Genomic DNA, 52,248 nt, shown 5'->3' with positions numbered 1-52,248 from the left:
CTCGCCGGCAAGAAGCTCGGCGCACCGGTGTTCGACGCGGGCCGCCGCGCGTTCCCGATCTTCGCCAAGGCCAACAACATCGGCGCCGTGAACTGGACCGCCATGGACCCGACGCTGCGCGAGACCATGCTGGTGCGCGGCGACATCGACGCCATCACGGGCTTCACGTTCACCTCGCTGCTCAACCTGGAAGCGCGCGGCGCCAAGGCGGCCGACGTGGTGATCCTGCCCTACCCCGACTACGGCGTGAAGCTGTACGGCAACGTCATCATCGCCTCGCCCAAGCTGCTCAAGGACAACCCGGCGGCGGTGAAGAAGTTCCTCTCGGCCTTCGCCAAGGGCGCCAAGGAAGTCATCGCCAACCCGGCCCTGGGCATCGAGTCGGTGAAGGCGCGCGACGGCATCATCGACAGCAAGCTCGAGACGCGCCGCCTGCAGCTGGCGATCGACACCGTCATCAACAGCGCCGACGCGCGCACCGACGGCTTCGGCGCCGTCAACGCGGGCCGCATGTCGCTCATGGCCTCGCAGGTCTCGGACGCCTTCAACACCAAGACGCGCGTGAGCCCCGACGCCGTGTGGACCGCGGCCATGCTCCCGCCCGCGGCCGAGCTCAGCGGAATCCTGCGCAAGTGATGGCGGCCGGCGCAACGACACCCGACGCAGCCGCCCCCTTCGTCGATTTCCAGGACGTCTGGCTCGCCTACAACGAAGAGCTGCTGCGCGCCAACCACTTCGCGGTCGAGGCCATCGACCTGAAGGTGACGCGCGGCGAGTTCATCGCCATCGTCGGCCCCTCGGGCTGCGGCAAGTCGACTTTCATGAAGCTCACCACGGGGCTGAAGATGCCCTCGATGGGCAAGATCCGCATCGACGGCCAGCCCGTGACCGGGCCGCTGAAGATCTCGGGCATGGCCTTCCAGGCGCCCTCGCTGCTGCCGTGGCGCACCACGGTCGACAACGTGCTGCTGCCGCTGGAAATCGTCGAGCCCTACCGCTCGAACTTCAAGGCGAAACGCAAGGAATACGAAGAGCGCGCCCGCCGCCTGCTGCAGAAGGTGGGCCTGGGCGGCTACGAGGACAAGTTCCCGTGGCAGCTCTCGGGCGGCATGCAGCAGCGCGCGAGCATCTGCCGCGCGCTCATCCACGAGCCCAAGATGCTGCTGCTGGACGAGCCCTTCGGCGCGCTCGACGCATTCACGCGCGAAGAGCTATGGTGCATCCTGCGCGACCTCTGGACCGAGCAGCAGTTCAACGTGATCCTGGTCACGCACGACCTGCGCGAGTCGGTGTTCCTGGCCGACACGGTGTACGTGATGAGCAAGAGCCCCGGACGCTTCGTGGTGAAGCGCGAGATCGACCTGCCGCGCCCGCGCGAGCTGGAGCTGACCTACACCAAGGAGTTCACCGACATCGTGCTCGAACTGCGCGGCCACATCGGCGCCATCCGCGGCAACGCCACCACCCCCACCGCCGCGGCGGCGGCAGCGCACTGAGGAGGTGGCAATGAAAAACAGCAAACAACTCGAGCGCTGGTCGCCGTGGCTGCTGCTCGTTGCGGTGCTCCTGCTGTGGCAGGTGATCTGCGCGGGCTTCGGCGTGTCGGACTTCATCTTTCCGAGCCCGCTGCGCATCTGGGAGCAGTTCTGGGAGTTCAAGGAAATCATCGCGGGCCACGCCTGGCGCACCTTCTGGGTCACGATGGCGGGCTTCGGCCTGGCGATCGTGGTGGGCGTGCTGCTGGGCTTCGTGATCGGCAGCTCGCGCCTGGCCTATGCGGCGATCTACCCGCTCATGACGGCCTTCAACGCGCTACCCAAGGCGGCCTTCGTGCCGATCCTGGTCGTGTGGTTCGGCATCGGTATCGGGCCGGCGATCCTCACGGCCTTCCTGATCAGCTTCTTCCCGATCATGGTGAACATCGCGACGGGCCTGGCCACGCTCGAACCCGAGCTGGAAGACGTGCTGCGCGTGCTGGGCGCCAAGCGCTGGGACGTGCTCGTCAAGATCGGCCTGCCGCGCTCCATGCCCTACTTCTTCGGCTCGCTGAAGGTGGCGATCACGCTGGCCTTCGTCGGTACCACGGTGTCGGAGATGACCGCCGCCAACGAGGGCATCGGCTACCTGCTGATCTCGGCCGGCTCGGCCATGCAGATGGGCCTGGCCTTCGCGGGCCTGATGGTGGTGGGCGCGATGGCGATGATCATGTATGAGCTGTTCAGCCTCATCGAGAAGCACACCACCGGCTGGGCACACCGCGGCTCGCAGAACGCATAAATAATGGGGGCATGACCCCCGAACAGATCACCCGCGCGCTGCGTCGCGCCGACGCCGTGGCGCGACGCGCCATGGCCATGGGCCGCCACCCCTTCGGCGCCGTGCTCGTCGCACCCGACGGCGAGACCGTTCTCGCCGAGCAGGGCAACATCGACACGGTGCACCACGCGGAGGCCACGCTCGCGCGCCACGCCGCGCAGAACTGGCCGCCCGAGTACCTGTGGCAGTGCACGCTGGTGACCACCTTCGAGCCCTGCGCCATGTGCGCGGGCACGAGCTACTGGGCCAACATCGGGCGCATCGTGTACGGCGCGGAAGAATCCGCGCTGCTCGCCCTCACCGGCGACCACCCCGAGAACCCGACGCTGAGCCTGCCCTGCCGCGAGGTCTTCGCGCGCGGACAGAAGCTCGTCGAGGTGATCGGCCCCGTGCCCGAGGTGGCCGACGAGATGATCGCCACGCACCGGGGGTTCTGGGAATCGCGCTAGTGGTCCCGCACGGCGTGTTCGCGCCTTACCTGGCACGTTGGCAGCTCACGCCCGACGGCGAGGCCTTCACCTCGCTGAGCGGCACGCTGCTGCCCGTGCGCCAGCAGGGCGTGGCGGCCATGCTCAAGGTGTCGCACGAGGCCGAGGAACAGGCGGGCAGCTTGCTGATGGCCTGGTGGAACGGCGACGGCGCCGCGCCCGTGCTGGCCCATGACGGCGAAGCCCTGCTGATGGTGCGCGCGCAAGGCACGGCCTCGCTCGCGCAGATGGTTCACGGCGGTCGCGACGACGAGGCCACGCGCATCCTGTGCGCCGCCGCCGCGCGCCTGCATGCCCCGCGCAAGACGCCGCCGCCCCCGACGCTGGTGCCGCTCTCTCGCTGGTTCGAATCGCTGTGGGCCGGCGCGGCCACGCACGGCGGCGTCTTCGACCACAGCGCACGCACCGCACGCGCACTGCTGGCCGCGCCGCGCGATGGGGTCGTGCTGCATGGCGACATCCACCACGGCAACGTGCTCGACTTCGGCCCTGCCGGTTGGCTCGCCATCGACCCCAAGGGCCTGCACGGCGAGCGCGGCTTCGACCACGCGAACATCCTGTGCAACCCGGATGGCGAGAGCGCGCTGGTGCCGGGGCGCTTTGCGCGTCGCATCGAGGTCATCGCGGAGGCCACGGGCATCGAGCGGCGCCGACTGCTGCAGTGGGTGCTGGCTTGGGCGGGGCTGTCGTCGGTGTGGATGCTGGAAGACGGCGAGGCACCCGGGAGCACGCTGGAGGTGGCGAAGCTGGCGGCTGCGGCGCTCGGGATCGCCGGCTAGATTCGGACGCATGTCTCGCCCTCACTCCTACCTCGATGTCCTTGCGCGGGTTCTGGCGCTGCCGATGTCGGAAAGCCTTGCGTCTTCTGACGAGCGCTTTCACGCGGCATCGGCGGGTGAAGACGCATTGATCGTCGATGTCGAGAAGCGCCGCTACCACCGCGTGCCCGATGCGCGTCCTCAGCGCTTCGATGACACGGCGCATGACGGCGTCGCGCAGGCAGCGCTGCAGCTTGAACACCGCGATGGCATCCGCACGATCGCGCTGGCCGCGCAGGACGACAGCTTCTGGACGCCGCTGCCCGATCCGCGCGTGATCGGCCTGCCGCGCATCGTGCAGCGGCATGACACGGCGTGGACGTCTCCGGCACCGCCGCCTTCAAATGCCCCTTCACGAACCAGCATCACCGACTGGCTGGGTTCGCTGGTCGCGCTGGCGGTGCTGGCCTTCTTTGCCGCCTTCGGTTTCAACGCACTGCGCTGGTCGCTGGAGGGCGGTTGGAACCTGCTGTGGCTGCTCGTGGGGCTGCCGGTGTTTCCGGTCTTCACCGTGCTGACACTGTCGACCGCCTACGGCTTTTTCCGAACTGCGGTGCCACCGCGCCAGGCCCTGAACGCGATCGATGTCCGTCGCGACGAGCGCTTTCGCATCGGCGAACCCCTGGCGTTTCGCGTGGATGCCACGGTGCCGGCGTCGGTGGGCGATCAACCCGCGGAGCCACCGCCCCAAGTCTTTGCTCGCCTGACCGCCCAGACGGTGAACGACAAGGAAGATGGCAGTTGGTCGGTGAACGATTGGGCGTGGGACGCGGACCCCGCCGACTGCGTTTCATCGACGCTCACCGGCACAGGCGAACGCCACGTGCACTATGCCGGCACCGTGACGGCATCGCGCAACATGCCGCGCAAGGCACAGGAGCGCTGGCACCTGGCGTTGTCCGCCAACCAGGAAGCGGGAACCGAGCCGTTCTATGTCACCAGCCTCGCCACGCCGCCCTTGATCACGCCCCATCGGGTGGTGCAACCGCCGGATCGCCTGGCACAGCTCAATGCCCTGCTGCACGACGATGAGTTTGAGTTGGCCCGCACGGCCTACGGCAGAGAAGGCAGCAGGGCATTCTTCGACGACTTCACGCCGGAAGATATCCGGGCAGTGTTCACGGTCGACGCCGAGGCAGTGGTGGACCACGCGATGGCCACTGCTTGGTACGAAGGCAAGATCAAGACCGAGCGAGTCGGCGGCGACAGCTCCTACTACCTACTGAAGGAAGGCTCTGCCTACAAGGTGATGTTCACCGAACGCTGGTGGACCGAGTCGCTGTACGAGTCGACCGATCTGCGCAGCACCGTGGCACGCTACCTCGTGGCAACCAACCTCTTTGTCCGACGCCTGCCGGGCGCGCAAGCGCTGGAGATTCCAGCGCCCTACAGCGACATGAGGTCCGACTCAGCCCCTTCGGTTTCCGCGACCGACGAGACGCCTCCTCAATCCAGCAGCAGCGACGCCTCATCCCGCCAATAGGCCACCGCCGCCAGCCACCCTTCCCACACGCACCCATTGCAGCCGCGCCCGCAGCAGGTGGTCGGCTCCGGCGGCGGCGCGCGCATCGCCACCCCTTCGGCATCGAGCATCGCCTGCACGCGCGCGATCAGCGCCTGCGCGCCGGCGAGGTTCGTGGGTTCGGGCAGCCGGTCGATGGCGTTCATGGTGGGCGGCTCTTCTTCAGGCCTCGAGGCTCATCAGTTCGAGCCGCATCTTCGCGCCGCCCGATTCGCTCGATCCGATGCTCAGCTGGCCGCGGTGCAGCCGCGCCACCTCGGCCACGAGGTGCAGGCCCAGCCCGGCGCCGCGCCCGCGCGGCACGAGCCGGTGGAACGGCGCCACCACGCGCTCGCGGTCGGCCTCGGGAATGCCGGGGCCCGAGTCGCGCACCTCGATGCACGAGGGCTCGCACAGCCGCACCTGGATGTCGCAGCCCGGCCCGCCGTGCTCGATGGCGTTCTGGATCAGGTTGGTGAGCGCGCGTTCCAGCGAGGGCGCATCGCCGCGCACCGTGAGCGGCTGCGGCGCATCGACCGACAGCGTGCAGCGGCTGCGGATCGCGAGCGGCGCGATGTCGGCCGCCACGCGCTCGCACAGCGACTTCAGCTCCACCTGCTGGTCCAGCGACAGGCCGTGGTCCAGGCGCTGCAGGTCGAGCAGCTGCTCAGCCAGCGTGGCCAGCCGCGCCGAGGCCTGCATGAGCTTCATCTTCAGCGGGTCGTTGGGCAGGCCTTCGAGGTGGATCTGCAGCGTGGTGATCGGCGTGCGCAGCTCGTGCGCGGCGTCGGCCAGGAAGCGCTCCTGCCGGTCGTAGCCTTCGTTGAGCCGGTCGAAGGCGCGGTTGACCGCGTTGACCAGCGGACGGATCTCGCTGGCCACGTTGGCCAGCGGCAGGCGCGTGGTGCGCTCGTGCACGTCGATGCCCTCGGCATGCTCCGCCGTGGCCACCACGCCCTTCAGGCCGCGCTTCACGACGAACGGCGTCGCCAGGATCACGCCCAGGCAGGTGACGAGCGCCATCGGCGCCACCAGGAACAGGAAGGCGATGCCGGTGCCCTTGAGCGTGTTCTCCACCGTGAGCGGGCCGCCGGTCTGCGCCATCACGGCCACCGGGCCGGCGCGCGATTCGATGCGCTCGAAGCGGGCCTTGGGGCGGGTGCCGTCGCTCTCGGGGTCGATGGCCACGCGCTCGGTGTCGTCGAGTGCATCGAGCAGCCGCAGGTAGGCGGGCGGCACCTCGCCGTGGCGCAGTTGCACGCCGCGCGGGTCGCGCACGATGAACCAGAACTGCGGGTCGGCCTTCTGCAGCCGCCGCAGCGCGCTCGTGGGCTCGACCACCAGCTGGCCATCGGCGCCGCGCATCAAGGCGCGCTGGATGGCGGCCACCGTCTCGTGGCCGGTCTCGTCGACCACGCGGCCCAACGCCCACGCCAGCCCGAGGAAGCCGCCCATCACCAGCAGGCCGACCACCACCTGCAAGAGGATCAGGCTCCAGATCAGCCGCCAGCGCAGCGAAAGCAGGCTAAGGCTCATGCCGACTGCGGCGCGCACATCAGGTAGCCCACACCGCGGATCGCATGGATCTCGACCTGCGCGCCGGCCTTGTCGAGCTTGGAGCGCAGGCGCGAGACGTGCGTGTCGAGCGCGTTCGACTGGATGTCGTCCTTGTGGCCGTACACGCGGTCTTGCAGCGCCTCGCGCAGCACGGTGCGGCCGCGGTGTTCGAGCAGCGTCTCGAGCACCAGCAGCTCGCGCCGCGGCAGCGTGAGGCAGGCCTCGCCCACATGGGCCTGGCGCGTGTGGTGGTCGAAGCGCAGCTGCCCGAGCGTCATGATGAAGTTGGCGCGCACCGCGGGGCGGCGTGCCAGCGCGCGCACGCGGGCCAGCAGCTCGTCCATCGAGAAGGGCTTGGCCAGGTAGTCGTCGGCGCCGCCATCCAGGCTCAGCACGCGCTCGGCCACGTCGGTCATGGCGGTGAGCACGAGCACGGCGCAGGCGATGTGGTTCTGCGCGAGGAACGCGACGAGCGAGAGGCCGTCGCCGTCGGGCAGGCCGCGGTCGAGCACGACCACGTCGTAGGGCGCGCCGAGCGCGGCCTCCTCGGCCGCGCGCAGCGAGCTCGCCACATCGACCACCGCCTGGTTCTGGCGCAGCGCCGACGCGAGCGCCTGCGCCAGGTCGGCTTCGTCTTCGACAAGCAGGATTCTCATGGGGGGATGGGGAGAGGCCGGACAGGCGGGTGATTCTAGAGAGCCCCACATGAGGTAACGCAATGTTCACGCAATGCATGCGCCTACGCTGTGGCGCTTCCCTCTCCTGAAAGCGCACCGGTGACGCTGCCCTCCCGCCCGAACCCCGCCGCCCTCCCCGTCACGCCCTGGCACCTGGCGCTGGGGCAGCGCTTCGCCACGCTGTGGGTCGTGAAGATGATCGGCACCACGCTTGGCATCTCGGGCTTCTTCGTCCTGTACTTCTGGGTGATGCACCACCCGCCCTCGGTGCCCACGGTGATGCCGCTCACCGCCATCGACCACTGGGTGGACGTGAGCGACGACGCGATGCTGCTGTACAGCTCGCTGTGGTTCTACATCTCGCTCGCACCGGCCTTCACGCAGAACAAGGCCGAACTGTGGGCCTGCGCGCGCGGGGCCGCGCTCATGGCGGCCATCGGCCTGGCGGTGTTCTGGTGCTTTCCGACGGTGGTGCCGAGCTTCGCGATCGACTGGTCGCAGTACCCGGCGCTGCAGTTCCTCAAGAGCGCCGATGCGGGCGGCAATGCCTTCCCGTCGCTGCACGTGGCCTTCGCCGTGTTCGCTGCCGTGTGGCTCGGCCGCCAGCTGCGCAGCGTGCAGGCGCCCGCGTGGACGCAATGGGTGAACGTGCTGTGGGCCGTAGGGATCGTCTACTCGACGCTGGCCACGCGCCAGCATGTGCTGCTCGACGTGCTCGGCGGTGTGCTGCTGGCGGGCCTGGTGTGCTGGCGTCGCGCGCCGCGTGCCCGTTTGATACTGGCTGAGGCCTGAGCAGCGCTGTCAGGCTGGATCCTTCAAGAACCACCGCGGAACCGGCTTTGCCGGGCCGCCGGTGGTGCCCCCGGTAGGGGGTTGGCGCAGCGACACGAAGTGCGCGTAGCCTGGGGGCGAGCCTAGTTCACCAGAAGATCCAGAGCGCCAGGCCGCCGAAGATCGTCCACTTGACCAGGTAGTACGCGCGCTTGTCCCAGGCCTTCAGGCGCTTGCCGATCACGCGGATCTGGTAGATGTACTTGAAGGCGCGGTTCAGGCCGCCCGTCTTGTCGCCCGCGTCGTTGGGCGAGGCGGCGGCGGCCAGCAGGTTCTTGGCGAACCAGCGGTTCACGGCGCTGGCCCAGCGGTACTTCAGCGGACGCTCGATGTCGCAGAACAGGATCACGCGGTCGTGGTCGGTGGTGTTCTCGGCGTAGTGGATGTAGGTCTCGTCGAACACCACGGCCTCGCCGTCGCGCCAGTGGTAGCGCTGGCCGTCCACGTCGATGTAGCAGCCTTCGACGCCCGGCGTCCACAGGCCCAGGTGGTAGCGCAGCGAACCCGCGAACGGGTCGCGGTGACGCACGAGGCGGCTGCCCGGGGGCAGCTCGGCGAACATCGCGGCCTTGATGGTGCCGATTCCTTTGAGCAGCTCGGTGGTGCGCGGGCACAGCACGGCGGCCGAGGGGTGCGCCTCGTCGTACCACTTCAGGTAGAAGCGCTTCCAGCCGCTCTTGAAGAAGGAGTTGAAGCCCACGTCGTTGAACTGGCTCGAGGCCTTGATGCTGCCGCCGTTGCGCATGGCCAGCGCTTCTTCGCGGATCACTTCCCAGTTTTCCTCGAGGATGCGCATCTCGGGGAACTGCGCGGGCGACAGGTACGGCGTACCGGGCACCTTCGAGAAAAGGTACATGAAGACGTTCAGCGGCGCCAGGAAGGTCGAGTGATCAGAGAGCTGTCTGAAGAACTTGTGCCGGACCTGGCCGCGAAAGTGAACGTAGAGTGCGCTGAGCACGAAGATGGCAAGAATGACCCACTTCATTGGTGAAAGTGTCCTGTAGACGAGCGCCGGGGGAGCCGGCTAGTGTAAATCCTTGCCCCGGAACAGGCCCGGCCGGGGCCTTTTCCCCCGGGCTCAGGCGCCGACGAGCAAAGGCTGCGGCACGTCGGCCTGCGCCAGCGGCAGCCGCACTGTGGCCAGCAGGCCGCCACCGGGGGCCTCACCCAGCACGGCCTCGCCGCCGTGCCGGTCGACCACCGACTTGACGATGGCCAGGCCCAGCCCGCTACCGCTTTGCGTCTGGTCGGGGTTGCGGAAGAAGCGGTCGAACACGCGCTCGCGCAGCCCGGGCGGAATGCCCGGGCCCGTGTCGGCCACGGTCAGCAGCGCCCGTGCGCCCTCGCGCGCCACGTGCACCGTCACGGTGGCGCCGCAGGGGCTGTACTTGATCGCGTTGTCGATCAGGTTGTCGATCATCGAGACCAGGCTCTCGCGCTCGCCGAGCACCGGCACGGCGTCGTCGCACACCAGTTCGAGCTCCACGCCGCGCGCACGCGCCAGGCCCTCGATCATGGCCAGCCGGTCCTGCACCAGCCCGTCGAGCGACAGCATCACGGGCAGCGCATTGGTGGCCACCGCGTCGCTGCGCATGAGCTGCAGCAGCTGCCCCACCAGCCGGGCCGCGCGGTCGTTGCTGCGCAGCAGGTTGGCCATGAGTTCGCGCTGGCCTTCGTCGCTGCTCTGCTCCTTCAGCGCCTCGACGTTCACGCGCATGGCCGCCAGCGGCGTGCGCAGCTCGTGCGCCGCATCGGCGATCAGGCTGCGCTCGCGCGTGGTGCTGTCGCGCACCCGCAGCAGCAGGCTGTTGATGCTCTGCACCATCGGCTTGAGCTCCTTGTGCGGCGGCGTGTACGACAACGGCGTCAGGTCGTCGGGCCCGCGCTCGGCGGTCTCGCGGCTCACCTGGCGCCACGGACGCAGCGCCAGCCGCACCGACAGCCAGGCCGGAAAGACCAGGAACGGCAGGCTGATCACCAGCGGCAACAGGTAGTAGCCGCGCGACAGCACGGTGACGGCCAGCCGCCACACGCTGGGCTCGGCCAGCACCACGCGGGTGTCGGCGATGGGCGAAGCCATCGTGCGCGCGCGCCACTCGCGGCCGCCCGCGACCACGGTCTCGTTGCGGTCGGGCACCGAGTTCAGCAGCACGGGCACACCGGCGCGCGAGTTGTAGATCAGCTTGCCGTGCTGCCACACCTGCATGACCGCCAGGGCTTCGTTGGTTTCGTCGCCGTCGCTGAGCGCCTCGATGAGCGCGGCGTCGAAGGCCTCGAGCGCCTCTCGTTGCCGCTCGGGTTGGTCCTCCAGCTTCTGCGCAATGGAGATCGCCGCCTTGAAGATGCTGGTGAACCGGAGCAGCCCGGGGTCCTTGTACGAGTCGTACAGCAGCAGCCCCACGGCCGAGGTCCACAGCAGCGCGACCACGGCCATCTGCGCCACCAGCAGGCGGCGCATCAGGGACGGCTGGTTCCAGTTCTTCCAGCCGCGCGCCAGCTGGCGCATCATTTCGACGGGCTCCGCACCAGCGACTGGGTGTCGATCACATAGCCGATGCCGCGCACCGTGCGGATGTAGCCCTGCCCGATCTTCTTGCGCAGGTTGGAGATGTGCACCTCGAGCGAATTGCTGCCGTTGGCCTGGCCGCCGGGCAGCACCTGCTCCTCCATCACGCGGCGCGTGACCACGCGGCCGGTGCGCTTGAGCAAGAGCGCGAGCAGGTCGAACTCGCAGCGCGACAGCTCCACCGGCTCGCCATCGACGATCACGCCGCGCGTGGGCTCGTGCAGTGCCAGGCCGCGCATGCGGATGGTCTCGTCGTTGAAGCCGTAGCTGCGCCGTGCCAGGGCCCGCACGCGCGACAGCAGCTCAGCCAACGCGAAGGGCTTCACGAGGTAATCGTCGGCGCCGTCGTCCAGGCTGCGCAGGCGGTCGTTGAGCGCGTCGCGCGCGCTCAGCACCAGCACCGGCAGGATCTGGCGGGTGCGGCGCAGGCGCAGCAGCAGGTCGAGCCCGTCGCCGTCGGGCAGGCCGAGGTCGAGCAGCACCATGTCGAAGGCGCCGTTGTCGAGGGTGCGCAAGGCGTCGTCGAGCCGGCGGACCCACACCACGTCCAGGCCCTGGTTGGCGAGCGCAATGCGCACGCCGTTGCCAAGATCAAGATCGTCCTCAACAAGCAAAAGATTCATGGGAAGGATTCCAAGCGAACAAGCCCGGTTCCGGGAAGTGGCCGAAGTATCTGCCACACCCCGTCGTTGCGCTTCAGGAAGCCTTCATGAAGGCTGCAGGGCTTCTTCAGGTGGCGTGCCCACACTGCAAGGCTCCTGTTTTCCTCTTCCTGCCTGGAGCATCGACGTGCCTCGCCCCTGTCTTTCCACGGTCCGCCCGCACTGGGCGAACCCGCTTCACTTCCAGCGCCGCGACCTGCTGCGCGCCGTGCTCCTGGGCAGCGCGGCCGGGCTGGCCGCTTGCGGCGGTGGTGGCGGTGGCAACACCGGCCCCGCCCCCATCGGCAACGACCTTCCCGTGGCGGCCACCGACCGCCGCGTGAAAGTGTCGACCACGCCCGAGGTCTCGCTGCACGTGCGCGACTGGCAGCGCAGCGACGACGGCGGTCCCGTGCTCGTGCTGCTCGCCGGCCTGGGCGGCAACGCGCGCTGCTTCGACAGCCTGGCGCCCGCGCTCGTCGCGGCCGGCGCCGCCTCGCGCGTGCTCGCCGTGAGCCGGCGCGGCTACGGCCTGTCGGACAAGCCGCTGCCGGTGAAGAGCGCCACGCAGCACTACGAAGTCGACACGCTGGTCGACGACCTGGCCGCGCTGTGCGATGCGCTCGGCCTCACGCGCGTGGTGCTCGGCGGCCACTCGATCGCGGGTAACGAGCTCACGCGCTTCGCGGGCCGCTTTCCCGAGCGGGTGCGCGGCCTGGTGTACCTCGATACCACCTTCGACTACACGAAGGACGCCGACACCGACGGCGAAGACCCGCCGCTGAACCGCCGGCTCGACGAGCCCGCGCCCACGCCCGAGGACGGCCGTTCGATGAAGGCGGCCATCGCCTACCTGCGGCGCAAGTCCAAGAACTGGTGGCCGGCGCTCGAAGCCAACCTGCGCGACGCGCTCGAGGTGCTGGCCGACGGCAGCGTGCGGCCCAACACGCCCGACGCCGTGGAGACCGCGATGGACACCGCGGCCCACCGCTTCTCGCCCGACTACCGGCCGGTGCGCGCGCCGGCGCTGGTGGTGACCGCGCTGCCGTTCGACCAGCGCGACCTCTTCCCCTGGCTCGAACGACCGCTCGACGCGCAGACCGGCCAGGACGCCGCCGACTTCCTGCGCATCTTCCGCCGCGTGCGCCGCGCCGACGCCGACCGCCTGGCCACCGCGCTGCAGACCTCGCACCGGCTCACGCTGGACCACTGCAACCACACCGACTTCTTCATGGAACGCGAGGCCGAGGTGGTGCGCGCGATCCAGTCGATGCGCTGGGCCTGATCCTTACTTGCGCAGCAGCTTGATCAGCGCCGCCAGTTCCTCGCCGCCGAGCCCCGCCGCATCGGCGCGCCGGAACAGGCCCGCGGCAAAGGCCGGGAACTCGGTGTTGATGCCCGCCTCCTGCGCGGTCTGCAGGATGCGCTGCGTGGCCTCGACCGAGATGCGCATCGGGCTCTGCGTGATCGCGAAGTCGCCCGACTGGATGACCGCGCCCTCGTGCTGGAGAAAACCCGCGAAGGTCGGCATGATGCCGGCCACGATGCGGCCGTACTCGGCCACGTCGAAGCCTTCGTGCTCGGCGATGCGCGCGCCGTGCAGGAAGCCGAGCATCGTGCCGTAGATGCTGGACAGCGTGGCCAGGTCCATGGCCGCGGCCGCGCTGGCCTTCTCGCCGAGGTAGACGATGCCGCCGGCCAGCACCTTCAGCAAGGGCTCGGCCTCGGCGAACACGGCCTGCGCACCCGACACCAGCAGCGGCGTGTCGGGCCGGCCCATCTGGTCCGGTGCGGCCTGGATCGCGCCTTCGAGGTAGGCGGCGCCGTGGCGGTGCGCCCAGGCCTCGGCCTCGCGCGCGTCCTTCGGGCTGCCGGTGGTGAGCTGCGCGAGCAGGCGGCCGTCCATGGCGGCGGCCACGCCGTCCATCGCGAAGATCGCGTCGGCGGCGCGGTAGTCGTACACGCACATCACGGCCATGCGACTCGCGCGCAAGGCCTCGGCCGCGCTGCGCGCCAGCACGGCGCCGCGGGCGACCAGCGCGTCGGCCTTGTCGGCCGTGCGGTTCCACAGCGTGACCTTGTAGCCCTGGTCGAGAAAGAGCCGCGCGATGACGACGCCCATGGCGCCCAGGCCCAGAACCGAAACTTCCTTGTTGGTGTTGCTCATGGCAATCCGATGCAGTGGTGGTTGATGACGCCTGCATGGTAGAAATTGCACTTCCACATGGTCAAGTACCTACGATAAAGTAAGGTACTTACCAAATGGGAAGTATTGGAATCGCAAGGAGCAAGAGATGGCAGCGAAGAAGCCCTACAACTGCGGCATCGGCCCCGCGTTCGAGGTCATCGGCGGCAAGTGGAAAGCCGTCATCCTGTGGGAGCTGCACCAGCAGCCCTACCGCTTCGGCGAGCTGAAGCGGTTGCTGCCCGAGGTCAGCGAGAAGATGCTGATCCAGCAGCTGCGCGAGATGGAAACCGACGGCCTCGTGCACCGCGAGGTGTTCCACGAAGTGCCGCCGCGCGTCGAGTACTCCGAGACCTCGCTCGGCGCCACGCTCAATGCGGCGCTGGGGCCGCTGGCCGATTGGGGCGACCGCTATGCCAAGCGCGTGGCGGCGGCGCGCAAGCAGGCCGAAGCGGCCAAGTAAGGGCGCAACGCGCTCAGTCGGCCCAGCCGGTTTCGATCTCGGTCTTGACCTCGGTCATCAGCTTGTGCACCGGGCACTTGCCCGCCACGCGCAGCAGCTCATCGCGCTGCGCCTCGCTCAGATCGCCCGTCAGGCGCAGGCCCGACTTCAGGCGGTAGATGCCCTTGCGCTCCTCGCTGTCGTCGCGGTCGACCACGACCTCGATGTCTTCCACCGGAATGCCCTTGCGGCGCGCGTAGAGCAGCACCGTGAGCGCCTTGCAGGCCGCCAGCGACGCGTCGTACAGGTCGTGCGGCTCGGCGCCACCGTCGCTGCCACCGCCCGCGGGCGATGCATCGACGGGGATCTCGTGGTTGCGGATCTTGAGGATGTGGCGCGTGCCGGTGGTGCCGTCGCGGCGGATCGAGAGGGTCATGCCGATGTCCTTGAAGGGGTGGAAAGAAAGCTCAGGCCAAGTCTTTCACATACAGGATGGTCGTGAATCCGCTGTGCCATTCGAGGTCGGGGTAGCGGCCGGCCTCGCGGTAGCCGAGCGCGCCATACAGGCCCTGGCTCTGCGTGTTGAAGGTGTCGGTCTCCAGCCGCGCCTGCGCCACGCCGTCGGCGCGCATGCCGGCTTCGGCAAAGGCCATGAGCGCGCGGGCGATGCCCTTGCGCTGGTGCGCGGCGGGCACGTGCAGGGCCTGCACGAAATCGTGTTCCCAATGGACCATGCCGACCACCTCGCCCTCGAGTTCCGCCACGAAGAAGGCCGGGCCGCTCTCGTCGATGTAGCCCACGGGCTCACCGCTGTCGGCATAGGCCTTCGCGGCCTCGGGCGTGAGCTGCGGCAGCCAGGTGCTCGCGAAGGTGTCGTCGAGGATGGCCTTCACCGCGTCGAAGTCGGCCAGGCGCCAAGGCCTGATGACGATAGCGGCCCCGCTCACCGGTCCACCGCCAGCATCAGCGTTTCCTTGATCTCTTCCATCACCACGTAGCTGTGCGACTCGGCCGCCACCGGCAGCTTCTTGAGGATGTCGCCCAGCAGGTGCCGGTACTCGCTCATGCCGCTCAGGCGCGCCTTCACGAGGTAGTCGAAGCTGCCCGACACCAGGTGGCATTCGAGCACCTCGGGCATGTGCAGCAGCTCCTGCTTGACCTTGTCGAACACGTCGCCCGACTTGGCCGAGAGCTTGATCTCCACGAACACCAGCAGCGTCTTGCCCAGCGCCTCGGGCGACACGTGCGCGTGGTAGCCGGTGATGACGCCGTCGCGCTCCATGCGCTTGACGCGCTCGGCGCAGGGCGAGGCCGACAGGCCGATGCGCTCGGCCAGTTCGGTCATGGAAATGCGGCCCTGGCGCTGCAGCAGGTCGAGGATCTTGCGGTCGATTCGGTCGAGTTCGGGCATTTCACTCCGCGCGGGGCCTTGGACGGTTTTCGGCAGCGATTTTCACGGCCAAAGACCAAAAAACAATGGAATCCACTGCATTGTGCACTTTAGATTCACATCATTCCATTCAGATCAGCGGATACACCATGAAAGTCATCGTTCTCGGCGGCGGCGTGATCGGCACCACCACGGCGTACTATCTCGCGCGCTCCGGCGCCGAAGTCACCTTGCTCGACCGGCAGGCCGGACCGGCCGAGGAAACGAGCTTCGGCAACGCCGGCCAGGTGTCGCCCGGCTACTCGACGCCGTGGGCCGCGCCCGGCATTCCGCTGAAGGCGATCAAGTGGATGTTCCAGAAGCACGCGCCGCTGTCGATCCGCCCCGACGGCACGCTGTTCCAGCTGCGCTGGATGGCCGCCATGCTGCGCAACTGCTCGCCCGAGCGCTACGCGGTCAACAAGGAACGCATGATGCGCGTGGCCGAATACAGCCGCGGCTGCCTGCAGCAGCTGCGCGCCGACACCGGCCTGCAGTACGAGCACCGCACCGGCGGCACGCTGCAGCTGTTCCGCACGCAGGCGCAGCTCGACGCGGTGCAGCGCGACATCGCCGTGCTCGAGGAATGCGGCGTTCCGTATGAACTGCTCGACCGCGACGCCCTGGCGCGCGTCGAACCCGGCCTGGCCGGCGCGCGCGAGCGCCTCACGGGCGGCCTGCGCCTGCCCAACGACGAAACCGGCGACTGCCACCTGTTCACGCGCGGCCTGGCCGAGATCGCGCACGGCCTGGGCGTGGACTTCCGCTTCGGCCAGACCATCGACGGCCTGGAGACCGACGGCGGCCGCATCACCGGCGTGCGCACGCGTGCCGGCAAGATCCTCACGGCCGACCGCTATGTGATGGCCTTCGGCAGCTACTCGCGCGCCGCCATCGCCTCGCTGGGCCTCGACATTCCCGTGTACCCGGTCAAGGGCTACTCGCTCACGGTGCCGCTGCTCGACGAATCGCTCGCGCCGCAATCGACCGTGCTCGACGAAACCTACAAGGTGGCCGTCACGCGCTTCGACAACCGCATCCGCGTGGGCGGCATGGCCGAGCTCGGCGGCTTCGACCTGCGCCTGAACCCGGCGCGCCGCGCCACGCTCGAGAAGGTGGTGAGCGACCTGTTCCCGGGCGGCGACCTGCCCAACGCCAGCTTCTGGACCGGCCTGCGCCCGATGACGCCCGACAGCACACCCATCGTCGGCGCCACGCGCTACCCCAACCTGTTCCTGAACACGGGCCACGGCACGCTGGGCTGGACCATGGCCTGCGGCTCGGGCAAGCTGATCTCGGACCTCGTGACGGGCCAGCGGCCGGAGATCCGCACAGATGGATTGGCGATGGACCGCTACACGCAAGGGCCGTCGCGTTCGGCGCGCCCGAGCCCGACGACGGCGCCGGCCTGACCGACGCCTGGGAGGCGACGGGCCGCCCGGGCCCGCGCTGACCTACTCGTCGCTCGCGTCGTTGCCCGTCATCGCGAGCACCTCTTCGACAAAGGCCTCGAAGCGCGGCAACGCGGCAGGCAGCCCGTCGGGCGAAGCGGCCTCCCCCGCATCGAAGAAATGCGGCGCATCGGCGGGAATGGCGACCCATTCCCCACCCTCGACCAACAACCCCAGATACCCGTCCGCCGTCGGCAGATAGAACAGCCCCGCGCTGTCGAGCACGCGCTGGCCGTCGGCCTCGCCGCGCCCCCAGCGCACGCCGTGGCGCGCGAGGTGGTCGCTGATCCAGCCGTCGCACACGTGCGTGTCGCGCCAATTGGCCTGGCCATCGAATACGGCGAGCACGGGCATGGGGCGTCCTTCGCTGAAGCGTGAGGGGTTACTGCAGGAAGCTGGGCTTGGCGTAGCCCTGGAACTTGCTATCGACCACCGTCTTGAATTCCTTCGAGCGGTAGGCCTCGGCGATGTCCTTGGCCCAGGCGGCGTTCTTGTCGGCGCTCTTCACGGCGACCACATTCAGGTAGTAGTCGGGCGTCTTCTCGAGCACCACGGCCTCGGTGAGCTTCAGGCCCGACGAGATTGCGAAGTTGCCGTTGACGATGGCGTACTCGGTGTCACCCAGCGAACGCGGCAGCTGCGCGGCCTCGAGCGGAATGAACTTGAGCTTCTTCGGGTTCTCGGCCACGTCCTTCTCGGACGCGCGCAGCGGATCGATGCCGGCCTTGATCGTGACCAGCTTGTTCTGCTCCAGCAGCACCAGCGCGCGCGCCAGGTTGCTCGGGTCGTTCGGCAGCGTCACGCGGTCGCCTTCCTTCACGTCGGCCAGCGTCTTGCGCTTGGTCGAGTACACGCCCATGGGCGCGATCGGGCCCTGCACCAGCTCGGCGAGGTCCAGCTTCTGGTCGGCCGAGAACTTCTGCAGGTAGACCCGATGCTGGAAGAAATTGGCGTCGAGCGAGCCCTGGGCCAGCGCGAGGTTGGGCTGCACGTAGTCGTTGAACTCGACCAGCTTCACCTTGTAGCCCTTCTTCTCGAGGATCGGAATGATGCCGGCCTTGAGCTGGTCGGCATTGGAGCCGGCGGTGCCGCCGATCACGAGGTTCTTCTTGGCGTCCTGCGCCTGCGCCGACAGCGAGAGGCCGCCGAGCGACAGCGCGACGAGGGAAACGGCGAGGACGGAACGGCGCAGCAGTGCGGTTTTCATGGAATGAACAGAAAAATGAAGGGGAAAAGAAGGAAACGAATCAACGCTTGTCGAGCCGGCGCGCCGTGGTGTTGCCCACGAACTGCAGGATCTGCACCAGCACCACGAGCAGCGCCACGGTGAGCACCATCACGTCGGTCTGGAAGCGGTAGTAGCCGTAGCGGATCGCCAGGTCGCCGATGCCGCCGCCGCCCACCACGCCGGCAATGGCCGAGTACGACAGGAAGCTCACGGCCAGCACGGTGAGCGCCAGCACCAGCCCCGAACGTGCTTCGACGATCAGCACGCGCCAGACGATCTGCAGCTCCGAGGCGCCCATGGCATGGGCCGCCTCGATCACGCCGCGCGGCACCTCGCGCAGGCACTGGTCCACCAGCCGCGCAAAGTACGGAATGGCCGCGAACGACAGCGGCACCGCGGCCGCCAGCGGGCCGATGGAGGTGCCCGCGATGATCCGCGTGAACGGCACCAGCGCCACCAGCAGGATGATGAACGGGAAGGAACGCACCGTGTTCACGATCCAGTTGAGGATGTGGAACGCCGGCTTGTTCTCGAGCGACTGCCCCGGTCCGAGCAGGAACAGCAGGATGCCAAGCGGCCCGCCGATGAGCACCGCCGCTGACAGGCCGATGGCCAGCATCAAAAAGGTCTGGCCCGTGGCCGTCCACAGCTCGGGAAGGATGGGGGTGATGTTCTCAAACATAGGCCAGCTCCTGCGCGTTGCGCTGTGCGGTCGCCACGCGCGGCGCCACGGGTTCGCGCGCCTCGCGTTCGCGGCGGCGCACCAGTTCGTCGATCTCGCGCCCCAGCGCGGTCTTGCGCTCCTCGCTCGGCGCATCGACGGCGAACTGCTCGATGAGGCGGCCCTTTTCGAGGATGGCCACGTTGCGGCACAGCACCTCGACCACCGAGAGCTCGTGCGTGACGATCACGATGGTCACGCCGATCTTCTGGTTGATGTCGCGCAGCGTCTCGAGCAGCGCGCGGGTGGTTTCGGTGTCGAGCGCCGAGGTGGGCTCGTCGCACAACAGCACCTGCGGGCGCGGCGCCAGCGCGCGGGCGATGGCCACGCGCTGCTTCTGGCCGCCCGAGAGCTGGGCCGGGTAGGTGTCGATCTTTTCGGCCAGGCCCACGAGGTCGAGGCACTCGCGCACCCGCTCGTTGATCTCGGCCTTGGAGTGGCGGCCGTGGATCTTCAGCGGGAAGGCCACGTTGTCGAACACCGTGGCGTTCTGCAGCAGGTTGAACTGCTGGAAGATCATGCCGATGTTCTGGCGCGTGTCGCGCAGCTCGCGGCGCGAGAGCGTCGTGAGGTCGCGCCCGCCGACGAACACCTGGCCCGCGTCGGGCCGCTCCAGCAGGTTGATGAGGCGCAGCAGCGTCGACTTGCCGGCGCCGCTCTTGCCGATGAGGCCGAACACGTCGCCCTGCTGGATCTCGAGCGAGAGCGATTGCACGGCATCGAACACCTCGCCGCTGGGCAAGGCAAACGACTTCTGCACCGATTGAAGACGGATGACCGGCGCCGCGTTGCCGCGTGCCGCATCAGGCGAAGGGAAGGTCATGAAAGAAGGCGCGGGCCGCACAGGCGCGACCGCGCAGGTTCGCAAAAAGGTGCCGAGTATGAAAAGAAACAAGCCGAAAGGGAACGAACAAATCGGCTCGTGCTTATATGAAAAATCAAATAAGAAAGACCACATGGGGCGAGTGCGCGCCATATCGATATGAGGATTGGTTCGTTCCCGATTCGCGGCGGCAATGCCACATTCGGCGCCTTCATTTCTTCGATTTCGCGCCACCATGCATTCCACTTTCCGCCGCCGCGGCCTCACGCTCGCCACCCTCGCCACCCTCGCCACCGCCCTTTTCGCCGGCAGCGCCGCCGTTGCGCAGGACAACAAGAACACCGTCAAGGTCGGCATTTCCGTCGGCAGCGCCGAGCAGGTGTTCGAGGTGGTCAAGAAGGTCGCCGCCAAGGACGGCCTGACCGTCCAGGTCGTGGTGTTCAACGACTACCAGCTGCCCAACGCGGCGCTGGCCGCCGGCGACCTGGACGCCAACGCCTTCCAGCACCAGCCCTTCCTGGACAACCAGATCAAGGCGCGCGGCTTCGACCTCGTGCCCGTGGGACTGACCATCACCGCGCCGCTGGGCTTCTACTCGCGCAAGATCAAGTCGATCGACCAGCTGGCCGACGGCGCCTCGGTCGGCATCCAGAACGACCCCTCGAACGGCAACCGCGCCCTGCTGCTGCTGCAACAGGCCAAGCTCATCACCCTCAAGCCCGAGGCCGTGAAGAACAACAACGCCACGCCGCTGGACGTGGTGACCAACCCCAAGAAGCTCAAGCTCGTGTCGCTGGACGCCGCCCAGCTGCCGCGCTCGCTCGACGACCTGGCCATTTCGGCCATCAACAACGACTACGCCGAAAAGGCCGGCCTGTCCTTCGGCAAGGACGCCGTCATCAAGGAATCGGCCCAGAGCCCGTACGCCAACCTGATCGCCGTGCGCCGCGCCGACAAGGACAAGCCCTGGGCCAAGCGCCTCGTGGCGGCCTACCAGTCGCCGGAGGTGCGCAGCTTCATCGAGACGCAGTTCAAGGGGTCGCTCATCCCCGCGTTCTGATCCCGGGACTTTCTCCCTCCCCTCCCGGGGAGGGCCGGGGTGGGGGCAAGCGGCGCTCGCAAGGAGCGCCCTGCCCGCCCCCATCCCAGCCTTCCCCCAGAGGGGGAAGGAGCAATCCAGGGACTCTGCGGGGCGGGTGGCCCGAGCGTGAGAAAATGACGGGTTCCCCCGAACACCAACCTCACACAGTCAGGACACCCCATGGACGCAGAACAGATCAACCAAATCGGCGCAATGCTCGCGGACCTGAGCGTCCGTACGGTCGATTTACGGAGGTATCTTTGACTACGATGCCAAAGCTGAACGACTGAGGACAGTCAACGCATCGCTCGAAGACCCGAACGTCTGGAACGACCCCAAGAAGGCCCAGGAACTGGGCAAGGAAAAGAAGTCGCTCGACGACGTGGTCGTCACGCTCGACCGGCTCACCAACGGGCTGTCGGACAACACCGAGCTCTTCGAAATGTCGAAGGAAGACGGTGACCTCGATGGCCTGCAGGCCATTGCCGATGACGCCGCCACGCTCGAAGCCGACATCAAGCAGCTCGAATTCCGCCGGATGTTCAACAACCCGGCCGACCCGCTGAACGCCTTTGTCGACATCCAGGCCGGCGCCGGTGGCACCGAGGCCTGCGACTGGGCCAGCATGCTGCTGCGCCAGTACCTGAAGTACGCCGAGCGCAAGGGCTTCAAGACGCAGATCGAAGACGAAACGCCCGGCGACACCGCCGGCATCAAGGGCGCGACCATCAAGGTCGAGGGCGACTACGCCTTCGGCCTGCTGCGCACCGAGACCGGCGTGCACCGCCTGGTGCGCAAGTCGCCGTTCGACTCGTCGGGCGGGCGCCACACCAGCTTCGCATCGATCTTCGTGTACCCCGAAATCGACGACTCGATCGAGATCGAGATCAACCCTTCGGACGTGCGCACCGACACCTTCCGCGCCAGCGGCGCCGGCGGCCAGCACATCAACAAGACCGACTCGGCCGTGCGCCTGACGCACATCCCGACCGGCATCGTGGTGCAGTGCCAGGACGGCCGCAGCCAGCACAGCAACCGCGACGTGGCGTGGAAACGCCTGCGCTCGCGCCTGTACGACCACGAGATGCGCAAGCGCCAGGAAGAGCAGCAAAAGCTCGAGGACAGCAAGACCGACGTGGGCTGGGGCCACCAGATCCGCAGCTACGTGCTGGACAACAGCCGCATCAAGGATCTGCGCACCAACGTCGAAGTCTCGGCCACGCAGAAGGTGCTCGACGGCGACCTCGACGTGTTCATCGAAGCCTCGCTCAAGCAAGGCGTCTGACCGATGAGCCTGAACACCGGCAGGGTCGAAGCCCTGATCTTCGACATGGACGGCACCATGATCGACTCCATGCCCTGGCATGCGCGCTCGTGGGTGACCTTCGCGCAGCGCCACGGCGTGCAGCTCGACGTGAGCGAGATCCTCGCGCGCACCACGGGCCGCACCGGCACCGAGAGCATGCGCGAGCTGTTCGAACGCGAGCTCTCCGATGCCGAGTGCCAGGCGATGGTGCACGAGAAGGAAGAGATCTACCGCGAGCTCTTCCACGACAACTTCACCGAAGTGGCGGGCTTCACCGCCTTCGCCAAGGCCGCGGTGGCACGCGGCCTGAAGGTGGCGGTGGGCACGGCCGGCGACCGGCACAACATCGCGTTCGCCATGTCGCGCCTGAAGATGGACCCGCTGCCGCTGGCCATCGTCGGCGGCGACGAAGGCTTTTCGGGCAAGCCCACGCCCGCGATCTTCCTGGAAGCCGCGCGCCGCATCGGCGTGGCGCCCGAGCGCTGCATCGTCTTCGAAGACGCGCCCTTCGGCATCGAAGCCGCCCGCCGCGGCGGCATGCGCGCCGTGGCCGTGTGCAGCACCCATACGGCCGCCGAGCTGGCCGGCCCCCACGTGATCGCCGCCGTTCGCGACTACAACGAACTGGCCCATTCGAATTTTCTGGAGACCCTCGATGCTGCTTCAGCGTGACGCCCAAGGGCAACCCATTGCCATCCGCCGCGAAGACTATGCCGCGCCGGCGTTCTGGATCGACACCGTCGACCTGACCTTCGACCTCGACCCCGCCAAGACCCGCGTGCTCAACCGCATGCAGCTGCGCCGCAACCCCGAGGTGCCGGCCCAGCCGCTGCGCCTGGACGGCGACGAGCTCAACCTGGCGCGCGTGCTCGTGAACGGCCAGGGCGCCTCGTTCCGCATGGAAGGCGACCAGCTCGTCATCGATGGTTTGCCCGATGCGTTCGAGCTCGAACTCTTCACCACCTGCTGCCCCATCAAGAACACCAAGCTGATGGGCCTGTTCGTGAGCGAAGACACCTTCTTCACGCAGTGCGAGGCCGAGGGCTTCCGCCGCATCACCTACTTCCTCGACCGTCCCGACGTGATGGCGATGTACACCGTCACGCTGCGCGCCAGCAAGGCCGCCTACCCGGTGCTGCTGTCGAACGGCAACCTCGTCGACCAGGGCGAACTGCCCGAGGGCCGCCACTTCGCCAAGTGGGTCGACCCCTTCAAGAAGCCCAGCTACCTGTTCGCCCTGGTGGCGGGCAAGCTCGTGGCGCGCGAGCAGCGCATCACCGCGCGCAGCGGCAAGGAACATCTGCTGCAGGTGTACGTGCGCGCCGGCGACCTCGACAAGACCGAGCACGCCATGAACTCGCTGGTCAACTCCGTGCTCTGGGACGAAGCCCGCTTCGGCCTGCCGCTCGACCTCGACCGCTTCATGATCGTGGCCACCAGCGACTTCAACATGGGCGCCATGGAGAACAAGGGCCTGAACATCTTCAACACGAAGTACGTTCTGGCCAACCAGGCCACCGCCACCGACGCCGACTACAGCAACATCGAAAGCGTGGTCGGCCACGAGTACTTCCACAACTGGAGCGGCGACCGCGTCACGTGCCGCGACTGGTTCCAGCTGTCGCTGAAAGAAGGCCTCACCGTCTTCCGCGACCAGGAGTTCAGCCAGGACCTGTGCGCCGACGCCTCGGCCCGCGCCGTGAAGCGCATCGAAGACGTGCGCGTGCTGCGCACCGCCCAGTTCCCCGAAGACGCCGGCCCCATGGCCCACCCGGTGCGGCCCGACAGCTACATCGAGATCAGCAACTTCTACACCGTCACCATCTACGAAAAGGGTGCCGAGGTCGTTCGCATGATGCAGACGCTGGTCGGCCGCAAGGGCTTCGAAAAGGGCATCACCCTGTACTTCGAGCGCCACGACGGCCAGGCCGTGACCTGCGACGACTTCGCCCAGGCCATTGCCGACGCCAACCCCGACTCCGAACTGGCCCGCCTGCTGCCCCAGTTCAAGCGCTGGTACAGCCAGGCCGGCACGCCCCGCCTGGCCGCGCACGGCGTGTACGACGCGCAGAACCGCAGCTACACCCTGAGCGTGGTGCAAAGCTGCCCGCCCACGCCGGGCCAGCAGACAAAAGAACCCTTCGTCATTCCGCTGAACATCGGCCTGCTCGACGCCGCCACCGGCCGCGAGCTGCCCATGCAGCTCGAGGGCGAGAGCGACGTGGCACGCGGCACCCGCACCATCGTGCTGTCGCGCGCCGGCGAGCAGATCACCTTCGTGGGCCTGGACGCCGAGCCCGTGCCGTCGATCTTGCGCGGCTTCAGCGCGCCGGTGATCCTCGACTTTGCGTACACCGACGCCCAGCTGCTCACCCTGCTGGCCAACGACCCCGATCCGTTCAACCGCTGGGAAGCCGGCCAACGCTTGGGCCTGCGCGCCGCGCTGCAAGCCATTGCGGCGCACGCCACCGACACCACGCCGGTGCTGAACGACGCCTACCTCGACGCCATGCGCGGCGTGCTGCGCCACCCGCAGCTCGACGCCGCCTTCAAGGAACTGGTGCTCACGCTGCCGTCGGAAACCTACATTGCCGAACAGCTCGACGTGGTCGATCCGCAGCGCGTGCACCTCGTGCGCGAAGCCATGCGCGCCCAGCTCGCCACCGCCCTCTTCGCCGACTGGGAACAGGTCTACGAAGACAACAAGGACACCGGCGCCTACACGCCCGACCCGACCTCGTCGGGCCGCCGCGCGCTGGCCGGCATGGCGCTCAACTTCCTGTGCCTGGCGGCGCGCGCCTCGGGCGACACCGTGTGGCCCGGCAAGACCCTGCAGCGTTTTAAAGACGCGGGCAACATGACCGACCGCTTCAACGCGCTCAACGCCCTCGTGTCGTCGGGCCACACCTTGGCGGCGCAGGCGCTTGCGCGCTTCCATGCCATGTTCAAGGACGAGGCGCTGGTCATCGACAAGTGGTTCTCGTTGCAGGCCGGCGCCAGCGACCGCGGCGGCGACATCCTGCCGCTGGTGAAGCAGCTGATGAAGCACCCCGACTTCTCGCTGAAGAACCCCAACCGCGCGCGCAGCGTGATCTTCAGCTACTGCAGCGGCAACCCCGGCGCCTTCCACCGCGCCGATGCGGCCGGCTACGTGTTCTGGAGCGACCGCGTGATCGAGCTCGACGCCATCAACCCGCAAGTAGCCGCACGCCTGGCGCGCGCACTCGACCGCTGGAGCAAGCTGGCCGAGCCGTACCGCAGCGCCGCGCGCGAAGCGATTGCCCGCGTGGCCGCCAAGCCCGACCTCAGCAAGGACACCCACGAAGTCGTCACCCGCGCCCTTGCCGGAAACTGAACCCACCGAACCCCACAAGATCCATGGCTCAACAAAAAATCTCCTTCACCCGCTACCTCGTCGAGCAGCAACGCGCCGACGGCCTCATTCCCGGCCAGCTGCGCCTGCTGCTCGAAGTGGTCGCCCGCGCCTGCAAGAGCATCAGCCAGGCCGTCAACAAGGGCGCGCTGGGTGGCGTGCTCGGCACCGCCGAGAGTGAGAACGTGCAGGGCGAAATCCAGAAGAAGCTGGACATCATCGCCAACGAAGTGCTCATTGAAGCCAACGAATGGGGCGGCCACCTCGCGGCCATGGCCAGCGAAGAGATGGAAACCATCCACGTGGTGCCCAACCGCTACCCGCAGGGCGAATACCTGCTCATGTTCGACCCGCTCGACGGCAGCAGCAACATCGACGTCAACGTGAGCATCGGCACCATCTTCAGCGTGCTGAAGAAGCCCGACGACACCCCCGGCGTGCAGGAAGCCGACTTTCTGCAGCCCGGCACCCAGCAGGTGGCCGCCGGCTACTGCATCTACGGCCCGCAGACCACCCTGGTGCTCACCGTAGGCAACGGCGTGGCCATGTTCACGCTCGACCGCGAACAAGGCAGCTTCGTGCTCACGCAGGAAGACATCCAGATTCCGGCCGACACCAAGGAATTTGCCATCAACATGAGCAACATGCGCCACTGGGACGAGCCCGTGAAGCGCTACATCGACGAATGCCTGGCCGGCAAGGAAGGCCCGCGCGGCAAGGACTTCAACATGCGCTGGATTGCCAGCATGGTGGCCGACGTGCACCGCATCCTGATGCGCGGCGGCGTGTTCATGTACCCGTGGGACAAGCGCGAGCCCGAAAAGGCCGGCAAGCTGCGCCTGATGTACGAGGCCAACCCCATGAGCTGGCTCGTCGAGCAGGCCGGCGGCGCCGCCACCAACGGCAAGCAGCGCATCCTCGACCTGAAGCCCACCAAACTGCACGAGCGCGTGAGCGTGATGTTGGGTTCGCGTCACGAAGTCGAGCGTTTGACGCAGTACCACGCCGAGAAGCCTTGATTTCTTGGCTATAATCTGAGGCTTCGCCGGTGTAGCTCAGTCGGTAGAGCAGCTCATTCGTAATGAGAAGGTCGGGTGTTCGATTCATCTCTCCGGCACCAAATAAAAAGCCCCTGATTCGCAAGGATCAGGGGCTTTTTGCTGTGCGGCCTAGAAATTGCGGCCGATGAGGTGTAAGCGGACGCGTGGCGCTGAATTTAGGCTCACGCGTCCGAAATGTAACCATGCGTCCGGCCGTCGGACGCCCCGGGCCGAGCCATTCTGCCGCGGTTTGAGGCCCTTCGAAGCCTCTTAAAAGTTCCTGATCAGCAGCTCGCCCCTGGGCTCCCGGCCGTGGCCCTTGGCCCCGACCGTGTAACTGATGGCCACGCGCTTGATGGTCATCGTTCTCGACCAAGGCGCGCTGAGCAGACAGCACCTCGAAGCTGCCTGTGACGCGAAAGCGGAGGCGGCTGATGCGCGTCGAGTCGCTCACCTTGTCGAAGGTGACCCACGCCGCGGGCAAGGTGCGCACCCAGGAGAACAGCTCGTCGTCGAGCTGGGCACCGTAGCTTTCGACAGTCAGCCCCGTGTAGGGTCTGCTCACGCCGTGCAGTCTCGCCAGCATGGCTTGCTCGATCTGTTGGATGGGGCTGCTCATAGAACCACCCCGCGTTCGATTTCGGGGCGTTCCTGGTGAGCAACATCGGATGGCTGGCGTTCAGCGCCGCGCGACGGCACTGGGGGCTGCTCGCCCAGCAGGTGTTCTTTCTCGTGTCGAGCTTGATCGGCTTGTGGAACTGGTGGCTCGGGCCACTGGTGCTGAGGTGAGCATGTTGAGCGTCGTCGTGCGCCTGCGATCGCCCTGGCTTCGGGTGCCCCTTGTTTCGCTCCTGTTCCCGCTGGAGTTCGTTAGGAACTTCCTGCGTACCCTTGCATGCAGCCCGTCGCGCGTGCTCCAGGCGTCGTACTACGACCTGCCATTCGCGCTGTATTGCGCCGCCCTGGGCGGGGCCTTCGTCAAAGGCAAGCTGTGAACGCCCCCGCAGAGCTAAGTCTTCGGCCGATCGTGCGCTTCACGAGCAGACAGTTCTGCTGCAGGCTGCACGGAAATCGCTTGCTTGCCGGACAGTACGTCGATGATCAGCCGGCGCATCGCCGCATTTTCGTTGCCCTGCAGCACACTGGCCTCCGGGTAGTAATGGGCAGAGCGAAGCTGATCACGGTCGAACTTGAACCGATTTGCGACAGCGAGCTTCTCAAGCATATTGAGAAAAAGCTCGTTAGCCTTCGCGTTCCACTGTTCTCTTCTCGCGTCGTCGAGCGGTCGGAGGTCGATGTCCAAGTGCCGCAAGTATTCGCGCCAGGAAGTGATGACCTCGTCGTCCGCCGTGCTCCGGCGCGGACGACCATCCTTTCCCTGCTTTCCGAAGTACGCCAGTTCGATGGTGTTCAGCGCGCGGATGTGCTCGGGCGACAGCCGTTCGGATCGCGTCGACATCAGGGCGACGAATACCCGAACTTTTCGGTCTTCGATCTCACGTCGGCGCTCCAGCCACTTTTGCGCTTGCACAGCAGCAATCGGGCCCACCAACGTCGCAAAAACGATAGCAAAGTCGCTCCAGGTCATTCCCACCTCCATGAGTTCGGGCTCGGAGTATGGCGTGCTGGGGCCTCGACGTCAGTCGTCGAGGTCGTATTGACTCTGCAGCGACCGAATGATCCGCGCAATGTCGGCGCGGTGGGTGGCGCGATCGCTCACGATGCGGTCAGTCCAATTCGGCTCGCCTTCGTCGGGGAAGACTCTAATCGCTCCGCCGCAGTGCACGTCGGTGATCTGGCCGCGCAATTCGGGCACCGACTCGATACGCTCGATGAGCATGGCCTGCAGCTGCTCGCCGGTGCGGGTGGGCTTGGATGCCAGCAGCACACCCGACTAGATCAGATCTTCAACGTTGGGGAGCGGTACTGGAGAAACAACGTAGGTGGTGCCGTTGTTGTCCTGCTTGATAACGAAACCGAAGACAAAGTCCGTGTCGCTCGGGATCCAGAACACAACGGGATCTTGACGGAAGTCGCCTGCCCACCCGGCTTCAGCAGCGGCCTGCTGAGCGCTTTCCCAATCCGCAATGAAGCCGTCGAAATCGACTGGCATGCCGAAGTTCTTACCTTGCACTCGTTCCAGCGCCAGCTGACCGGCAAGGATCTTTGCCGTTTCTTCAACGGTTCGAAGAAATTCCCAATTGTTGTCAATGGGAGAAATTTCGTAGGCGTGCCACATGCGCGAGTTCCTTTGTACAAGCGCGCCAATTTAGCAGAGGGGTGGTGATGCCTACATACCGTCACGCCTCTTTCGGCTTCATTCATATGAAAGGCACCAAGCTGCCTGAGTCGTGTGGTGAGCGTCTGCTGATCGATGGGGGGATGGTCGTGTGTGCCACTTGGAGCGAATTCCTTTGCGACGGCCCGGGTACACATCGCCGGACCTGCGACCGGCCACTGTGCGAAGCGCACGCGACACAAACGGGCCCGAATAACCACCTCTGCCCTGCGTGCCGCTCTGCGGCTGCCGATGCGAGCGGCCAGCGCAGCCTTTTTACTCACCTGGTGCAACCATGAGCCCATCCGAATTTGTCAGCACTGAGCCCTGCGTCGTGCACGCGATCGATGCCAAGGCGCCCTATCCAGTGCGCTCGCAAGATGCCCGTTTCACGCTGCCCCCGCTCGACGACGATCTCCGCGAGATCCTCGGACGCCCCAATTTCGGTTGTGGTCAAGTCGCTGCAGTCCTGCGTCTCGGTGGAATGGAGATCGCACACAAGGCGGAGGCCGAACAAGCTGCGGTGATTCACTGGATGCTCAGCAGCTATGCGGCGCACGGTGCCGACTGATGGCTGCATTGCCGTGACGAACTTCAGGTAACCGTTGATGCCCACAAGGCTGCGAGGAGCAACGGATAAGCAAGCTTGCCCGCGATCATCGAAACTCCGACCTCGCCAAGATCCACGTGGCCAAGAAGCAGCTCAACATGAGCGACGAGGACTATCGCGCGATGCTGTGGACGCAGGGGCGCGTTCACAGCTCGAAGGACCTAGACCATGCTGGCCGCGCGAGTGTGCTGGACTTTCTGAGGACGATGGGCTTCAAGCCTGTTTCCAAGCCAGACACGAAGCGCCGCGTGCGGCCGGCACCGCGCGCCGACAAGCTCAAGCTCGTGCGCCGCATCCGGGCCCAACTGATCAGCCTGGACAGGAAGCCCGACACGTATGCCGATGGCATCGCCAAGCAGATGTTCGCCGTTGATTTCTACGAGTGGTGCACCCACAACCAGCTCCATACGATCACGGCTGCGCTGGCGGCTCAACAGCGCAAACAGGGAGCGCCCACGCGATGACCGGTTCTCCCGCGCCGAAGAGGCAGCAGCTGAGCTTGTTCGATAGCACAGCGCCGCTGCGCTCGCCTGGGAACATCGACCAGCGACCGAAGACGGCGCGGGCCTTGGTGGAGGTGATCGGCATTGACGCGACCATCGACTTGGTGAAGATGCTCGGCGGCGATGAGTTCTATCTTCCGGAAGCCGTCGACGGCGTTTCGAAGCTGTGGGCCGCGAGGCCACTGTGAAGCTCGTCGAGGCCTTGGGCGCCACACGAATCTACGTGCCGACGTGTCATGCCGCTCTGCTCAAGGTGCGCAATCAGGAGGTCGTCGCAAGTTACGATGCTGGGGAGGCGTTCGATTCGATACGCCGCCGGCATCGGGTGAGCCGTTCCTACCTCTACAGATTGCTAAAAACGTCGTCATGAATAAAGCCTCTCGTCGAGCCCCTTTGTGGTTGCCGGACTACGAGCGAGTCTTCCGCACGATTCACGGCGTGTTGCTGAACGAACAAAGCGACGGGACGCATGCATGCGTCTACTTCGGAACGATCGGGGCTGCAATTCTGCGGAGCGCATATGGCATGGACGCGAGGGTGCAGGTTGGTGCTGCTGGGTATGGCCTGGGGGCCCAATTGGCCGACGTTTTTGTGTTTGGCGAGCATGTGCCAGGCGGGGTGGTATCGAGCGACAAAGGATTCCATTGCTGGATCGAGGTTGATGGTTGGGCGATCGACTTCCAGGCCCCTCTCTTTCGTGACCTGATCGCCTCAACGGGGCGCACCAATTTGCCGCAAAGGATCATGATTCAGAAGCAGATCGCACAGGGTGTTGCTACCCCCGCGGAGCTTCGAAAAGACGGGTTTTGGTATGCCCCGAATGCAGAGCTTCGTCAGGCGACGTTGGAGCACCACAACGCTAAGAAGTCGAGCAAGGACTTCGAAAACATCTGTGTCGAGTGGCATCGCCGGCCACCCCAAAAAATGATGGAGCCCATCGGGATCGCCGATCAACACGGCCAAGTCAAGCCCGTATTTTTGTCGCCTATCCGGGTAACCTCAGCTTGGTGAACACCCATTTCTAGACCGACAAAAAGCCCCTAAAAAAGGGGCTTTTTTTTCCTCAGAGTGTCCGAGTTCCGTCCGAGTTGTGCCTGAATTTTGTGCAACTTGCGTCCGAGTTCGATTTGCCGATAGCATCGGCCAGCGCGCTAAATTCCTTTGGAGATCAACGAGTTGCCAAACTCGGACGCTTAGAACCGAACCTGGACGCAACCGTCCGAGTTCGAAGCGGACCAGCAGGCCGAACGGGGCGCTTATGTGAGGAGGTGGCGGTCGGGCTGCCCAATGAAAACAGCTCTTCCGGGTGGGCAGCGGATAGCAGCCGGAAACGCGCCAGGAGGCCGGTGGACGCCATTTCTCATGCGTCCGAACCCAGAAGCTGCATCAAGGCCTCAAACGGGCCCAAACCCCTGATTTCATTGATTTTTCCCACTTCTTCCGAGCAAATCCCGGATCTTCCCGGTTAGTTCAGTCTCATGGGGCCGGTCACATAAGGGCCCGAAATCAATGCGGCCCCGCCGGCTCAAGGCTGCGAAGTCGTTCTATCAGAGCCAGATTCTTCGTATGAGCGTGTTCGCCATAGTGCACTTCGCGATGGCACGCTGGGCACAGCGCGGCCACGAACTGCGGATGATCCGGCCCTCCATCAGATACACGCGTGGTGTGATGCGGCTCTAAGTACGGCGACCCGCCACTTCGATGAAACGGCGCCGGCTCCTTGCAAAGCTCACATTTCCCTGCTGCCCGCAAAAGCACATAGTCCCGCACCGCGCGGCTACGGTCATAGACCGTCCGGCTTCCCTTTGTGCTGTCTTTTGCGCCATCGACCTTGGACGCGGCAATTGCCCTGTTTCGAGACTCTTGCAGCGTCAGCTCCTCAGCAGAATCCTCCGCTGCAGCAAGCTCCAGTTGTTCAAGACGCGTGACCGGCACCAGCCGAAAAATGACTGCATCTCGAAGCGCTTTCTTCTTGTCCAGCGCACGAACCCAGTCATGCCCCTGGTACACAAATTCGCCGAGATACTTTTGGCCCTTGCCTTTGCCAATGGTCCGAAACAAGTGCAGCGCTTTTCCTCTGGCTGAGTGGTCGCGAACTGCCTTGTTGCCGCGAACAAACTGCATGTCGCCTTCTTGGCCTTCGCCTGAAAAAAAGAAGGTGCCCTCGTCATCGAATCGATCGGCGTAGCCATATTGCTCGCCGCTATCGCCAGTGAAAAGAAACGTCACTGGTGCTTGCGCCGAATCAGAAATTCCGCCTTGCCGACCGCCGCCAAACGGGTCATTGAGGTCTGGCCAGCGCCGATAAATTTCCCCAACAACAAAAGATGGAAGCGGCCCGGCGATTGGGAGTGAGGGTGTTTTGCTAGCCACGTCGGCTCACCGAGAAACCGATTTGGCTGTTCCCAATTCGACACTGGTCCTTCGATTTGGAAGAAATCACAGCGCACTTCAGCACTCCGCGATCTATACCGAAATAGCCTGGCATCACCCGCTCCTCGTTAACGATTGACTACACTTTAACGTCAATCACTCGGCAGTTAACGATTGGGCGCTTTTCAGGCAACCATTGTTTCCTCGCTTCTTGGGTGGTCGCTTGCTCGCGAATTCATTGAGCAACGTTGCAGAGCCGAAGGCTCGCGATCGGCACGACAAGACATTGCGCGGCTAAAAGGCACGGCTCAAGGCGGACCTGATCATCAAGAACACCTACCGCACGCTGATGACGCGAGGCATGAAGGGGTGCTACGTCTACTGCAGCGACGAGGAGACCGCGAACTACTTCCGCGCGCGGCTGTCGCCCCTTGCCGCACTCACGTAGGCGCCGACGCGTCCGCTGCGTTGATCCGTCTCAGCAGTTGCTGCGCAAGCTCTGCAACTTCGCCAGCCAGATCTGAGGCGATCCACATCACATGGTCTCGGTGCACGGCACCGATCGCGTCGAACCATTCACTGCAGTCTCCGTAGCAACAGCTCAGCAGCGATTGCAGCTGGGACGACTTCTTCTCGAGAAGGTCGGCGGCGTCGGGGCGGGTTGCCCTGAGGGATTCGGGCGTGGGTTGCCCGGCGATAATTTGATCAGCCATTTGGTGTGCGTCCTTTCCGAGGTTGTGCACGTCACTTGGTCAGACGGTCAGGGTGTTAGCGCACCCTGGCCGTCGCCTTTTGTGCCTCACATCGACATCGCTGCGGTGTGCATCGATGTCCCGCCGTGAGGCGCGGCGGTCGTTCAAATGTAGGGAGAGAAGCGCGTCAGCGGAAGCCTCTCACGGTGAACAAATGAGGACTCGCGTCGACTTTGTGGTGACGCATGCAAGGGCGATCGCCCAGCGAGCCGCCCACCGGCCTCAACCAGCACCCGCAGCCCACGCCTCCACCCGCCGCACCAACGCATCCCGCCGCGCCACCACCTCCGCCAACAGGTACTGCCGCGCCTGCTCTTGCGCCACGTCGCTCGACAGAAACCACTGCTCGCGCTCGGCGCTGCCTTGCGGTGGCGGGGTGCCCCACCCTGCTTCACCGTTGGCGCCTCTGAACGCTTCAGTCATGGGCAGGCGGCCGTCGGTCTTGCCGATGCTCGACAGCGCATCGGGCGGGCCGTCGAGCGCGATGCGCACGTGCACGACGCTCTCGCCTTCGGTGTGGATCGATGCGCCCAGGCCGCCCTCGCGGTGCACGCGCCACAGCTCGGCCGCGGAGGCGTTGCGGACCCAGCTCTCCAGGGCGCGGACCAGGCTCTCGAGAATGATTTGTTGGTTCATGAGGAATATTTCACACGTTTCTGTCTGGTGTCGGCAAGCGGCCACGGTGCGATGGGGCCAAAAAGCCGTTGTAACTTCTTGCCTTGGCGCCTGCGCTATATTTCTTGGCATGGAAAAGGCATCCGACATAGGCAAACCCACGGTTCCGATCGATCTGATCGGTCCGGAGCATTGGGTCCGTTCACGGCGCGGCCCTCGCCGTACGACGAAGGTGCTCTTCATCTTGCTCGGCGGGCTCGCAGCAGCCACCGCAGTGGCCTACAGCTTCTTCGGCGCGGGGCGCTGAACACAAACAAGCAAGCCGCCCACACCTCCACTGATTCGCTCACTCGCTCACCGCGAGCCGCACAAGGCAAAGCCCGCTGTCCGTTGATCCAACGGGCAGCGGGCTTTTCTCTTTGTGCGCGTGGCGCTACTGCAGCCGCGAGCCGCGCGGCAGGCGCTTGGCCAGCCACTCGTGCACGTCCGCTCGGATGTTGCGGCCTTCGAGCAGGAAGTTCTCGAAGCGGCTCGGCACGTACGGCAGGTAGACCAGCGGCATGCCGGCTTCTTCGGGCGTGCGCGCGGCCTTGCGGTTGTTGCAGACGGCGCAGGCGCTCACGAGGTTGGTCCAGCTCCACGGGCCGCCGCGCGACTCGGGCATGACGTGTTCGCACTGCAGGTCGCGGTCGGCGAACACCTGCGCGCAGTAGGCGCAGGTGTGGCGGTCGCGGCGCAGCAGCTTGGCCTTGGTCACGCCGGGCACGACGTCGAAGAGGTTGATCTTCGACGCGCCGCGCAGCGCGATGATGGGCGCGACGTCGATGCGCGACTGCACACCGCGCGCCACGTTGAAGCCGCCGCGCAGCGTGGCCAGCGGCAGCGCGCCGTCTTCCCAGGCCACGCTGCCGGTGGCGTAGTGCAACACCGCCTGCTCCAGCGAGATCCAGGCTTGCGGCGTGCCCTGAATATCGAGTTGCAGGACGTGTGAATGCATGACGAATCGCCTCCCTTCGCGGCGATGGCTTGTGGTGAACGGATGGGGTGCACGAACGGAATCGAACCGTTGTCAGCGGGACCACAACCCGCGGCTCTGCCATTGAGCTACACGCACCATTGAGAAAAGAAAGAAGACGAGCGACGCTGGCCAGCTACCACTCGCCCGACGCGCGCACGCGCTGGTCGAGGTCGAGGCTGTCGAGCGGCGCCTCGCTGCCGCCCGGCAATGCCGACGCGCGATCGGCCACATAGCGCGGCCCGAGCCCCACGCCGAAGCGCTGGGCCAGCGACCACACCATGTGCCTGCGCGGCAGCGGTGCCGGGTGCACGGCGATCATCCGGATCGGTGAGTTGCGCTTGCGCATGAGGGCCTCCTTGGGGGGTAACGGGAAAAAAAGTAATGACTTGAAAAATGTCCGGTGACGGGTTCCGGCGCCGCCCTATCTTTGCGGCCGGTTTCCGCGGGGCGGGCCACGCGTTGGCATGGCCCGGTCCCGCTCGGGTGTGGTCCGTGTGGCAGGAGTTGAACCTGCGACCCTCTGGTCCCAAACCAGATGCGCTACCAGGCTGCGCCACACACGGAAGAAAACAAAAAGAGCCTGCCCGCGCTTCCATTTCGGTTGTGTCCTCACGCGACAGGCCACGCGCTGGGCGCGGCCCCGTCGAACGTCGCTGCACAGGAGTGATCAACTCATGCACATCCCGCCAGACCGTCGACGCGGCAATTTCTGGCGGTGGGGTGAAGGCACACCCGAAATGGAAAGCGGCAAAAACAAAAAGGCCCGGAACCTTGCGGTGTCCGGGCCTCTTTGCGAGAGAGCTTGAGAGATGCGCGCCTACGCGCGACCTCCACCCGGGGGCACCTGATGAGCCTCGAACTGACCACCCACGCGCAGACGGGCTGCGGCTTTGGCGGCGTACGCGGTGTTCAGGTGCGAAGACAACGACAGGGGCGACGGCATGTCGAAACCATGGCAGAACCCGACGCGCACGAGCGGTCGGCCCGAGGCGGGTCGATGGCTGGTGAGGGTCAGTGCGGTGTTCACGATGGTTCCTGGTCAAAAATTGCCGCTGTCGGCTGTAAGGGGTTGGAAAAAGGGGACGGCTTGTGCCGTGAATTGGAGGCAACTGTAAAGAGTGTTTACGGCGACGTCAACAACCGGGACAATCTTTTCTTGTCTTGTTGTTGTTTTTGAACAGTGCCCCATACCACCGTCGCGCGCCGCCGCAATGCGCTTGTGCTGCATCGCCGCTTTCTCGAGGACGCCGTCGCGGCGGGCCTGCCCGCCAAGGGGCTCGACCAGGCGTTCGCACGCAAGCTCGAAATCTCTCCGAGCATGTGGAGCCAGATCAAGAGTGCGCGGCCCATCGGCGACAAGCTCGCACGGCAGATCGAACGGCACTGCGACGTGGCTGCCGGCTGGCTCGACGAAGACAACACTGCGCCTTCGGAAGCACCGCCCGATGCGGCGGAAGAGCGCTTCGTGGCCGCCGCGCGTGAGGCGTGGCGCCAGGCCAATGCAAAAGGAAAGCGAGAACTCAGCGGCTGGCTGAAGAAGCACGCGCTGGAGAAGAAGGCGCTCGAGCCTGCCGACGGCCCTGCGCCGGCGCCCTAGCCTTGCTCAGGCCTTCAGGCCTTGCCAGCGGGCTCGGCAGCAGCCAACGCCGGTGCATCGCGCAGGATGGCCGCGCGCATGTCGTCGGGCACGGCGATGGCGCGGTGGGTGTCGAGCGAGGTCGTCACCAGCACCTGCCGCACCTGCATGCGCACCTCGCCCGTGGTGGGCTCAAAGCAGCGCAGCGCGAGCGTGATCGAGCGCGAGCCCAGTTGCGCCACCGACAGGCCGAGCATCACGCGGTCGCCCATGCGGCTCACGGCGCGAAAGTCGGCGTCGAGCTTCACGGTCGGCAGGCCGACGCGGCGCTCGCCGATCAGTGCGTGGTAGCCCACGCCGAGCCCGTCGCTCACCCAGTCTTCGACCAGGCCGTTGAGCATCACGAAGTACTGCGGATAGAAGACGATGCCCGCCGGGTCGCAGTCGGAAAAGCGAATCAGGCGCGGGCGCTGGAACTCCACACCACCGCCCTCGCCGCTCATGCGCGGTCCTCGACCGCGCCGTCGCCGCGCATCACGTGCACGCGCAGCAGCCCGAGCTGGTTGTGCATCTGCTTGACGGTCTTCATGTCCAGGCCCGAGAACATCTCGAGGATCCATTGCTCGTGCTCGGTGGCCATGGCTTCGAAGGCCTTGCGGCCTTCGGGCGTGAGGCTCACGATCCAGGCGCGGCGGTCGTCGGGGCTGGGCGCTCGCGCCACCATGCCTTCGCGCTCGAGCTCGTCGGTCAGGCCGGTGACGTTGCCGCCAGTCACCATGAGGTAGCGCGAGAGCACGCGCATCTTCAAGCCGTCTTCGTAGCGGTACAACTGGGCCATGTAGTCGAAGCGCGCCAGCGAGATACCGAAGCGCTCGCGCAGCCGGCGCCGGATCTCGGCCTCGATCTGCGTGGTGCTCGCGAGCATGCGCAGCCACAGCTTGAGCATGGCGTGGTCTTCATGGCCGGCGCGGGCTTCGTGGCCGAGTTCTTCGGCGTCGCTCAGCACGGCGTGGGAGGCATCGTTGCGGCTCATGTGACTTCTCCTCCGGAAACGGAGATCGACTGGCCCGTGACCGACGCGGCGCCCTCGCCGCACAGCCAGCGCACGGCGTCGGCCACTTCGGCCGGCTGCACGATGCGCTTCTGCGGGTTCACGCTGGAGAACTCGGCCAGCGCATCGGCTTCGCTGCGGCCGGTCTTGCCGACCACGTTGGCGACGCTGTTGCGCAGGATGTCGGTGTCGGTGTAGCCCGGGCACACGGCGTTCACGGTGATGCCCTTGCGTGCCACTTCGAGCGCCAGCGCGCGCGTGAGGCCGATCACGCCGTGCTTGGCCGCGGTGTAGGCCGACACGTAGGCGTAGCCCTTCTGCCCCGCCGTGCTGGCGATGTTGACGATGCGGCCCCAGCCGGCGTCGAGCATGTCGGGCAGCGCGGCCTGCGCGCACAGGAAGCTGCCGGTGAGGTTGACCGACAGCATGCGCTGCCACAGCTCGACCGAGGTCTTCAGGAACGGCGCGCTCTCGGCGGCGCCCGCGTTGTTGACCAGCACGGTCACCGCCCCGCGCTCGGCCCGCGCCTGCGCAAAGGCCGACTGAACAGCCTCCGGGTCGGCCACGTCGGCCGCCACCACGCCGTGGCCGCTGCCGGCCAGGGTCTCGGCCACGCGCTGCAGGGCCTGCGCATCGCGGCCCAGCAAGGTCAGCACAGCGCCTTGGGCGGCAAGGGTGCGGGCGATCTCTGCGCCGATGCCGCGAGCGGCGCCGGTGACGAGGGCATGACGGCCAGTGAGCGAATTTGTGTGCATACCTGAATGGTTTAGTTCTGAATCATTTTAGCCATTTGCGCACCAGCAGGGTGCTACCGCATGAAACGGCCGCCGTTGAGGTCCAGCGTCGCCCCGGTCATGAAGGCCGCGGCCGGCGAGGCCAGGTAGACGACGGCGGCGGCCACCTCGTCGGCCAGCCCGAAGCGGCCCAGCGGGATGCCGGCTTTCAGCGCCTGCTGCCGCTCGGGCGCCAGCGCAGCGAGCGCGGGGCTGTCGATGGCGGCGGGCGCCAGCGCGTTCACGGTCACGCCGTGCGGCGCCAGTTCCTGCGCAAAGGCACGCGTCAGCGCCAGCAGGCCGGCCTTGCTGGCCGCGTAGTGCACGCCGGTGGCGCTGCTGACCTGTTGCCCGGCCAGCGAGGCCAGGTTGACGATGCGGCCCGCGCCGCGTTCGCGCATGTGCTTTCCGGCGATGCGGCAGCCGAAGAAGCTGCCGCGCAGATTGATGGCGAGCACGTCGTCCCACTCGGCGGGCGTGATGTCCCACAGCGAGGTGGTCGGCGTGCGCGCCGCGTTGTTGACCAGGATGTCGACGGCGCCGAAGTGCGCCACGGCCTGCGCGAAGCGGTCGTTGAAGGCCTGCTCGTCGCGCACGTCGAGCGGCAGCGCGAGGCCGTTCACCTCGGCGGCAACGGCCTGGGCGTTGGCTTCGTCGATGTCGGCCAGCGCGACGCGCGCACCGGCCTGCGCCAGGGCGCGCGCGATGGCCGCGCCCAGCCCCTGCCCTGCGCCGGTCACGAAGGCCACGCGCCCTGCCAGTGGAAGCGCGGTGGCGTGCGTCATCCGGCTTTGGCGGGCCGACCGTCCCAGGTCTGCGGCCCCACGCCGCGCTCGCGCAGCTTGAACTTCTGCACCTTGCCGTTCTCGGTGCGCGGCAGGTCGGGCAGGAGGTCGATGTAGCGCGGCACCGCGAAGTACGGCAGGCGGCCTTCGCAGAAGCGCGCCAGTTCGGCCGGGTCGATGGCGACGCCCTCGCGCGCCACCAGTGCGGCCATCACCTCGTCTTCGGCCAGCTCGGAGCGCACGGGGTACACCGCGCACGAGGCCACGCCGGGGTGGCTCAGCAGCACCTGCTCGACCTCGAAGGACGAGATGTTTTCGCCGCGCCGGCGGATCGCGTCCTTGATGCGGTCGACAAAGCGGAACGCGCCGTCGGCATCGCGCACCACGCGGTCGCCCGTGTGGAACCACAGGTTGCGCCAGGCCTCGACGGTCTTCTCTGGCATGTGGAAGTAGCCGCTGGCAAAGGCATAGGGCTCGTCGGCACGCAGCAGCAGTTCGCCGGCCTCGCCGGGTGGCAGCGGCACGTCGTCTTCGTCGGCCACGCAGGCCTGGAAGCCGGGGCGCAGCCAGCCCATGACGCCGCCGCGCGGCGAATCGGGCGCGGTGGCAATGGCGAAGTTGGTTTCGGTCGAGCCGTAGCCTTCGAGCAGCGCCACGCCCGTGCGCGCCTGGAAGGCCTGCCCTGCCGCCGCAGGCACGCCGGGCCCGAGGCCGGTGCGCACGCGATGGTTGCGCTCGCCCTCGCCTTCGGGCTGGGCCAGAAGGATCGGCACCATCGCGCCGAGCAGGTAGACCACGGTCGCGCCGTTGGCGCGCATCGCCGGCCAGAAGCCCGAGGCGGAGAAGCGCGACTCGAACACCACCTCGGCCCCGGTGAGCGCGGCCTGCGCGAAGGTGTTGAGCGCGTTGATGTGAAACAGCGGCAGCGTGGTGCACAGCACGTCGTCGCGGCCCACGCCCAGCACCTCGGCGCTGTTCACGCCCCACCAGAAGTACTGCGCCTGCGGGCAGATCACGCCCTTGGCCGGGCCCGTGGTGCCCGAGGTGTAGAGGATGGCGAGCGGGTCGCCCGGCTGCACCGCAGCGGGCTGCAGGGCCTGCGCGCCCGGCGGGTAGGCCGACACGCGCACGCCGGCGGGCGGCGTCCACGGCGCTTCGGGCTCGCCCACCACCCACACCTCGCGCAGCGCCGTGCGGGCCAGGTCGGCCGTGGCCAGCCGCTCCAGAAAGCCGGCCTCGATCACCAGCAGCTTCGCCTCGCTGTTCGCGAGGAAGTACTCGATCTGCGGCCCCATCGACGCGGTGTTGACCGGCACGACCGACGCACCGAGCCAGCCCGCGCCGAGGAAGGTGTCGAGGAACTCGATGCGGTTGCCGCACATCACGGCGATGCGGTCGCCGCGCGCCACGCCGTGCTGCGCGAGCGCACCGGCACGCGTGGCCGCCGCGTCGGCCGCGTCGGCATGCGTCCACTGCCGGCCCGCGATACGCAGCAGCGGGCGGTTGCCGAACAGCGTCGCCTGCCGCTGCAGCATGGCGGGCAGCGTGCGCTGCGCCGGCGGCACCGCGCGCGGGTCACTCGTCATCGTGCGTGCCTCCGCCGAGGTAGGTGGCCTGCACGCGCGGGTCGCTGGCGAGGTCACCGGAAGCACCGGACAGCGCAATCTCGCCCGTCTCCAGCACGTAGCCTTCGTCCGAGCTTTCGAGCGCGGCGCGCGCGTTCTGCTCCACCAGCAGGATCGACACGCCGTCGTCGCGCAGCTTGCGCACGATGGTGAGGATGTCGCGCACGATCAGCGGCGCCAGCCCCAGGCTGGGCTCGTCGAGCATCAGCAGGCGCGGCGCCGACATGAGCGCGCGGCCCACGGCCAGCATCTGCCGCTCGCCGCCCGAGAGCGTGTCGGCGCGTTGCGCGCGGCGCTCGGCCAGGCGTGGGAAGCGGTCGTACACCGACTGCAGCTGCCGCTTCATCGCGTCGCCGCGCAGCCGCTTGGCGTAGGCGCCGAGCTGCAGGTTGTCGAGCACGGTGAGCTCGCCGAACAGTTCACGCCGCTCGGGCACGAGGCACAGGCCGCGCTCCACGCGCGACTCCACGTCGAGCCCTTGCAGGTCTTCACCTTCGAAGCGCAGCGTGCCCTTGCACGGCAGCAGGCCCATCGCCGCGGCCAGCAGCGTGGTCTTTCCCGCGCCGTTGGGGCCGATCACCGAGATGATCTGGCCCCGCTGCACGTCGAGCGACACGCCGCGCACGGCCTCGACCTGCCCGTACGACACGTGCAGATCGCCAATCTCCAGCATCGCGGTCATACAACGCTCCCGAGATACGCGGCCTGCACACGCTCGTCGGCGCGCACCGCCGACGGCACGCCCTCCACGAGCTTGGAGCCGAAGTTCATCACCACCAAGCGGTCCACCAGTTTCATCACGAAGTCCATGTCGTGTTCGACGATCAGGATGGTCACGCCCTCCTCGCGCAGCTTGCGCAGCAGGTCGCCCAAGGCCATCTTTTCCTTGCGGCGAAGGCCGGCCGCGGGCTCGTCGAGCACCAGCAGCACGGGGTCGGCGGCCAGCGCGCGCGCGATCTCCAGGATGCGCTGCGTGCCCAGCGGCAGGCTGCCCGCGAGCTCGTGCGCGCGGTCGCCCAGGCCGATGCGGTCGAGCTGGCGCTGCGCCTCCTGCAGGATCTGGCTTTCTTCCGTGCGATCGAGCCGCAGGCCCGCCTTCAGGATGCCCGAGCGGGTGCGCGAGTGCGCGCCCAGCGCCACGTTGTCCAGCAGGCTCATGTGCGGGCGCAGCTTCACGTGCTGGAAGGTGCGCGCCAGCCCGAGCCGCGCCACCGCGCGCTGCGGCATGCCGGCGATGTCGTGCTCGAGAAAGCGCACCTGGCCCGCACTCATCGGCAGCGTGCAGGTCAGCAGGTTGAACATGGTCGACTTGCCCGCGCCGTTGGGCCCGATGAGGCCGATGATCTCGCCCGCCTTGACGTCGAAGCTCACGTCGTTCACCGCCACCAGACCGCCGAAACGCTTCACGGCGCCGTTGACCGACAGCACCTGCGTGCCGCGCGCCGGCAGCTGCCGGTGCGGCAGCGGCTCGACCGGCGCACCGGTGTAGCGCGAGGCGCCCTGAGGCGCGGCGCGCCGGCGCGTCCAGCGCCGCAGCAGGCCCATCACGCCGCCGCGCGCAAAGTGCAGCAGCAGGATGAACAGCGCCGCGAAGGCCACGGCCTCCAGCTGGCCCGCACGCTGCGTGAGCATCGGCAGCACGTCCTGCAGGCCATTCTTCAGCACCAGCACCAGCGCCGCGCCCACCAGCGCGCCCGCCAGCTGCCCGAGCCCGCCGGCCACGGCCATCAGCAGGTACTCGATGCTGGCACGCACGTCGAAGGGCGACGGGCTCACGAAGCGGTTCATGTGCGCATAGAGCCAGCCCGCCAGCCCCGCGAACAGCGCCGCCGTGACGAACAGCGACAGCCGCACGCGGTACGCATCCGCGCCCACGCTGGCCAGCAGCGTGGCGCCGCCGCGCAGCCCGCGGATGGCGCGCCCGGGCCGCGACTGCAGCAGGTTGTGGCTGAACAGGCAGGCCAGCCCGACCACCACCCAGATCAGGTAGTACATCGCACGCGGATCGGCCAGCGACCAGCCGCCGATCTGCAGCGGCGGGATGTTCGACAGGCCCGTGTGGCGCCCGAGCGCATCGACGTTGCCGAACAGCATCGCGATCGACAGCCCCCAGGCGATGGTGCTCAGCGGCAGGAAGTGCCCGCCCAGGCGCAAGGTGAGCATGCCGATGGCCAGTGCCGACAGGCCCGTGAGCAGCAGCGCGAACAAGAGGCCGAGCCACGGCGACAGGCCCTGCGCGGTCGTGAGCCAGGCCGTGGCGTAGGCCGCAATGCCCACGAAGGCCGCCTGGCCGAACGAGGTGGCGCCGCCCACGCCGGTGAGCAGCACGAGGCCCAGCGCCACCAGCGCGCCGATGCCGATGTCGTTCAGCAGCGAGACCGTGAAGCTGCCCGCCACGGCCGGCACCAGGGCCAGCACGACGATCACGCCCGCGATCCACGCCATGCGTTTCGTGTTGCCGTTCATTGGTCCACCTCGTCTTCTTCCTCTTCCGAATGGGCCGCCATGAAGGAGCGCAGCATGAGCACCGGGATCAGCAGGCTGAACACGATCACGTCTTTCAGCGCGCCGCTCCAGAACGACGCGAAGCTCTCGACCACGCCGACCGCCAGCGCGCCGATGGCCGTCATCGGGTAGCTCACGAGCCCGCCGATGATCGCTGCCACGAAGGCCTTCAGGCCGATGATGAAACCCGAGTCGTAGTACATGGTGGTCACCGGCGCGATCAGCACGCCGATGAGCCCCGCCAGCAGCGAGGCGCAGCCGTAGGCCAGCAGCGCCGTGCGCACCGGCCGGATGCCGACCAGCCGTGCGCCCACGCGGTTCACGGCCGTGGCGCGCAGCGCCTTGCCGGCCACCGTGCGCTCGAACACCAGGAAGAACAGCCCGCTCAGCACCACGGCCGCCCCCACCATCAGCACCACCTGGCCGCTGACCGTGAAGCCGTCGCCCAGCGTGAACACCGCGCTCGTGAGCGGCGTGGTGCGCGAGCCTTCAGGCCCGAAGAACAGCAGGCCCAGGCCCGAGAGCAGGAAGTGCAGCGCGAGCGACACGATCAGCAGCACCAGCACCGAGGCGTCGGCGATCGGCTGGAACACCACGCGCGCCAGCAGCGGCGCGATGGGCACCACCAGCAGCACCGCCACCGCGATGTGCACCGCCACCGGCACGCCGGGCCGCGCCGCCAGCCAGGCGAGCACGCACGGAATGGCGGGCAGCACGCCCCACATCAGCACCGCTTTCGGGATGCGCGCGGCCTCGCCGCGCCGCAGCAGGCTGCCGATCTCGGTGGCCAGCGCCAGCGCGGCCAGCACCGCCACCATGCCGATGGTCGGCGGCACGCGGCCGGTTTCGAAGGCCGCCAGCGACAGCGCGGCAAAGGCCGCGATGTCGCCGAACGGCACGAACACCACCCGCGTGACCGAGAAGATCAGCACCAGCCCGAGCCCGGCCAGCAGATAGACGGCACCGTTGGCCAGGCCGTCGGTGACGAGGATCAATGCCACGTCCCAGTTCATAGAAAAACCTCTGTCGGAGTCATCGTTGTCGTTGTCGTGAAGAAAAACGGGAGATTCAAGGGGCGAGCTTCCATTGGCCGTTGTCGAGCTTGACGATCACGCGCGCGCGCTCGTCCACGCCGTACAGGCTGCCGGGCTTGAAGGTGTAGACGCCGTGCGTGCCGACCACTTCCTTGGTGCTGAAGATGGCGTCGCGCAGCGCCACGCGGAACTCGGGCGTGCCCGGCTCGGCCTTCTTCATGGCACGCGAAGCAGCGTCGGCGAACACCAGCCAGCCGTCGAACGAGTAGGCCGAGAAGGCGTCGCTGGTGGGTGCGTTGTTGACCTTCTGGAACACGGCGCGGAAGTCGGTCGCGATCTTCTTGGTCGGGTAGTCGGCCGGCAGCTGCTCGGCGACGATCACCGGGCCCGTGGGCATCAGCGCGTTCTGGCCGGCCGCGCCGACCACGCGCACGAAGTCGGGGTTGATCAGGCCGTGCTGGCCGTACACGCCGCCCTTGAAGCCGCGCTCCTGCAGCGCCAGGAACGGCAGCGCGCCCGGCGTGCCGGCGCCACCGGTCATCACCGCGTCGGGGCGCAGCGCCACGATCTTCAGCACCTGGCCGGTCACCGAGGCGTCGGCGCGCGCGTAGCGCTCGTTGCTCACCACCTTGATGCCGGCGGCGGGCGCGGCCTTGTTGAGGGCCTCGTACACCAGGTCGCCCCAGGCGTCGGAGAAGCCGATGTAGCCCACGGTCTTGACGTTGTTGCGCTTCATGCGCTCGACCACGGCGTCGATCATGAGCTGCGTGGGCTGCGCCACCGTCATCACCCACGGGTTCTCGTTGGGGTCGAGCAGGATGGGCGTGAGGCCGATCATCGGCGTCTTGGCCTCCTTGCCCACCTGCGCCATCGCGATGGCCGACGGCACGCCCGAGGTGCCCATGAGCACGTCGACCTTCTCGTCCTCGATGAGCTTGCGCGCGTTGCGCCCGGCCGTGGTCGGGTCGGAGCCGTCGTCGAGCACCACGAGCTGGATCTTGCGGCCGTTGACCTCGCCCTTGTAGGCCAGCGCGGCCTGCATGCCCTTGGCGTACGGCACGCCCAGCGAGGAGTTGGGCCCCGACAGCGACACGCTGAGTCCGACCTTGAGGTCGGCCGCCAGTGCGCTCGCCACACCACAGGCGGTCAGCGCCGCGGCGAGGGCACCGCGCGTCAAGGTCTGCATCAGGTTCTTCATGTCGTAGCTCCAGTGAGGAAGGATGGAAGGAACAGAAACTCAGATGAACAACTGGATCGCGGGCAACGCGCGCGTGGCATTGAGCAGGTCGACGCGCTTCTCGCGGATGGACCAGCCCGTGGGGGTGCGGACGAGGTGATGGCGGGCGGTGCCGCTCAGCAGGATCTGATCGTCGCCGCGCGCCTCGATGTAGAGAAAGGGCGTGCGCAGGCGCACGTCGTCGGCGCCCTCTTCCTCGATGCGCGAGGGCTGCAGCACATGCTGGCTGTGGCTGGCCGGGTGCTGCGAATGCGCGCGCGGGTTCTTCAGGCGCTCCACGCGCAGCTGCAGCAGCAGCCGGTCTTCGTACGCCAGCGAGTTGTGCGAGAACGGATCGGCCTGCGCCGCGCCGAGCAGCGGCACCCAGTAGTGGCCGTCGTCGGCGAACAGGGCCAGCCAGTCGTCGAAGCGGCGCGCGTCGAGCAGGGCCGCCTCGTGGGCGATGAAGTCGCGCGGGTCGTTCATGCTGCCACCTCCGGCGTCATGGCCCGGGCCCAGGCGCGGAACTGGTTGCGCATGAGCAGCTCGTTGGTGCCGTTGGTGGTCACCGTGGCCTGCTGCGTCTCGGCCGGGTCGTGGTTGCGGTGCAGGCTGATCCATTCGTTGCCGCCGGCGTGCAGGCCTTTCTGGATGCTCTCGAACAGGTGCACGTCGTCGTGCGCCACCACCGACATGGGCGAGAACACGAGCCGGTTGTAGCTCATGGCACGCTCGAACAAGAGCGCGGGCGCACCGGCCGCGCGGAAGCTCCAGGCCTCGATGAGCGTGCGGCCGGCCGCCAGCGGGCGGATCACGCGGATGGCCTGCGGCGAGCCCTTGACCGACAGGCTGGGGTACAGCACCGAGTTCTGCGGCGAGCGCTGCAGGATGTCGGCGGCGCGCGCTGCGCCGTGCGCGGCCTGCATCGCGGCCTCGTACTCGGGCAACTGCGCGTAGTTGGAGTGGATGCTGAAGTTCACGCCCAGCACGCTGTGGCCGTTGGCGAACACGCGCCCGCCCATCTGGTCGAAGAACTCGTAGCCCGAGCCGAAGGGCAATATCTGCTCCATCGCCATCGGCTTGGGGTCGGTGGGCGCGTGGCCTTCCCACAGCGCCTCGGCCGCCTTGGTGGCCGACTCGTGCGTCGACATCGGGTGCACCGTGTCGTTGATGTTCTCCAGGTACATCTTCCAGTTGCAATGGACGATGTTGCGCAGCACGCCACCGCCCACGGTGAGCTTGCCCTCGGGCGAGCGGTCGACCATGTTGTCGAGCGCGCCGAGCACGTCGCCGAAGTAGTCCTCGAACGAGGGGCCGGTGTCGGACAAGCGCACGAACACGAAGTCGCGGTACACCTTCACGTGCTTCACCACCGACAGCCCCTGCCCCGATTCGCAGGCCTTGAGCTGCGTGCCCTCGTAGCCGTTCTTCAGCGGCAGGCCCAGCGGCGCGCCGTCGAGCTTGTAGGTCCACGCGTGGTACGGGCAGCGAAAGAAGCGGCCGGTGTTGCCGCTCTCGTCGGTCACGAGCTGCGTGCCCTTGTGGGCGCAGCGGTTGTACATGACGTGCACCGCGCCGTCGGGCTGGCGCACCATGAGCAGCGGGCGGCCCGCGATCTCCTGCGTGATGAAATCGCCCGCCGCCGGCACCTGGCTGGCATGGCCCAGGAAGACCCAGGTGCGGGCGAACAGGCGCTCCTGCTCCAGCGCGAACAATTCGTCGCTGAGGTACAGGTCGCGGTGCACCCGGTCGTCGCGGACCAGCGCCGCGACGAGATCGGGGCGGTTGCGGTAGGCGGTCATGGCGGTGGGCTTCGGTTAAACCGAGGTCAGGGGACCAGCTTCCACTGGCCCTTGTTCATCTGCACGATGACCACGCCGCGCTGGTCCGAGCCGTAGCGGTCGTCGGGCTTGAAGGTGTAGATGCCGTGCGTGCCCACCAGCTCCTTCGTGCCCACGATGGCATCGCGCAGCGCCGTGCGGTACTGCGGCGTGCCGGGCTCGCCCTTGGTGCGCGAGGCCGCATCGGCCAGCAGCAGGTAGGCGTCGTAGGTGTACGACGAGAAGGCATCGGTGGGCACCGCGCCGTTCGCCTTCTGGTAGGCGCTGCGAAAGCCCATCGCGACCTTCTTGATGGGGTTGCTGTCGGGCAGCTGGTCGGCCACCAGCACCGGGCCGCTGGGCACCTGCAGGCCGTCGATGGCCGTGCCGCCCACGCGCACGAAGTCGGCGTTGATGAGGCCGTGCGTGCCGTAGATCTTGCCCTTGTAGCCGCGCTCGGCCAGTGCCAGGTAGGGCAGCGCGCCCGGTGTGCCGGAGTTGCCCGCGAACACCGCGTCGGGCCGCGCCGCGACGATCTTCAGGATCTGCCCGGCCACCGACGAGTCGCTGCGTGCATAGCGCTCGTTGGCCACCACCTTGATGCCCGCGGTGGCGGCGCTCTTCACGAGCGAGTCGTAGGCCAGGTCGCCCAGCGCGTCCGAGAAGCCGATGAAGGCCACCGTCTTCACGCCCGACTTCTGCATGCGCTCGACCACGCCCGCCACCATGAGCGGGAACGGCTGCGACACGGTGACGGTCCATGCGCCGTCCGCGCCCGGAATGGTCACGGGCGTGGGCGAGATGAGCGGCGTGTTGAGCTCGCGCGCCACCGAGGCGATGGCCATCGCGCCCGGCACGCCCGAGGTGCCGATGAGCACGTCGACCTTGTCTTCCGTCACCAGCTTGCGCGCGTTGCGCCCGGCGGTGGTCGGGTCGGAGGCGTCGTCGAGCACGATGAGCTGCACCTTGCGCCCGCCGATCTCGGGCCGCTCGGCGATGGCCGCGCGGATGCCCTTCTCGTAGGGCACGCCCAGCGCCGCGACCGGCCCCGAGAGCGAGCTGATGAAGCCGATCTTGAGGTCTGCCGCCGCCGCACCGACGGCGGTGAAGGCGGCCAGCAGCGCGAGGCCAAGGCGGGAGATTTTCTTCATGGGAGCTTCCTCTTCGGGGGTTGGAATGGGGACGAGGGACGGGTCAGTAGCGCAAGGTGCGGCGCGATTCGAGGTCGGCATCGACCTGCGCGGGCGTGAGCCGCTCCGGCTTGCATTCGAAGCGCTCGAACAGCGCCAGCTGGTCGGCGTAGTGGCGGTCGCGCACGCCGGCCGGGCTCACGAAGCCGCTCTGCCCCGGCGCGGCGACCGAGCACATGTCGAGCGCGCCCGGGCGCAGCACGACGCGGTAGTTGAGCGTGCCGCGGTTCATGTAGGGGCTGACCTCGGGCTCGTCGCCCGCGCCGGCCCACGGCACGCCGATGGCGTTGATGCGCGAGAAGCGGTGGCGCACCACGGGCGTGGTCCACGCGGCCATGTCGGGCCCGAGGCGGGTGCGCAGCTCGCCCACCGCATCGGTCAGCGCGGCGCGCACCATCGTGCGCGGGTCCTGCCCGTTGAAGAAGTCATGGCGCTGCGGCACGCCCGAGGCCGGGCCGCTCAGCGCGTTCCACAGCAGCTTGGCCACGGCCGCAGGCTGGGCGCTGCCGGGCGAGCCGCGCGGCGTGAGCGTGGGGTAGCCGAGGTTGGCGTAGGTGGCGAACACGGCCGGTGGCAGGTCGTCGGCCAGCAGGCGCCGCGACATCGCAGCCAGCCAGGCGCGCAGCACGGTGGTGGCGCGGTTGTCGTACACCTCGCCGCCCGGGGCGACGCGGTTCTTCAGGTCCCAGTTGGCGAGCAGGTCGGCCGCGCGGCGCGCGGGGTCGCCGGCCGGCAGGCCCTTGGCCGCGTCGACGATGAGGGGCACGAAGTAGCGCGCGTTCAGGTCGGCCAATGCCGCGCCCTGGCTCACGCGCCAGATCTCGTCGGCGCCCAGCTTGGCCGTGCCCTGCAGCTGGGCATGGATCTCGGCCACGCGGTCGACGTGCGAGAAGTTCGCGCCGTCCGCGCGCAGGCCTTCGGCGATCTGGTTGTTCCAGCTCGCGAGGTAGCCCTGCGCGGGGTTGTAGGCGCGTGGGTTGGCGCTGAACGGCAGGCTGCCCTGCCACTCCATGCTGCCGTCGCCGCGCGCGGGAAAGCGGATGTCCTGCGTGGCCGGGCGGCGCGGCATGCGGCCCAGGCCCACGGCGCCGATGTTGCCCGCCACGTCGGCGTAGAACCAGGTGATGGACGCGGCCACGCGCTCGCCCTGTGCAAGAAAGCCCGACCAGTCGCGCGCCCGTGCGGCACGCGCCCAGCCGAGCATGGTCTCGACCTCGCGGCCCTGCCAGGTGCTGCGCGCGGTGTAGGCGCGGGCGTTGTCCACGTCCCAGCTCTGCACGAAGCCGTGCACCGTGGCGTAGATGTCCACGCTCTGCGGCGCGGCGCCCTTCACGCGGATGACGTCGGTGCGCCGGGTCATCGGGCGGTAAGCGCCGTCGTACTTGTATTCGTGGCGGTTGGCCGGGTTCAGTTCTTCCTGGTAGATGTCGTTGGTGTCGAGCGAGCCCACCGTCGATCCCCAGGCGATGGTGCCGTTGGTGCCGAACAGCACCGGCAGCAGGCCGATGGGTGTGAGGCCCGTGAGGTCGTAGCCCGCGCCGTGCAGGCCGATGCCGTGCACGAACGACGGGTTGTTGAAGCCCTGCTGCGGGCCGTTGTACAGGACGGCCACGCCTTCCTTGGTGCGCGAGGGGCCGAGCACCCAGGCGTTGCTGGCGGTCGGCATGCCTTCGGTGGCGGCCAGGCCCATGCGGGCGACCTGCGTGGCGCGGAAGTCGGCCGCGGCCTGCGCGGAGACCGGCGCGAGCGCGGCGTCGCCGGGCTCGGCGCTCGCCAGCCGGTTCGCGTTGCCGCGCGGCACGATGGTCGGCGCGGTCGGGTCTTCGAGCCAGCGCAGCTGCTCGTACAGCTGCAGGCCGGCCACGTCGCCGCGCGCGGCCTTGAGCTGGTTGAGCAGCGAGAGGTTCGCGACCTCCGCCGTGCCCGCGAAGAAGCGGTTGAGGATGAGGCCGATCCAGACCATGGCCACGTCGTCCGCGGTCCAGGGCGCGGGCTCGAAGCCGTTGTCGATGAACTCGCGCGGCATCAGCTTGCCGCGGTCGGCCAGCACGTCGCGGATGCGCGCGTTGACGCCCGCGGCATAGCCTTCGAACATGGCGCGGTCGTCCGCGTTCAGCGCATCGATCTGGCGGCGGATCGACACCGGATCGATGTTGGCGCGCGTGGCCTTGTCGGTCGCGATGAACTCGGCCCCCAGCACCTCGGCCACGCTGCCGTTGCCCGAGCGCCGCGCCATCTCCAGCTGGTAGAGCCGGTCTTCGGCGACGGCATAGCCGAAGCCGTGGAACAGGCCGCGCGTGTCGCTGGCGTAGACGTGCGGCACGCCGTAGCGGTCGCGCTTGATGATGACTTCACCGCTGCCAGTGCCGTTGCCGGGTGCGGTCGCGGCGCAGCCGGCCAGCAGCGCGGCGGCGAACAGCACGGTGCCGGTCGCGCGCCGGCGACGCGAAGAGCGAAGAAGCGGATGCATGGGGTGGGTGCCGTTCATCGAGTCAACGGGCGGGCGTTCAGGGCACCAGCTTCCACTGGCCCTTCTCGAGCTTCACGACGACGCGCGAACGGTCGTCCGAGCCGTAGCGCTCGGTCGGCTTGAAGTTGTAGACCGAGTGCGTGCCCACCAGCTCCTTGGTGCTCACGATGGCGTCGCGCAGCGCCAGGCGGAACTGCGGCGTGCCCGGCTCGGCCTTGGTGGCCAGCGCGCGCTGGGCGGCGTCCAAGTACACCAGCCATGCATCGAAGGTGTAGGCCGAGAAGGCGTCGGTCGGCGGCGCGCCGTTGGCCTTCTGGTAGGCCGCGCGGAAGTCCATCGACACCTTGCGGATCGGGTTGTCGGCGGGCAGCTGCTCGGCCACGATCACCGGGCCGGTGGGGGCCAGCAGGCCTTCGACCGAGGCACCGCCCACGCGCACGAAGTCGGGGTTGATGAGCGCGTGCATGCCGTAGATCTGGCCCTTGTAGCCGCGCTCCGAAAGCGCCAGGTACGGCAGCGCACCGGGCGTGCCCGAGGTGCCGGTGATCACCGCGTCGGGGCGCAGCGCCACGATCTTGAGCACCTGCCCGGTCACCGAGGCGTCGCCGCGCGCATAGCGCTCGTTCGACACGATCTTGATGCCGGCCGGCTCGGCGCTCTTTTGCAGCGCGCCGTACACCAGGTCGCCCCAGGCGTCGGAAAAACCGATGTAGCCCACCGTCTTCACGCCCGACTTCTTCATGCGCTCGACCACCGCGCTCACCATGAGCGGCGCGGGCTGCGGCAGCGTGACCATCCACGCGCCCTCCTCGCCTGGCAGGTTGGCGTTGGCGATGGAGATCAGCGGCGTTTTTGTTTCGCGCGCCACGCCGGCAATGGCCAGCGCGCCGGGCGAACCGGCCGTGCCGATGATCACGTCGACCTTGTCCTCGTCGATCATCTTGCGTGCGTTGCGCGCGGCCGTGGTGGGGTCGGACGCGTCGTCGAGCTGCACCAGCTGGATCTTGCGGCCGCCCAGGTCGGCCTTGTAGGCGAGCGCGGCCTTCATGCCCTTTTCGTACGGAATGCCCAGCGACGACACCGGCCCCGACAGCGAGGTGATGAAGCCGACCTTGAGATCGGCGGCCCACGCGCTGGCGGTGCTCAGCGCGCCGAGGCCCGCGACAACAGCCGCGAGGGTGCGAATTCGGTTCAGGACTTTCATGGCGATGCTCCAGAGGTGATGTTTTTGAACGGAACGAAACGGACGCTGAAATGAAAACTAGAGGGCGAGGCTGCCGACGCTGGTGCCGCCGCACACGTACAGCACCTGGCCGGTGACGAAGCTGTTCTCGGGTGCGGCGAAGAAACGCACGGCGCGTGCCACGTCGGCCGATTCGCCCAGGCGCTTGACGGGCACCGAGGCCGCGAGTGCGCGCTCCTTCTCGCTGCCCGCCTCGACCACGTCGTAGAACATGTCGGTGCGGATCGGGCCCGGCGCCACCACGTTCACCGTGATGCCGTCGGCCGCGAGCTCCAGCGCCCAGGTGCGCGCCATGCCCAGCATGCCGGCCTTGGTGGCCGAGTAGCTGGTGCGCGTG

63 protein-coding genes, 3 tRNA genes and 1 pseudogene (2 of these 67 only partly in view) are annotated in these 52,248 nt (G+C 67.5%); 27 read left to right on the top strand and 40 right to left on the bottom strand.

Going from position 1 to position 52,248, the window contains the following annotated elements:
* The 6 genes in view from AC1RGU_RS11745 to AC1RGU_RS11720 are tightly spaced (at most 11 nt apart) and all read left to right on the top strand, a layout consistent with a single transcriptional unit that may run on beyond the window.
* Positions 1-636: the 3' portion of an ABC transporter substrate-binding protein gene (locus AC1RGU_RS11745; RefSeq protein ID WP_062473355.1), read on the top strand. It extends 399 nt beyond the left edge of the window; only the last 636 of its 1,035 coding nucleotides appear in the window; its start codon lies beyond the left edge, outside the window; its stop codon occupies positions 634-636.
* Complete coding sequence (locus AC1RGU_RS11740; protein WP_307694710.1) at positions 636-1,496, top strand: ABC transporter ATP-binding protein; 861 nt, start codon at positions 636-638, stop codon at positions 1,494-1,496. The genes AC1RGU_RS11745 and AC1RGU_RS11740 overlap by 1 nt, the downstream gene beginning before the upstream one ends.
* A gap of 10 nt (positions 1,497-1,506) precedes the next feature.
* Positions 1,507-2,277 carry an ABC transporter permease gene (locus tag AC1RGU_RS11735; protein WP_070062385.1) on the top strand — a complete coding sequence of 257 codons (771 nt, stop codon included), beginning with the start codon at positions 1,507-1,509 and terminating at the stop codon, positions 2,275-2,277.
* Between the two features lie 11 nt (positions 2,278-2,288).
* On the top strand, positions 2,289-2,765 hold the full coding sequence (locus tag AC1RGU_RS11730; protein ID WP_492699894.1) for a nucleoside deaminase: 477 nt from the start codon (positions 2,289-2,291) through the stop codon (positions 2,763-2,765).
* Positions 2,765-3,583, top strand: coding sequence for an aminoglycoside phosphotransferase family protein (locus tag AC1RGU_RS11725; protein ID WP_492740795.1), 819 nt, complete (start codon positions 2,765-2,767; stop codon positions 3,581-3,583). The genes AC1RGU_RS11730 and AC1RGU_RS11725 overlap by 1 nt, the downstream gene beginning before the upstream one ends.
* Before the next feature lie 10 nt (positions 3,584-3,593).
* On the top strand, positions 3,594-5,105 hold the full coding sequence (locus tag AC1RGU_RS11720; protein ID WP_492699898.1) for a hypothetical protein: 1,512 nt from the start codon (positions 3,594-3,596) through the stop codon (positions 5,103-5,105).
* On the opposite strand, the gene AC1RGU_RS11715 is transcribed toward AC1RGU_RS11720, so the two are convergent.
* From AC1RGU_RS11715 to AC1RGU_RS11705, 3 genes are read right to left on the bottom strand one after another with little or no spacing between them, the layout of a single operon-like run.
* On the bottom strand, positions 5,069-5,290 hold the full coding sequence (locus AC1RGU_RS11715) for an oxidoreductase-like domain-containing protein (RefSeq protein WP_307588791.1): 222 nt from the start codon (positions 5,288-5,290) through the stop codon (positions 5,069-5,071). The genes AC1RGU_RS11720 and AC1RGU_RS11715 overlap by 37 nt on opposite strands.
* A gap of 16 nt (positions 5,291-5,306) precedes the next feature.
* On the bottom strand, positions 5,307-6,659 hold the full coding sequence (locus AC1RGU_RS11710; RefSeq protein ID WP_492699900.1) for a sensor histidine kinase: 1,353 nt from the start codon (positions 6,657-6,659) through the stop codon (positions 5,307-5,309).
* Positions 6,656-7,336 (bottom strand): response regulator, encoded by a 681-nt coding sequence (locus AC1RGU_RS11705; protein ID WP_062473345.1) that lies wholly within the window; start codon positions 7,334-7,336, stop codon positions 6,656-6,658. Before AC1RGU_RS11705 ends, AC1RGU_RS11710 begins: the two co-directional genes overlap by 4 nt.
* 120 nt (positions 7,337-7,456) lie before the next feature.
* On the opposite strand from AC1RGU_RS11705, the gene AC1RGU_RS11700 reads away from it, so the two are divergent.
* Entirely contained in the window at positions 7,457-8,149 is a 693-nt protein-coding gene (locus AC1RGU_RS11700) for a phosphatase PAP2 family protein (protein ID WP_492699902.1), read from the top strand.
* Positions 8,150-8,276: 127 nt separating this feature from the next.
* Here AC1RGU_RS11700 and lpxO read toward each other — a convergent pair whose 3' ends face one another.
* The 3 genes from lpxO to AC1RGU_RS11685 all read right to left on the bottom strand — a co-directional run bounded on the left by lpxO (position 8,277) and on the right by AC1RGU_RS11685 (position 11,377).
* On the bottom strand, positions 8,277-9,173 hold the full coding sequence (gene lpxO, locus AC1RGU_RS11695) for a lipid A hydroxylase LpxO (protein ID WP_070062382.1): 897 nt from the start codon (positions 9,171-9,173) through the stop codon (positions 8,277-8,279).
* A gap of 93 nt (positions 9,174-9,266) precedes the next feature.
* Positions 9,267-10,697, bottom strand: a complete 1,431-nt coding sequence (locus tag AC1RGU_RS11690) for a sensor histidine kinase (protein ID WP_492699904.1) — start codon at positions 10,695-10,697, stop codon at positions 9,267-9,269.
* Positions 10,694-11,377: a response regulator gene (locus AC1RGU_RS11685; protein ID WP_062473337.1), complete on the bottom strand. Its 684-nt coding sequence runs from the start codon at positions 11,375-11,377 to the stop codon at positions 10,694-10,696. The genes AC1RGU_RS11690 and AC1RGU_RS11685 overlap by 4 nt, the downstream gene beginning before the upstream one ends.
* Positions 11,378-11,543: 166 nt before the next feature.
* On the opposite strand from AC1RGU_RS11685, the gene AC1RGU_RS11680 reads away from it, so the two are divergent.
* Complete coding sequence (locus AC1RGU_RS11680; RefSeq protein WP_492699906.1) at positions 11,544-12,680, top strand: alpha/beta fold hydrolase; 1,137 nt, start codon at positions 11,544-11,546, stop codon at positions 12,678-12,680.
* Positions 12,681-12,683: 3 nt separating this feature from the next.
* Here AC1RGU_RS11680 and AC1RGU_RS11675 read toward each other — a convergent pair whose 3' ends face one another.
* Positions 12,684-13,562, bottom strand: coding sequence for an NAD(P)-dependent oxidoreductase (locus AC1RGU_RS11675; RefSeq protein WP_095950513.1), 879 nt, complete (start codon positions 13,560-13,562; stop codon positions 12,684-12,686).
* 127 nt (positions 13,563-13,689) lie between these two features.
* On the opposite strand from AC1RGU_RS11675, the gene AC1RGU_RS11670 reads away from it, so the two are divergent.
* A complete protein-coding gene (locus AC1RGU_RS11670) occupies positions 13,690-14,043 on the top strand; it encodes a winged helix-turn-helix transcriptional regulator (protein WP_492699908.1) in 354 nt (117 codons plus the stop codon).
* A 13-nt stretch (positions 14,044-14,056) separates the two neighbouring features.
* Here AC1RGU_RS11670 and AC1RGU_RS11665 read toward each other — a convergent pair whose 3' ends face one another.
* The 3 genes from AC1RGU_RS11665 to AC1RGU_RS11655 are packed head-to-tail and all read right to left on the bottom strand — an operon-like array spanning position 14,057 to position 15,433.
* Positions 14,057-14,458: an OsmC family protein gene (locus tag AC1RGU_RS11665; RefSeq protein WP_095746356.1), complete on the bottom strand. Its 402-nt coding sequence runs from the start codon at positions 14,456-14,458 to the stop codon at positions 14,057-14,059.
* Positions 14,459-14,489: 31 nt separating this feature from the next.
* The gene (locus AC1RGU_RS11660; protein WP_492699910.1) at positions 14,490-14,969 is read right to left on the bottom strand and encodes a GNAT family N-acetyltransferase; all 480 of its coding nucleotides are present in this window, start codon (positions 14,967-14,969) and stop codon (positions 14,490-14,492) included.
* Entirely contained in the window at positions 14,966-15,433 is a 468-nt protein-coding gene (locus AC1RGU_RS11655; RefSeq protein ID WP_062473326.1) for an Lrp/AsnC ligand binding domain-containing protein, read from the bottom strand. The genes AC1RGU_RS11660 and AC1RGU_RS11655 overlap by 4 nt, the downstream gene beginning before the upstream one ends.
* A 128-nt stretch (positions 15,434-15,561) precedes the next feature.
* On the opposite strand from AC1RGU_RS11655, the gene AC1RGU_RS11650 reads away from it, so the two are divergent.
* Complete coding sequence (locus AC1RGU_RS11650) at positions 15,562-16,863, top strand: D-amino acid dehydrogenase (RefSeq protein WP_095746358.1); 1,302 nt, start codon at positions 15,562-15,564, stop codon at positions 16,861-16,863.
* Positions 16,864-16,905: 42 nt separating this feature from the next.
* Here the strand turns inward: AC1RGU_RS11650 and AC1RGU_RS11645 are convergent, their stop codons facing one another.
* The 4 genes from AC1RGU_RS11645 to AC1RGU_RS11630 are packed head-to-tail and all read right to left on the bottom strand — an operon-like array spanning position 16,906 to position 19,674.
* A complete protein-coding gene (locus AC1RGU_RS11645; protein ID WP_492699912.1) occupies positions 16,906-17,256 on the bottom strand; it encodes a hypothetical protein in 351 nt (116 codons plus the stop codon).
* 28 nt (positions 17,257-17,284) lie between these two features.
* Positions 17,285-18,109 (bottom strand): MetQ/NlpA family ABC transporter substrate-binding protein, encoded by an 825-nt coding sequence (locus AC1RGU_RS11640; RefSeq protein ID WP_062473320.1) that lies wholly within the window; start codon positions 18,107-18,109, stop codon positions 17,285-17,287.
* A 40-nt stretch (positions 18,110-18,149) separates the two neighbouring features.
* Positions 18,150-18,812: a methionine ABC transporter permease gene (locus AC1RGU_RS11635; RefSeq protein ID WP_062473319.1), complete on the bottom strand. Its 663-nt coding sequence runs from the start codon at positions 18,810-18,812 to the stop codon at positions 18,150-18,152.
* A complete protein-coding gene (locus tag AC1RGU_RS11630; RefSeq protein WP_062473317.1) occupies positions 18,805-19,674 on the bottom strand; it encodes a methionine ABC transporter ATP-binding protein in 870 nt (289 codons plus the stop codon). Before AC1RGU_RS11630 ends, AC1RGU_RS11635 begins: the two co-directional genes overlap by 8 nt.
* A gap of 235 nt (positions 19,675-19,909) precedes the next feature.
* On the opposite strand from AC1RGU_RS11630, the gene AC1RGU_RS11625 reads away from it, so the two are divergent.
* From AC1RGU_RS11625 to AC1RGU_RS11600, 6 genes are all read left to right on the top strand, one after another.
* Positions 19,910-20,734 carry a MetQ/NlpA family ABC transporter substrate-binding protein gene (locus tag AC1RGU_RS11625; protein WP_492699915.1) on the top strand — a complete coding sequence of 275 codons (825 nt, stop codon included), beginning with the start codon at positions 19,910-19,912 and terminating at the stop codon, positions 20,732-20,734.
* Positions 20,735-20,935: 201 nt separating this feature from the next.
* A protein-coding gene (prfB, locus tag AC1RGU_RS11620) for a peptide chain release factor 2 (protein ID WP_095950518.1) occupies positions 20,936-22,040 on the top strand; the annotation gives its coding sequence in 2 pieces (ribosomal slippage) (positions 20,936-21,016 and positions 21,018-22,040; 1,104 coding nt in all).
* Between the two features lie 3 nt (positions 22,041-22,043).
* A complete protein-coding gene (locus AC1RGU_RS11615) occupies positions 22,044-22,733 on the top strand; it encodes an HAD family hydrolase (RefSeq protein WP_070062371.1) in 690 nt (229 codons plus the stop codon).
* Positions 22,717-25,416, top strand: coding sequence for an aminopeptidase N (gene pepN, locus AC1RGU_RS11610; RefSeq protein ID WP_492699917.1), 2,700 nt, complete (start codon positions 22,717-22,719; stop codon positions 25,414-25,416). Before AC1RGU_RS11615 ends, pepN begins: the two co-directional genes overlap by 17 nt.
* 23 nt (positions 25,417-25,439) lie before the next feature.
* Positions 25,440-26,453 carry a class 1 fructose-bisphosphatase gene (locus AC1RGU_RS11605; RefSeq protein WP_056571748.1) on the top strand — a complete coding sequence of 338 codons (1,014 nt, stop codon included), beginning with the start codon at positions 25,440-25,442 and terminating at the stop codon, positions 26,451-26,453.
* Positions 26,454-26,478: 25 nt separating this feature from the next.
* Positions 26,479-26,554, top strand: a tRNA-Thr gene (locus tag AC1RGU_RS11600).
* Positions 26,555-26,580: 26 nt separating this feature from the next.
* On the opposite strand, the gene AC1RGU_RS11595 is transcribed toward AC1RGU_RS11600, so the two are convergent.
* Positions 26,581-27,093, bottom strand: a complete 513-nt coding sequence (locus AC1RGU_RS11595; RefSeq protein ID WP_492699919.1) for a phage protein Gp37 — start codon at positions 27,091-27,093, stop codon at positions 26,581-26,583.
* Positions 27,094-27,128: 35 nt separating this feature from the next.
* On the opposite strand from AC1RGU_RS11595, the gene AC1RGU_RS11590 reads away from it, so the two are divergent.
* The gene (locus AC1RGU_RS11590) at positions 27,129-27,263 is read left to right on the top strand and encodes a hypothetical protein (protein ID WP_492699921.1); all 135 of its coding nucleotides are present in this window, start codon (positions 27,129-27,131) and stop codon (positions 27,261-27,263) included.
* A 2-nt stretch (positions 27,264-27,265) separates the two neighbouring features.
* Positions 27,266-27,469: a hypothetical protein gene (locus tag AC1RGU_RS11585; RefSeq protein ID WP_492699923.1), complete on the top strand. Its 204-nt coding sequence runs from the start codon at positions 27,266-27,268 to the stop codon at positions 27,467-27,469.
* A 14-nt stretch (positions 27,470-27,483) separates the two neighbouring features.
* Here AC1RGU_RS11585 and AC1RGU_RS11580 read toward each other — a convergent pair whose 3' ends face one another.
* From AC1RGU_RS11580 to AC1RGU_RS11570, 3 genes are read right to left on the bottom strand one after another with little or no spacing between them, the layout of a single operon-like run.
* The gene (locus AC1RGU_RS11580; RefSeq protein ID WP_492699925.1) at positions 27,484-28,062 is read right to left on the bottom strand and encodes a DUF6680 family protein; all 579 of its coding nucleotides are present in this window, start codon (positions 28,060-28,062) and stop codon (positions 27,484-27,486) included.
* 51 nt (positions 28,063-28,113) lie between these two features.
* Positions 28,114-28,362 carry a hypothetical protein gene (locus AC1RGU_RS11575; protein WP_492699927.1) on the bottom strand — a complete coding sequence of 83 codons (249 nt, stop codon included), beginning with the start codon at positions 28,360-28,362 and terminating at the stop codon, positions 28,114-28,116.
* Positions 28,363-28,368: 6 nt separating this feature from the next.
* A complete protein-coding gene (locus AC1RGU_RS11570) occupies positions 28,369-28,713 on the bottom strand; it encodes a hypothetical protein (protein WP_492699929.1) in 345 nt (114 codons plus the stop codon).
* 334 nt (positions 28,714-29,047) lie between these two features.
* On the opposite strand from AC1RGU_RS11570, the gene AC1RGU_RS11565 reads away from it, so the two are divergent.
* The 5 genes from AC1RGU_RS11565 to AC1RGU_RS11545 all read left to right on the top strand — a co-directional run bounded on the left by AC1RGU_RS11565 (position 29,048) and on the right by AC1RGU_RS11545 (position 30,876).
* Positions 29,048-29,323: a hypothetical protein gene (locus tag AC1RGU_RS11565; protein WP_492699931.1), complete on the top strand. Its 276-nt coding sequence runs from the start codon at positions 29,048-29,050 to the stop codon at positions 29,321-29,323.
* Between the two features lie 137 nt (positions 29,324-29,460).
* Positions 29,461-29,826: a phage protein GemA/Gp16 family protein gene (locus AC1RGU_RS11560; RefSeq protein WP_492699932.1), complete on the top strand. Its 366-nt coding sequence runs from the start codon at positions 29,461-29,463 to the stop codon at positions 29,824-29,826.
* Complete coding sequence (locus AC1RGU_RS11555) at positions 29,823-30,053, top strand: hypothetical protein (RefSeq protein WP_492699934.1); 231 nt, start codon at positions 29,823-29,825, stop codon at positions 30,051-30,053. Before AC1RGU_RS11560 ends, AC1RGU_RS11555 begins: the two co-directional genes overlap by 4 nt.
* Positions 30,032-30,235 carry a Mor transcription activator family protein gene (locus AC1RGU_RS11550; RefSeq protein ID WP_492739396.1) on the top strand — a complete coding sequence of 68 codons (204 nt, stop codon included), beginning with the start codon at positions 30,032-30,034 and terminating at the stop codon, positions 30,233-30,235. Before AC1RGU_RS11555 ends, AC1RGU_RS11550 begins: the two co-directional genes overlap by 22 nt.
* A complete protein-coding gene (locus AC1RGU_RS11545; RefSeq protein ID WP_492699938.1) occupies positions 30,232-30,876 on the top strand; it encodes a DUF2026 family protein in 645 nt (214 codons plus the stop codon). The genes AC1RGU_RS11550 and AC1RGU_RS11545 overlap by 4 nt, the downstream gene beginning before the upstream one ends.
* A 495-nt stretch (positions 30,877-31,371) precedes the next feature.
* Here the strand turns inward: AC1RGU_RS11545 and AC1RGU_RS11540 are convergent, their stop codons facing one another.
* Positions 31,372-32,238, bottom strand: a complete 867-nt coding sequence (locus AC1RGU_RS11540; protein WP_492699940.1) for an SRA domain-containing endonuclease — start codon at positions 32,236-32,238, stop codon at positions 31,372-31,374.
* A 298-nt stretch (positions 32,239-32,536) separates the two neighbouring features.
* On the opposite strand from AC1RGU_RS11540, the pseudogene AC1RGU_RS11535 reads away from it, so the two are divergent.
* Positions 32,537-32,686: pseudogene (locus AC1RGU_RS11535) on the top strand (DNA/RNA helicase domain-containing protein); the annotation flags it as partial.
* Here the strand turns inward: AC1RGU_RS11535 and AC1RGU_RS11530 are convergent.
* The gene (locus AC1RGU_RS11530) at positions 32,679-32,951 is read right to left on the bottom strand and encodes a hypothetical protein (protein WP_492699942.1); all 273 of its coding nucleotides are present in this window, start codon (positions 32,949-32,951) and stop codon (positions 32,679-32,681) included. The pseudogene AC1RGU_RS11535 and the gene AC1RGU_RS11530 sit on opposite strands and share 8 nt — an antisense overlap.
* 261 nt (positions 32,952-33,212) lie before the next feature.
* The gene (locus AC1RGU_RS11525) at positions 33,213-33,626 is read right to left on the bottom strand and encodes a hypothetical protein (protein WP_492699944.1); all 414 of its coding nucleotides are present in this window, start codon (positions 33,624-33,626) and stop codon (positions 33,213-33,215) included.
* 109 nt (positions 33,627-33,735) lie between these two features.
* On the opposite strand from AC1RGU_RS11525, the gene AC1RGU_RS11520 reads away from it, so the two are divergent.
* The gene (locus tag AC1RGU_RS11520; protein ID WP_157627325.1) at positions 33,736-33,912 is read left to right on the top strand and encodes a hypothetical protein; all 177 of its coding nucleotides are present in this window, start codon (positions 33,736-33,738) and stop codon (positions 33,910-33,912) included.
* A 126-nt stretch (positions 33,913-34,038) separates the two neighbouring features.
* Here AC1RGU_RS11520 and AC1RGU_RS11515 read toward each other — a convergent pair whose 3' ends face one another.
* The 4 genes from AC1RGU_RS11515 to AC1RGU_RS11500 form a co-directional block, all read right to left on the bottom strand.
* Positions 34,039-34,602 carry an HNH endonuclease gene (locus tag AC1RGU_RS11515; protein WP_341889331.1) on the bottom strand — a complete coding sequence of 188 codons (564 nt, stop codon included), beginning with the start codon at positions 34,600-34,602 and terminating at the stop codon, positions 34,039-34,041.
* 43 nt (positions 34,603-34,645) lie between these two features.
* A tRNA-His gene (locus tag AC1RGU_RS11510) sits at positions 34,646-34,719 on the bottom strand.
* A gap of 37 nt (positions 34,720-34,756) precedes the next feature.
* Positions 34,757-34,969, bottom strand: a complete 213-nt coding sequence (locus AC1RGU_RS11505) for a short-chain dehydrogenase (protein WP_159275720.1) — start codon at positions 34,967-34,969, stop codon at positions 34,757-34,759.
* A 140-nt stretch (positions 34,970-35,109) separates the two neighbouring features.
* A tRNA-Pro gene (locus tag AC1RGU_RS11500) sits at positions 35,110-35,186 on the bottom strand.
* A gap of 284 nt (positions 35,187-35,470) precedes the next feature.
* On the opposite strand from AC1RGU_RS11500, the gene AC1RGU_RS11495 reads away from it, so the two are divergent.
* The gene (locus AC1RGU_RS11495; RefSeq protein ID WP_492699946.1) at positions 35,471-35,800 is read left to right on the top strand and encodes a hypothetical protein; all 330 of its coding nucleotides are present in this window, start codon (positions 35,471-35,473) and stop codon (positions 35,798-35,800) included.
* 3 nt (positions 35,801-35,803) lie between these two features.
* A complete protein-coding gene (locus AC1RGU_RS11490; RefSeq protein ID WP_492699948.1) occupies positions 35,804-36,220 on the top strand; it encodes a hypothetical protein in 417 nt (138 codons plus the stop codon).
* A gap of 14 nt (positions 36,221-36,234) precedes the next feature.
* On the opposite strand, the gene AC1RGU_RS11485 is transcribed toward AC1RGU_RS11490, so the two are convergent.
* The 15 genes in view from AC1RGU_RS11485 to AC1RGU_RS11415 are tightly spaced (at most 57 nt apart) and all read right to left on the bottom strand, a layout consistent with a single transcriptional unit that may run on beyond the window.
* On the bottom strand, positions 36,235-36,702 hold the full coding sequence (locus AC1RGU_RS11485; protein WP_492699950.1) for an acyl-CoA thioesterase: 468 nt from the start codon (positions 36,700-36,702) through the stop codon (positions 36,235-36,237).
* Positions 36,699-37,232 (bottom strand): MarR family winged helix-turn-helix transcriptional regulator, encoded by a 534-nt coding sequence (locus AC1RGU_RS11480; protein ID WP_492699952.1) that lies wholly within the window; start codon positions 37,230-37,232, stop codon positions 36,699-36,701. Before AC1RGU_RS11480 ends, AC1RGU_RS11485 begins: the two co-directional genes overlap by 4 nt.
* Positions 37,229-38,005 carry an SDR family NAD(P)-dependent oxidoreductase gene (locus AC1RGU_RS11475; RefSeq protein WP_139702005.1) on the bottom strand — a complete coding sequence of 259 codons (777 nt, stop codon included), beginning with the start codon at positions 38,003-38,005 and terminating at the stop codon, positions 37,229-37,231. Before AC1RGU_RS11475 ends, AC1RGU_RS11480 begins: the two co-directional genes overlap by 4 nt.
* Before the next feature lie 53 nt (positions 38,006-38,058).
* Positions 38,059-38,808, bottom strand: coding sequence for an SDR family NAD(P)-dependent oxidoreductase (locus AC1RGU_RS11470; protein WP_492699954.1), 750 nt, complete (start codon positions 38,806-38,808; stop codon positions 38,059-38,061).
* Positions 38,805-40,394, bottom strand: coding sequence for an ATP-dependent acyl-CoA ligase (locus tag AC1RGU_RS11465; RefSeq protein ID WP_492699956.1), 1,590 nt, complete (start codon positions 40,392-40,394; stop codon positions 38,805-38,807). The genes AC1RGU_RS11470 and AC1RGU_RS11465 overlap by 4 nt, the downstream gene beginning before the upstream one ends.
* Entirely contained in the window at positions 40,384-41,115 is a 732-nt protein-coding gene (locus AC1RGU_RS11460) for an ABC transporter ATP-binding protein (RefSeq protein ID WP_095950531.1), read from the bottom strand. The genes AC1RGU_RS11465 and AC1RGU_RS11460 overlap by 11 nt, the downstream gene beginning before the upstream one ends.
* On the bottom strand, positions 41,112-42,899 hold the full coding sequence (locus AC1RGU_RS11455) for a branched-chain amino acid ABC transporter ATP-binding protein/permease (protein WP_062474982.1): 1,788 nt from the start codon (positions 42,897-42,899) through the stop codon (positions 41,112-41,114). The genes AC1RGU_RS11460 and AC1RGU_RS11455 overlap by 4 nt, the downstream gene beginning before the upstream one ends.
* Entirely contained in the window at positions 42,896-43,951 is a 1,056-nt protein-coding gene (locus AC1RGU_RS11450) for a branched-chain amino acid ABC transporter permease (RefSeq protein ID WP_070062349.1), read from the bottom strand. Before AC1RGU_RS11450 ends, AC1RGU_RS11455 begins: the two co-directional genes overlap by 4 nt.
* A gap of 55 nt (positions 43,952-44,006) precedes the next feature.
* A complete protein-coding gene (locus AC1RGU_RS11445; RefSeq protein ID WP_062474987.1) occupies positions 44,007-45,170 on the bottom strand; it encodes an ABC transporter substrate-binding protein in 1,164 nt (387 codons plus the stop codon).
* A 39-nt stretch (positions 45,171-45,209) separates the two neighbouring features.
* The gene (locus AC1RGU_RS11440) at positions 45,210-45,674 is read right to left on the bottom strand and encodes an aromatic-ring-hydroxylating dioxygenase subunit beta (protein ID WP_492699959.1); all 465 of its coding nucleotides are present in this window, start codon (positions 45,672-45,674) and stop codon (positions 45,210-45,212) included.
* Positions 45,671-46,990, bottom strand: coding sequence for an aromatic ring-hydroxylating dioxygenase subunit alpha (locus AC1RGU_RS11435; RefSeq protein WP_492699961.1), 1,320 nt, complete (start codon positions 46,988-46,990; stop codon positions 45,671-45,673). The genes AC1RGU_RS11440 and AC1RGU_RS11435 overlap by 4 nt, the downstream gene beginning before the upstream one ends.
* 26 nt (positions 46,991-47,016) lie before the next feature.
* Positions 47,017-48,159, bottom strand: coding sequence for an ABC transporter substrate-binding protein (locus tag AC1RGU_RS11430; RefSeq protein ID WP_070062345.1), 1,143 nt, complete (start codon positions 48,157-48,159; stop codon positions 47,017-47,019).
* A gap of 43 nt (positions 48,160-48,202) precedes the next feature.
* Positions 48,203-50,668 carry a penicillin acylase family protein gene (locus AC1RGU_RS11425; protein WP_492699963.1) on the bottom strand — a complete coding sequence of 822 codons (2,466 nt, stop codon included), beginning with the start codon at positions 50,666-50,668 and terminating at the stop codon, positions 48,203-48,205.
* Positions 50,669-50,705: 37 nt separating this feature from the next.
* The gene (locus AC1RGU_RS11420; RefSeq protein WP_492699965.1) at positions 50,706-51,872 is read right to left on the bottom strand and encodes an ABC transporter substrate-binding protein; all 1,167 of its coding nucleotides are present in this window, start codon (positions 51,870-51,872) and stop codon (positions 50,706-50,708) included.
* 57 nt (positions 51,873-51,929) lie between these two features.
* Positions 51,930-52,248: the 3' portion of an SDR family oxidoreductase gene (locus AC1RGU_RS11415; protein WP_492699967.1), read on the bottom strand. It continues 416 nt past the right edge of the window; 319 of the gene's 735 nt are visible here — the last part of the coding sequence; its start codon lies beyond the right edge, outside the window; the stop codon is at positions 51,930-51,932.

Source organism: Variovorax sp. GW823-FHT02B07, from assembly GCF_058797695.1.
This window is presented reverse-complemented; position numbering and strand designations above follow the sequence as displayed.

What these genes read in the sequence shown, in the direction of transcription:
- AC1RGU_RS11740 (WP_307694710.1), top strand. Translation starts at nt 636, where the DNA reads ATGGCGGCCGGCGCAACGACACCCGACGCAGCCGCCCCCTTCGTCGAT.
- AC1RGU_RS11735 (WP_070062385.1), top strand. Translation starts at nt 1,507, where the DNA reads ATGAAAAACAGCAAACAACTCGAGCGCTGGTCGCCGTGGCTGCTGCTC.
- AC1RGU_RS11730 (WP_492699894.1), top strand. Translation starts at nt 2,289, where the DNA reads ATGACCCCCGAACAGATCACCCGCGCGCTGCGTCGCGCCGACGCCGTG.
- AC1RGU_RS11720 (WP_492699898.1), top strand. Translation starts at nt 3,594, where the DNA reads ATGTCTCGCCCTCACTCCTACCTCGATGTCCTTGCGCGGGTTCTGGCG.
- AC1RGU_RS11715 (WP_307588791.1), bottom strand. Translation starts at nt 5,290, where the DNA reads ATGAACGCCATCGACCGGCTGCCCGAACCCACGAACCTCGCCGGCGCG.
- AC1RGU_RS11710 (WP_492699900.1), bottom strand. Translation starts at nt 6,659, where the DNA reads ATGAGCCTTAGCCTGCTTTCGCTGCGCTGGCGGCTGATCTGGAGCCTG.
- AC1RGU_RS11705 (WP_062473345.1), bottom strand. Translation starts at nt 7,336, where the DNA reads ATGAGAATCCTGCTTGTCGAAGACGAAGCCGACCTGGCGCAGGCGCTC.
- lpxO (WP_070062382.1), bottom strand. Translation starts at nt 9,173, where the DNA reads ATGAAGTGGGTCATTCTTGCCATCTTCGTGCTCAGCGCACTCTACGTT.
- AC1RGU_RS11690 (WP_492699904.1), bottom strand. Translation starts at nt 10,697, where the DNA reads ATGATGCGCCAGCTGGCGCGCGGCTGGAAGAACTGGAACCAGCCGTCC.
- AC1RGU_RS11685 (WP_062473337.1), bottom strand. Translation starts at nt 11,377, where the DNA reads ATGAATCTTTTGCTTGTTGAGGACGATCTTGATCTTGGCAACGGCGTG.
- AC1RGU_RS11675 (WP_095950513.1), bottom strand. Translation starts at nt 13,562, where the DNA reads ATGAGCAACACCAACAAGGAAGTTTCGGTTCTGGGCCTGGGCGCCATG.
- AC1RGU_RS11670 (WP_492699908.1), top strand. Translation starts at nt 13,690, where the DNA reads ATGGCAGCGAAGAAGCCCTACAACTGCGGCATCGGCCCCGCGTTCGAG.
- AC1RGU_RS11665 (WP_095746356.1), bottom strand. Translation starts at nt 14,458, where the DNA reads ATGACCCTCTCGATCCGCCGCGACGGCACCACCGGCACGCGCCACATC.
- AC1RGU_RS11655 (WP_062473326.1), bottom strand. Translation starts at nt 15,433, where the DNA reads ATGCCCGAACTCGACCGAATCGACCGCAAGATCCTCGACCTGCTGCAG.
- AC1RGU_RS11650 (WP_095746358.1), top strand. Translation starts at nt 15,562, where the DNA reads ATGAAAGTCATCGTTCTCGGCGGCGGCGTGATCGGCACCACCACGGCG.
- AC1RGU_RS11645 (WP_492699912.1), bottom strand. Translation starts at nt 17,256, where the DNA reads ATGCCCGTGCTCGCCGTATTCGATGGCCAGGCCAATTGGCGCGACACG.
- AC1RGU_RS11640 (WP_062473320.1), bottom strand. Translation starts at nt 18,109, where the DNA reads ATGAAAACCGCACTGCTGCGCCGTTCCGTCCTCGCCGTTTCCCTCGTC.
- AC1RGU_RS11635 (WP_062473319.1), bottom strand. Translation starts at nt 18,812, where the DNA reads ATGTTTGAGAACATCACCCCCATCCTTCCCGAGCTGTGGACGGCCACG.
- AC1RGU_RS11630 (WP_062473317.1), bottom strand. Translation starts at nt 19,674, where the DNA reads ATGACCTTCCCTTCGCCTGATGCGGCACGCGGCAACGCGGCGCCGGTC.
- AC1RGU_RS11625 (WP_492699915.1), top strand. Translation starts at nt 19,910, where the DNA reads ATGCATTCCACTTTCCGCCGCCGCGGCCTCACGCTCGCCACCCTCGCC.
- AC1RGU_RS11615 (WP_070062371.1), top strand. Translation starts at nt 22,044, where the DNA reads ATGAGCCTGAACACCGGCAGGGTCGAAGCCCTGATCTTCGACATGGAC.
- pepN (WP_492699917.1), top strand. Translation starts at nt 22,717, where the DNA reads ATGCTGCTTCAGCGTGACGCCCAAGGGCAACCCATTGCCATCCGCCGC.
- AC1RGU_RS11605 (WP_056571748.1), top strand. Translation starts at nt 25,440, where the DNA reads ATGGCTCAACAAAAAATCTCCTTCACCCGCTACCTCGTCGAGCAGCAA.
- AC1RGU_RS11595 (WP_492699919.1), bottom strand. Translation starts at nt 27,093, where the DNA reads ATGAGCAGCCCCATCCAACAGATCGAGCAAGCCATGCTGGCGAGACTG.
- AC1RGU_RS11585 (WP_492699923.1), top strand. Translation starts at nt 27,266, where the DNA reads ATGTTGAGCGTCGTCGTGCGCCTGCGATCGCCCTGGCTTCGGGTGCCC.
- AC1RGU_RS11580 (WP_492699925.1), bottom strand. Translation starts at nt 28,062, where the DNA reads ATGACCTGGAGCGACTTTGCTATCGTTTTTGCGACGTTGGTGGGCCCG.
- AC1RGU_RS11570 (WP_492699929.1), bottom strand. Translation starts at nt 28,713, where the DNA reads ATGTGGCACGCCTACGAAATTTCTCCCATTGACAACAATTGGGAATTT.
- AC1RGU_RS11565 (WP_492699931.1), top strand. Translation starts at nt 29,048, where the DNA reads ATGAGCCCATCCGAATTTGTCAGCACTGAGCCCTGCGTCGTGCACGCG.
- AC1RGU_RS11560 (WP_492699932.1), top strand. Translation starts at nt 29,461, where the DNA reads ATGAGCGACGAGGACTATCGCGCGATGCTGTGGACGCAGGGGCGCGTT.
- AC1RGU_RS11555 (WP_492699934.1), top strand. Translation starts at nt 29,823, where the DNA reads ATGACCGGTTCTCCCGCGCCGAAGAGGCAGCAGCTGAGCTTGTTCGAT.
- AC1RGU_RS11545 (WP_492699938.1), top strand. Translation starts at nt 30,232, where the DNA reads ATGAATAAAGCCTCTCGTCGAGCCCCTTTGTGGTTGCCGGACTACGAG.
- AC1RGU_RS11530 (WP_492699942.1), bottom strand. Translation starts at nt 32,951, where the DNA reads ATGGCTGATCAAATTATCGCCGGGCAACCCACGCCCGAATCCCTCAGG.
- AC1RGU_RS11525 (WP_492699944.1), bottom strand. Translation starts at nt 33,626, where the DNA reads ATGAACCAACAAATCATTCTCGAGAGCCTGGTCCGCGCCCTGGAGAGC.
- AC1RGU_RS11520 (WP_157627325.1), top strand. Translation starts at nt 33,736, where the DNA reads ATGGAAAAGGCATCCGACATAGGCAAACCCACGGTTCCGATCGATCTG.
- AC1RGU_RS11515 (WP_341889331.1), bottom strand. Translation starts at nt 34,602, where the DNA reads ATGCATTCACACGTCCTGCAACTCGATATTCAGGGCACGCCGCAAGCC.
- AC1RGU_RS11505 (WP_159275720.1), bottom strand. Translation starts at nt 34,969, where the DNA reads ATGCGCAAGCGCAACTCACCGATCCGGATGATCGCCGTGCACCCGGCA.
- AC1RGU_RS11495 (WP_492699946.1), top strand. Translation starts at nt 35,471, where the DNA reads ATGAGCCTCGAACTGACCACCCACGCGCAGACGGGCTGCGGCTTTGGC.
- AC1RGU_RS11485 (WP_492699950.1), bottom strand. Translation starts at nt 36,702, where the DNA reads ATGAGCGGCGAGGGCGGTGGTGTGGAGTTCCAGCGCCCGCGCCTGATT.
- AC1RGU_RS11480 (WP_492699952.1), bottom strand. Translation starts at nt 37,232, where the DNA reads ATGAGCCGCAACGATGCCTCCCACGCCGTGCTGAGCGACGCCGAAGAA.
- AC1RGU_RS11475 (WP_139702005.1), bottom strand. Translation starts at nt 38,005, where the DNA reads ATGCACACAAATTCGCTCACTGGCCGTCATGCCCTCGTCACCGGCGCC.
- AC1RGU_RS11470 (WP_492699954.1), bottom strand. Translation starts at nt 38,808, where the DNA reads ATGACGCACGCCACCGCGCTTCCACTGGCAGGGCGCGTGGCCTTCGTG.
- AC1RGU_RS11465 (WP_492699956.1), bottom strand. Translation starts at nt 40,394, where the DNA reads ATGACGAGTGACCCGCGCGCGGTGCCGCCGGCGCAGCGCACGCTGCCC.
- AC1RGU_RS11460 (WP_095950531.1), bottom strand. Translation starts at nt 41,115, where the DNA reads ATGACCGCGATGCTGGAGATTGGCGATCTGCACGTGTCGTACGGGCAG.
- AC1RGU_RS11455 (WP_062474982.1), bottom strand. Translation starts at nt 42,899, where the DNA reads ATGAACGGCAACACGAAACGCATGGCGTGGATCGCGGGCGTGATCGTC.
- AC1RGU_RS11450 (WP_070062349.1), bottom strand. Translation starts at nt 43,951, where the DNA reads ATGAACTGGGACGTGGCATTGATCCTCGTCACCGACGGCCTGGCCAAC.
- AC1RGU_RS11445 (WP_062474987.1), bottom strand. Translation starts at nt 45,170, where the DNA reads ATGAAGAACCTGATGCAGACCTTGACGCGCGGTGCCCTCGCCGCGGCG.
- AC1RGU_RS11440 (WP_492699959.1), bottom strand. Translation starts at nt 45,674, where the DNA reads ATGAACGACCCGCGCGACTTCATCGCCCACGAGGCGGCCCTGCTCGAC.
- AC1RGU_RS11435 (WP_492699961.1), bottom strand. Translation starts at nt 46,990, where the DNA reads ATGACCGCCTACCGCAACCGCCCCGATCTCGTCGCGGCGCTGGTCCGC.
- AC1RGU_RS11430 (WP_070062345.1), bottom strand. Translation starts at nt 48,159, where the DNA reads ATGAAGAAAATCTCCCGCCTTGGCCTCGCGCTGCTGGCCGCCTTCACC.
- AC1RGU_RS11425 (WP_492699963.1), bottom strand. Translation starts at nt 50,668, where the DNA reads ATGCATCCGCTTCTTCGCTCTTCGCGTCGCCGGCGCGCGACCGGCACC.
- AC1RGU_RS11420 (WP_492699965.1), bottom strand. Translation starts at nt 51,872, where the DNA reads ATGAAAGTCCTGAACCGAATTCGCACCCTCGCGGCTGTTGTCGCGGGC.